This is a genomic window from Halobacillus sp. A5, assembly GCF_024189315.1.
In the GTDB taxonomy this organism is placed as follows: domain Bacteria; phylum Bacillota; class Bacilli; order Bacillales; family Halobacillaceae; genus Halobacillus_A.
Genome location: NZ_JAIZEO010000001.1, coordinates 1 through 57,671, shown reverse-complemented (window position 1 = coordinate 57,671; position 57,671 = coordinate 1). Strand labels below are relative to the sequence as shown.

Below are 57,671 nucleotides of genomic sequence, written 5' to 3'. Positions count from 1 at the left end.
AACGTCCTGCTGCTTCATTAGTTCTGCATAGATTTGTATAAAGTGATGAATGGATTCCTCCGACAAATAGAGGCCCTCAAATTCCTGCGGCATCATATGCGGGACATTTAACAGTCCCTTAAATTGAAGCAGGCAAAGCTTCTCCCGATAAGAGAGTTCAAATTTTGTATTTTTATCAAATAAAATTTGTGATAATAAGTGATTCTCTTTAGCCAGGTACGTTACAAGCATCTCTTTAGCAAATACCGTATTGAGTGATAATTCACGATAAACTAAACAAGAGAGTTGATAATGAACCTGCTTATAATGTAAAATTCCTTTAATCAATTGTTGTAAATCCGTTTCAGAGTTCTCTTGAGCTTCATGTTCGATCATTTCTAAATAAGGCTCAAAATACTGAATGGCTAAAGATTCAAACAAACCCTGCTTACTTTTAAAGTAATAATGGATTAAAGAAACATTCACTTTCGCTTTCTTAGCAATATCCCTGACAGAAGTACCGTTAAACCCATTGCTATAAAACAAACTACAAGATACATCCAACACTCGCTGCCTTGTATTCATTTCACGGTTCATATTTTGGATTCCTCCCTATTAGGAGGATTCTCTAAAAATAACTAGATTCCTTTAATAATCGTCCATCAATTCCCGACAAGATTACGCGTATCATGTCGAAAACATACTAAGGAGGTCCTAAATATGTTTCAATCCAAACAATATAAAGGGACAAAAGAAGAACAATATCAATTACTAATAAAGCAGCTCGATGCTCTTTTAGAAGGGGAGCCAGATGAAATTGCAAATTTATCTAACGCTTCTGCATTATTGAATCAATTTTTGGAGGATGTGAACTGGGTTGGTTTTTATATATGGAAACAGGGAGAGCTGGTACTTGGACCTTTTCAAGGACTTCCAGCCTGTGTCAGAATACCCTCAGGAAAAGGTGTATGCGGGACTGCAGCAGCTGAAGGTAAAACTCAGCGCATTGAAGATGTTCATGCCTTCCCCGGCCATATTGCCTGCGATGCAGCGAGTCAATCTGAGATCGTGGTCCCATTATTTAAAAATGGCGAGATTTACGGTGTGTTAGATATTGACAGTCCCTCTGTAGGCAGATTCGATGAAATGGATGAGTCATATTTAAATTCATTTGCAAATACTTTAGAAAAATATCTTTAATTTAACGGGCAGATTTCCTGCCCGTTTTTTTGTACCCTCTTGACTTTACTTCAAGAAATCCTATATAATAGCCTTTGTGTAAAATAAATGGCAGCCTATGTGGAACCGGCGACTGTTTTCATTTTATTCCTCTATTATGAGGTGCATCGTGTAACTCTCTGCTGCTGGAGCGATGGTGCATGAAAATAAAATGTACAGCGTTATCAGGAACACACTGTTTTTATTTTATGCAAAATAAAATAAAAGGAGGAAATACCTATGGCACGTTATACAGGTTCTACCTGGAAAAAATCACGTCGTTATGGCATTTCTTTAAGCGGAACAGGTAAGGAGCTTGACAAGCGCCCTTACGCTCCAGGACAACATGGTCCAAACCAACGTAAAAAACTATCTGAATTCGGACTTCAGCTTCAAGAGAAGCAGAAGCTTCGCTTTATGTATGGATTGACTGAACGTCAATTCCGTCGTCTTTTTGAAGAAGCAGGTAACATGAAAGGGATCCATGGTGAGAACTTCATGATTCTTCTTGAGTCTCGTCTGGACAACCTTGTTTACCGTCTAGGTCTTGCCCGTACGCGCCCGCAGGCTCGTCAACTGGTAAACCATGGTCACGTAACAGTAGATGGCGGTCGTGTTGACATTCCATCCTACCGTGTGAAGCCTGGTCAAACAATTGGTCTTCGCGAAAAATCTCAAAGCTTAGACATCGTTCAGGATGCTGTTGAAGTTAACAACTTTGTACCTGAATACCTAACTTTTGATGATGAGAAGCGTGAAGGTTCTTACTCTCGTTACCCAGAGCGTGCAGAACTTCCTGCTGAAATCAACGAAGCTCTTATCGTTGAATTCTACTCTCGTTAATAGAGTTGGAATGCATATTATAACAATGAAAGCCTTAGAAATGTTGTTAAATCAATGTTTCGGGGCTTTTTTAATTCTTAACAACTTTGAGAAATGATGTATACTAACGCATTAAATTGGGGCTAAATGGGGCTGAATTGGGGCTAATTATTAATAGCGTGGGCAGACACATATAAAGGAAAATCCTTATAAAGAATTTAATATAAAATTATATTTTTGTTAACGTGTATTTTTGAATAAATCCATGTAGTTGCATATGCTCTTTTCCTTAATAACTGTTAAGTAGAAATATTGAGTTCTACACTGACAGTTTATTTTGTAGTATTTACTTTAGTTTCTTAATAATAGTCAAACTTAATTCCCCTTAGATGAACTTATTTTTGCCTCAATGACATCTACTTATTAATTTAGAATTACCATTGTCACCCAATTTTTTATTTCAACCCTTGATTTGTAAAGAAGTGTTTAAGTGAATTTATACCCACACCGTTTGAATATGAGAACCTGCTGACTTCAACTTCAGCCGAAGAGTTTTCACATGCGTATCCACTGTTCTCATCGTACCTTCACTTTCCATCCCCCAAATTTGATCAAGCAAATGTTCTCTAGTGAAAACCTGCCCCTGATTTCTAACTAGAAAGGCAAGCAATTGAAATTCTTTCCTTGTAAGGTTAATGGTTTTTTCGTTTACCTTGACCACATGCCCTTTAAAATCTATGGATATATCCTGGTGGTGAAAGAATTGATCATTTCTATATTGATGGCATTGGCCCTTCGAAATGTTGCTTCAATTCTTGCCACAAGCTCTTTTGGACTGAACGGTTTCACAATATAATCTTCTGCGCCTGATCTCAGCCCCATAACACGATCATCTTCGTTACCCTTTGCCGTCAACATCAATATAGGTACATCAGAAAAGTCACGAATTTCCTTACAAGCCGTAATCCCAACCATCCGCGGCATCATGAGATCCAATAACACCAAGTCTATGTTTTTCAGCTTAATGGCTTCTATAGCTTCAATCAGCGGTAAAGACGGTGTCACACACACAGTGTGTGTGAGTTATGAAGTTCTAAATAGGATTTCAGCATCTTGATCATGTCAAATTCATCATCCACCACAAGTATGTTCATTCTTTCCCACCTCCCCTTACTATCGATACCGGACCTCCCGTGACCGGAATTTCCGAAGTCACCTGAAAGGATTCAGGACTAACTTCTGGACTAAATAGTTTCACAGGCATTAGATTTGATCAAGCTGCTTCCCACTTTGTGCATCTAGTACATAAATATGACGATTTAACTCACCACGAACCGGACCATGTCCGCCTAAGTATAACTTTGAATCATTCACCAAAATCCCTTCTGGATGATGAGGAACAAGAAACTACTCGTCTACGCGGAAATTATTCAAATCAATAACAGATACTGTAGAGCTTTGTTGATTAACCACATAGAGGTGCTCATTTTTTTGATCAGCTGTTATGGATAATGGAAATTTCCCAACCGATACTTTTTCAATGATTTTTTCTTTATCTGTGTCAAAAACTTGAATTTGATTATTTTTACTATCTGATAAATATAATTGCCCCACCTCGGAATTATAAAGAAGGTCATTTACACCTGAACCAACACTAGCCCATTCCTTCAGTTTTCCTGATTGTAAATTTAATAAGTAAAGATAGTCTTCCTCTTTTGTTGTAAAAGAGATATGAGAGTCATCAATCCGAACCATATCAGCAATCGTAAAATCTAATTCTAATGAATGACTTGATTTGTCTCTTCGTTGATAAAAGATAGTTTATTATCCTTTAGATGCGAAACCACTATTGTATTTTCCGGAAATTATACCGTTCACATTATTTTTTTCATGCAGGCCTTTTACCATCCTTTTTTATAAGTTTGCCCAACGCTTTCTAGTATAAAATATAAGTTTGAAATCTTTGCGAATTCTCAAGGGAAAGTTTCTTTAAAATACAAAAAGCCACTCAATCAATCTTTGAGTGGCTAAAGTTTATTGATATTAACAACAGAAAGTATGTCATTTGGAGTTGCATATCGGGCTGAAGTTCAACCATTTATGTATTAGTAACTAATGAATAATCAACGTTACTCGGTAAATTGCACCCCTGGATACTTTTTTCCGGTCTAAAAAGTATTAAGCAAGTTTTTTTATGACTGAGAAAACACCTTCGGACGAAATATAAGCTGCACGCATTCTTCCTCCATAAATGTTTTTACTTTCATTCTATAGACAGGCTCGATCACTTCGGGAACAAGCACGTCTGCAGTCGGACCCGAACGGACGACTTCTCCCTCATTAAGCAGAACGAGGTGGTCACAATAACGTGCCGCTAAATTTAAATCGTGAAGAACAACGATAGTTGTAAATCCTAACGAGCGAATCAATTGAAGGATTTCATGTTGATAATGAATATCCAAATGGTTAGTAGGTTCATCAAGCAGCAGAAGATCCGCCTGTTGAGCAAGAGCACGGGCAATGAGAGTCCGCTGCCTTCCCCACCTGAGAGTGTTGTAAAACTAATTTTCTGAGCCCCTCCATATATGTAGAGAGTTTCTAAACACCTAAACCAAAGGCTGCCAGGAGGCATTATGCCTTAGAAGATAGTCGGTACCAAACCACCATCCATACGGATTGGGGACCCTTTAAAGGCCGATGCATAAGGGCTACAGACAAATGTAGTTAGCCTTCCTATTTCTATAGGTCTGATAAATCTTTGTATCTCAGATTGAGGTAGGTTTGTAGTCATAAATTCCTTCTCTTTTTCTGAAAAAGTCATATCTTTATGGTCGTACATACCCTCAATGATTTGATGCACATTTTCAGAGAGTGTTGGTCCTGGCATGATTGTATTGACCGTAACATCTTTTCCTATTGTTAATTTAGATAAGCTTTTTGACAATGATAGAAGCATTGATTTTGTCATACAATACTGAGGCATTTGTCCGGAAGGCATAACTGCTTCTTCACTCGCAATAAAGATAATCCGGCCAAACTCATGGTTCAACATTTTAGGTAAATAAAATTTAGATAAACCATTCGCAGCAAGAACATTGGTACGGAAGTATTTTTCCCATACTTCATCGTCAACGTCCTCATATTGCATGATCTCATAGATACCCATATTGTTAACTAAAATATCAATATTGGGATACTTATTGAATAAATTCTCTCGTTGTTCAACATCCACAATATCGGCTGCAGCATTTTTGGGAGACGTGGTAGGGAAATCTGATTTAATTTCATTTACAATCCCCTCTACCTCTTCATAATTCCGGCCATTAATAAGGACATTAACACCTTCCTTTGCAAGCTCAATAGCAATTGCTTTACCTATACCTTTTGTTGAGCCTGTAACTAAAGCTGTTTTGTTGGTTAGTCCCATGTCCATAATTCATTTCTCCTTTTCGTTAATAGTTAAAAAAAGATTAGTTTATCGAGTTTACACCTAAATGTTCAGTACGCCAATTTGAGGGTGTATCTCCCTCCCAAAGCCGAAAGGCCCTATAGAACGAGTTTTGATCCTCATAACCTAAGAGGAAGGCTACTTCACGAATATCGAGCGAAAGATCTGCTAAGTACTCCCGTGCCAGTTCTTGTCGAACTTGTGTTAACAGATGTTTGAAGCTCGTCCTTTCCTCATGAAGACGGCGCTGCAAGGTACGATTGCTCATCCCTAACTCGGCTGCGACAGTCTGGGTGTTGGAACGTCCTCCTGGCAGGCTGCGTTTTATGATCCATTTGACCACCCCGATAATTGAATGGCTAAGTTGCTGCTCATCGACCGACTGGTCCAAAATGGGAGTCAAGATTTCAAGCAATTCTGCGTTATACGAAACAAAAGAACTGTGAAGATCACTTCTATGGAGCGTCAATTTGTTACGATTTCCACCGAGCTGGACATGGCACCCGAAGTAAGCTTCAAGCGACTGAGCGTCGCCTATTAAATGCGAAAATTCGACGGACTTCGCAGTCAATGGCTGACCAGTTCCCCGGCGTCCTAATTCTAAAAGAAACGCAAGCGTAATACCTACTAACATCGAAGGACCAGATTGCTCTGCAGACAACCATCCCAGTTCGATAGTACATTCATCGCCTTCCTCTGAGATAAGTAAGCTTTCAGGGGGGCACAGCTGTTTATACCGAGCCATACGTGTTAGTGCGTCACGATAGTCTCGAGCGTGATAAGCTGCTAAAACAGTTGGTGGAAAATGAACTGTTTCGAAGCCGGTCGTTAGCTTGACGATCCCTTTAGCTGTGTCACCTATGATATCGGAATACGCCTGCCAAATTGAGAAATATTGGGAAAAGGTGACAGTTGGTTCATTAATGATAGTGAGTGGAAGTCCCGCTTTTCGGGCCACTTCTTGGGGGAGAATCCCTAGTTGACGCAATCCCGTCCAAAATCCGGTCGGGAATTTAATACTAGTATAAGACGTCATTTATAAACCCTCCCTTAGCTATCTATAGCCTGAACAATTTTTATAGTGTCCACCCTGTTGGTAGGATAGTTATCATATTATCAATCCCATGTTGTTTTGTAACTAGCAAAAGGCGACATACTACTAGCTGTTTACGTCATATTCATGCTGTTGATGTGATTGAATATGTATTGGCATTTATTTATTTATTCCTATTCAATAGCGGGTACATCCTTAGTTATCTTATAACAACCTGCTCTCCTCCATCCACAAACTAGCCCGTTTGTGGTTTTAGTCTACCGAAGTTTTTTTGCTTGTAGGATTAGTAGAGTGAAGAATACACCAATTTAATTTTTTTGTAAATATGATAATAACAGCAGCTTATATAATAGTGTATTGGCTACACTATATGCTACTTTACAAGTTTCTGAAAGATCTTATACGGATATTCTAGCTATCCCTCTTGCTCATAATGATAGGTCGTTACAATGCAAGTATCATTTTAGGTGTTTAGATGAGTTCTGCACGAGGGGATCAGTAAATGGCCAAACTGAAAGTTATTTTGGACCCAGGACATGGTGGAAGAAATCCTAGAGCTGTAGGAAATGGTTTACAGGATTTTGAAATCATTATTGACATACGTCCTTTGTCAGAAAGCTGTTTACAAAACAATAAACAGTTGTTTAACAACTGTTTATTGTTTGGAATAAGGGAGTTTAAAGGTAGTGGATATACTTTGGTTGTGATTTTATATTAATTCAAAAGGAGCAATTAAAATGAACAATATCTTATTTATGCCTTTATTGTCCATTCCCTCTGCGCATCATGACGCTGCGGCCATGCTCGACGACCTCACCATCGCGTTCCCGGCGGGGAAGTTCACGGCTGTGATGGGTCCGTCGGGTTCGGGCAAGTCGACGATGACAATATATAGTAATCAAGTTTGGAGGTGGGATCATGGAAGTAACTTATAAACGGCAGTCCGGGAGCGCCCTGTCAGCCAACGCTGATGACGCTGCGACCAAGCTCGTCGGCGCAGTTAAGCGATACGGCTCTGGCGAGTCGGCCGTCGTCGCGCTCGACGACGTCACCATCGCGTTCCCGGCGGGGAAGTTCACGGCTGTGATGGGCCCGTCGGGTTCGGGCAAGTCGACGATGATGCACTGCGCCGCCGGGCTGGATCAACTGACGTCGGGCCGTGCATTCGTCGGCAGTACCGATCTGTCGACCCTCGACGATCGCGAGTTGACCAGACTGCGCCGAGAACGGATCGGGTTCGTGTTCCAGACGTTCAATCTCGTTGCGACCCTCACGGTTGAGGAGAACATCTGCCTTCCTTTAACGTTGTCGGGCCGCCAGCCAAGCGATGGAGTGCTCAATCAGGTCGTGTCGATGCTGCGCCTCGGTGATCGCATGCATCATCGGCCGGCGGAACTCTCGGGCGGCCAACAGCAGCGCGTCGCCGTCGCCCGGGCGCTGGTCGCCCGGCCACAGGTGGTGTTCGCCGACGAGCCCACCGGCAACCTCGACACCCGGTCCGGACAGGAGATCCTAGGATACCTGCGATCAGCGGTCGACAAGCATCATCAGTCGATCGTGATGGTCACGCACGATCCCAACGCCGCTGCCTGGGCGGACCACGTCGTGTTCGTCGTTGACGGCAGAGTGCACGACGTGATGGATCGCCCTTCGGCCGATTCGGTGCTCGACGTGATGAAGGGGCTGGGACGATGAGCCAGATGGTGCGGAGCGCGGTCCGAAGCGTGCTCGCGAGTCGGGGTCGGTTCCTGCTCACGGGCACGGCGATCGCACTGTCGGTGGCGTTCCTCGTCTCGACGCTAGTGCTGTCCGACTCGATGCGCGGCCGAGCGGCCAGCGATATCGCCGAAGCGTTGGCCGGGACTGACGCCGTGGTGCAGGGTGTTTCCCTCGGCGAGCCCGGCGGAGGACCGGGAGATCCTGTCAGGTCGGTTCGGCAATCACTGGATCCCGATATGACTGATCGCGTGGCTGCGGTCGACGGTGTCAACGAGGCCGCCTCGCAATGGAAAGGCTTCGCAAAGCTGGTCGTCGACGGATCGCCGGTCGGAACCGGCACGGCGAGCGACGTCGGGCGCAACTGGGTCGCCAACCCGGAGCTCAATCCGTTCCGGCTCGAGAGCGGGCGACCACCGACTGAGGTCGGAGAGGTCGTGATCGATCGATCGATTGCCGATGACGCAGGCGTGGCTCCGGGCGACGTCGTACAGGTCCTGACCGCGACGGGGATGCATGACGCGACCATCACCGGTATCGCGACGTTCGCGTCGGCGGCCGCGTCACCGTTGGAGCGAACGGTTCTGTTGCCCGACAGAGCGGTGTCCGCCTGGCTCGACACGGCGGCGCCGACCGAGGTGCTCGTCGACGTCGCAGAGGGTGCCGACCGCACCGAGGTGCTCGACCGGCTGTCGGCGCTGTCCGATGCTGAAGTCGTCGATGGACCCGACTACATCGGGACGATGCAGGACGCCGCGACGTCACCGCTGCAGTTCCTAAACGTGTTCCTCCTGGCCTTCGCCGTGGTAGCGATTCTGATCGGCGTGACGATCATCTTCAACACGTTCACGCTCACCGTCGCCCGCCGACGGAGGGAGTCAGGACTGCTACGTGCAATCGGTGCGGAACGACGCCAAGTCCTCGGTGGAGTGGTAATCGAGGCGGCGTTCGTGGGAACGATCGCCACGCTCGCCGGCCTTGTATGCGGGGTCGCGGGAGTAGGCGCGCTGCGCTGGGTCGTTGGACTCACCGGGGTTAGCCTGATCACCGGTCCGACGATCGTGAGCCCGACCTCGATCGCGATCGCCGCGACCGTCGGTATCGGCGCAACGATCCTCTCGGCATGGATCCCGGCTCGCCGCGCGGCGGCGACACCACCGATCGAGGCGCTGCGCGAGAGCGCAGCGGAACCCCGGATCGTGAGCCGAGTGCGGACTGCAAGCGGACTCGTGCTCGCCGCGGCAGCGATTGTTGGAGGAGCTGTGGCTGTGGTCAGCTCGAACCCAGTGTGGCTCATGCTCGCTGTTGCCATTATCCCGGCGCTCGTGCTGTGCGGCCCGGCGATCGTGACAGCTTCAGCACGTTGGAGCTCTCCGGCGGCCCGCCGCGCCGCCGGTGTTTGCGGCTCGATCGCAGCGGGCAACTTGGCTGCGAGCCCCCGTCGATCGGCGTCGACGGCGCTCGCGATCATGCTCGGAACCGCGATGGTGACGATGTTCGCGATGTTCGCTAGCTCACTGACGAGTTCGGTGGGAACGGACGTTCGCGACGGACTGCAGGCGGACCAGGTGGTCACGTCGGCGACCCCCGACTTCTCGACGATCGACCCCACCCTGGCCAGCCGGATAGCAGAGTTGCCCGACGTCGACTCGGTAACTGCGCTGTCGATCGACGAAGGGATCGTGGAAGGAAAAGCCGAGATGATCGGCGGCATCGACCCGACGGCACTGCCCACTATGTTCGACCTCGACCCGATAGCCGGCGAACTCGCCGATCTGAGCTCGGGAGGCGTGGCCGTGGTCGGTGACGACCCGGCGCTGCTTGGCGGAACCCTGGAGATCGAGTTCGATCGATCGACCATCGAAGCGCCAATCGTTGCCGTGGTCGAGAGGAGCACCGGCGGTTTCGAAGCCCCAGCGTACTTCGTCAACCGCGCGACACTGGACGACTCGGCCGGTGGGCAGCTCGATGCGCAAGTGTTTGTCGATCTCGCCGACGGAGCAGGGTCGGGCGCCGAGGAAGACGTGAGTGCCCTGGTCCGAGATACGCCCGGGTCGTTCCTGGCGACCCGGGAAGAACACGTCGCCAGCAGCGGGAGCGAGATCGCTGCGTTTAGGAACTTCATCGACGGGATGCTCATTCTGGCGAGCTTCATCGCGCTTCTTGGAGTCGCCAACACCACGGCGCTCGCGATCAATGAACGCTCTGGAGAGATCGGGCTGCTGCGAGCGGTCGGGACGTCTCGGCGGGAGCTGCGTCGCATCGTGCGGCTCGAGGTGGCACTCCTGTCGTTCGTTGCAGCATCGATCGGTATCGCCGTCGGAGCTGGCTTCGGCTGGGCGATGATCGATGTCACTGGAGGCGCGGAGATCCCCTCAGTCGTAGTACCCTGGCTCCGTCTGGCATTGACGATGATCGTCGCAGTCGCAGCGGGCGTGGTTGCTTCAGCGTGGCCCGCGTTCCGGGTCTCCCGGGTACCTGTGCTCGAGCTGGTGAGCGGGGACCGCTGATGCGAAGGTCTCTGCACCTGGACCGGGGCTGCCACGACTGGTCCCGGTGCATGCGGTTGACGTACTCGGCTTTTATCGCGTTCGGAAAAAGGAGGTGCTGAAAATATGCAAAAAAAGGTATTAATCATTTCTTCTGATAATACAGGACATGGACATAAGAGTATAACTGAATCTTTGTCCGAAAAGATTGGTGTGAATAGTGATGATTTAAAATTACATGTAGTTGATGGTTTTTCACTTGGCGGTAAATTTCTGTATTTAATTGGAAGTTCTTATGGACCAATAACCCGAACTGCTGAAAACTTATGGAAAATAGTATGGAAATTAACAGCAATAAAAGCATCTTTGGTAAACAATTTTATCGAATTACAAATTAAAAGAAAATTTTTACAGCTTATTGAGGAAGTTGAACCGGATGTAATTTTATCGGTCCATCCTAACTTTAATGGATCAATTCTCAATATTTTAGAAAAGCAAAAAATTAAAATACCTTTTCTTACGTTAATTGCAGACTTAGTAAATATTTATCCATTGTGGGCAGACCGGAGAGCAGATTATATTATATGCCCTACGGAAGAAGCAAAAGAGAAATGTAGGGAATTTGGGGTGCCTGAGGAGAAAATAGCTGTTTTAGGATTTCCTGTACGTTCTCGTTTCTTTGCCAATGATAAAAATTTGCAGGTTGCACAAGACCAACAAACCCCTCTTACATGCTTAATTATGAGCGGTGGTGAAGGGATCGGCAATATGAAAAGTATTGCTGAAAATATGTTAGATAATTTTGATTGTAGGGTAAAAATTATTACAGGAAGAAATGAAAAATTAAAGGCTGAATTAGAGGAATCGCTAAGTAGATATGGTGAAAAAGTTGAAGTCTATGGTTTTACGAAAAATATTCAAGATCTAATGTTTGCATCCGATATTGCTCTTACAAGAGGTAGTCCAAACACTCCACTTATCATTACTGGTGCTTTACCTGGTCAAGAAGAGGACAACCCTGCATTTGCTCAAAAGCTAAATCTTGGCGTAGTATGTAACTATATAAATAACATTAAACCGATTATTGAAGATATATTAAAAAATGATGGTTATAAGTTGAACATCATTAAAAGATCACAAAAAGCGTTCATCAATGATCATGCAGCAGAGGATATTTTTCAGTTTATTTTAGAAACTGAAAAACTTTATTATCAAGAAGAGACAAATTATGAAGTTAGTCTTTTGTACAATTAATGATCTGTTTAACTGGCATACATGACAGTATTCCAAGTAAGGAAAAGCTTATTTGGAATACTGTTTTTTATTACGGTCCGGGTTCCTCACCCGGACGTTCGTGACGGACTGCAGGCGGACCTGGTAGCGTCGGCGCCCCCCTTGGACTTACAAAAAAATGGCCTTTCGTCCCTGAAAAAACAATCCACTTTGTTCCGAATGTTGAATCCATATATCAATGGCAGCAAGTAAACTCCACATCGTCCGAGGAGATTGTTGTGACGGGGATTCCCGATAAAAGAAAGGCCGATTCAAATTAAGTCCGAAATACAGTATAACATTATTGCTTACGGCGGGATTATGGGCCTTGGAAATATTATCGATCCCCTGAAACAGTCTTCTTCAAAGTGTAATTATTATGTACTGTGTAGTATGAATGATCAGTTATATAAACAATGGTTGAGGAATTAATGATTGATGACCTTTTGGAGTTTGTACCAGTTAGTTTATGGAAAAAATAGTTGAAGAAATATCATTTAGAAAACATATGGACTTCCGCTTTCCTAAAAATGGTCTAATTAAGGGAAACACTTTTCCGATTTAGATATCCCATTCTCTGTTATTTGCGTTGATTTAGTTTCAGGAGAATTAGTTGTATTAACTGAAGGAGAGGTAGCGAAAGCAATTCGAGGAAGTATTGCAATACCCGGATTTTTACCGCCAGTTGAAATTAAAAATCATATTTTGGTTAACTCAATCTGTTACTTAGCAACAGGAATAAATGACTTTTCGTTGATTTTATAAGAGTCACTTTAGTTTAAAAACTGTTTAAGTTTTAAAATAAAGGAGTTTAAAAATAACTGATAAACTATTACTAGATGATTTAAAGAAGGGCATATCCCTATTATTTTTAAAATTGTTGCTGAATCGTGTTTATAATGAGTGCATGACTAATTATTATTTGCTTGGAATAATAGGTTTGATAATTAAATACCGGAATTCAGTTGACTCTATTTCTGGCCGGGTGAGTGATAAGAACGATTACATTAAGGATGAACCTAATGAAAATAAAAACCCCAGGGATTCAAAAGATAGGTTCGTTAAAGATGGATTACTAGTTAAGCTTGCGTAAATATACGGAAAGTAGTACGTGTTTCGTAATGTAAAGGATGATATGACAAAGAGGTGTAAGAGTTTTGACTATAAAACTTCGCTTATTCTTATCTAATGCATTAATAATTATAATTTTATTAATTGCTTTCCAATTTGAAGAGTTGATAGAAAAGGATGACTTAGAGCTAATACTTAATGATATTGAGCAGATGGACATACTAGACAAAAGCGAAGCTATTGCTTTTGCTATATATAAAGATGAAAATATCTTATACGACATAGGAGGTTTTCAGGAAAATGAACTTTTTGATATAGCTAGTGATCAAGAATCTCGTCATCATTTTACTAAGGATAATATGGCACTATATTCGGTAAATAGTGGGGACTATCGACTTTATTTATCTTATGAATACGGTGATGAAGAAAATAAGATTGAAGGTTATACCCCCCCTTTTCCTTGGGATATTGTAATAATGATACTTATTTTATTTGTTGCAATCTGGCTGTTACACAGGATGGTGTTCAAGAGTATTGTGATTCCTTTGGATATTCTTGTTGATGGAGTGCGTGAAATTCGTGATGGAAACCTTAACTACCGTCTCCGATACAATAGAAAAGATGAATTTTTAAATGTCTGTGAGGATTTTAATGAAATGGCTGGGCAGTTACAACGATTAATAGAAGCAAAAAAGAAAGATGATGAAAATAGGAGAGAATTAATTGCTGGGATTTCACATGATTTGCGTACACCACTTACATCCATTAAAGCATATGTGGAAGGTCTAGAAAAAGGTGTAGCTTCAAATCCAGAGATGAAAAAGGAATATTTAAGGACAATAACTAAAAAGACCGATGACTTAAATCATGTTGTCAATCAACTTTTTTTGTTCTCAAAATTGGATACAGGTGATTTCCCTCTTTCAATAGAAACCCTGGACATAGGTAAGTTGTTAAAGGTCTATGAACAAAATATCAAAACAGAGTACAATGAGCGAGGTTTGGAAACAACCTTTTTAAATTTTGCGGAAAATGTTTTCGTGAAAGTTGACTCTGTTCAAATACGAAATGTTTTCACAAATATTATTGAGAATTCTTTAAAATACGGAAACCAATCACATAATTCACTCACAATAGAATGCATTCCAAGGGGAGAAGAAGTAAAAATCACATTTCAAGATAATGGACCAGGTGTGCCCGAAGATAAGCTTAAAAATTTATTTAATGCTTTTTATAGAACAGATGCAGCTAGACGGAACCCTGGACAGGGGAGTGGACTGGGTCTCGCCATTTCACATAAGATCATAGAGAGATGTGGAGGTACTATTTCTGCAAAAAGTCCTTCTAATAGTGGTTTGATCATAACCATTGCTCTCCCTATAGTTGGAGGTAAAAATGAAACGGATTCTTATAATTGAAGATGACTATGCAATAGCTGAAATTGAGAAGGATTTTCTTGTGATTAATGGTTATGAAGTAGTTATTGTAGAAGATGGAAAAAAGGGGCTGGAGAATGCTTTGTCAGGTAAATATGATTTAATACTGCTAGACCTAATGTTACCTAATATGGATGGAATCGAAATCATAAGGAGAATTAGAGATCAATTAAATATTCCAATATTAATGGTAACTGCTAAAACTGAGGATATAGATAAAATTAAAGGATTGGGCTTAGGTGCAGACGACTACATTACCAAACCTTTTTCTCCAACAGAACTTATAGCTAGGGTGAAAGCAAACTTGGCGCAATATGAAAGAATGTTATCGGGAGAACCTCAACTGTCAATTCCTAAAGACATTGTTTATGGGCGTCTTCGTATAAATACACAATCACGACGGGTCTATAAAGATAACGAAGAAATATTTTTTAAGAACAAAGAATATGAGTTGTTATATTTCCTAGCCACAAATCCAGAGACAGTCTTCACTAGAGAAGAATTATATACACGTATTTGGGGACTAGATGCCTATGGTGACAGTAGAACAGTTTCTGTCCACATAAATCGGATAAGAGAAAAAATTGAAACAGACCCCTCTAATCCCAATCATGTACAAACTGTTTGGGGAGCCGGTTATCGTTTTCAGCCATAGATTAATCAAATATATGGATCATACTAAGGGTAACAGGTCGGTGAGGGGCAATCATTCATGTGTTTAGATTGAAAAATAGAAATAACTATAATGTCTGAACAATCTAGCAATAAGTAGAATGTCTGAACAATCTAGCAATAAGTAGAATGTGTAACTTTATGCAATGCTTCAAGAATCATGTTACATGCGTTCTTTGATTGATGTATATAATCTGCCCAGTTAGAGTCTACTTCATGTGTTAAAATTACCGAACAATTGGAGCTTGTTCGCTGATCAAAATCAAGGAATATATATAATATTTAGGAAAAAAAAGCAATTCTAAACGTGGTCATCAGGAGCCTTGTCAGCTACAACATTCAGGATGATGTTATGCTCTAAAAGTGCCTTTAACGCGCAGAGCACCAACGTGAATCCTCCCATAGAACCAATGGCATAGTTCACCATATCATCTCCATCGCCTGAAAACCCTGAGTTTGTAATAGAGACAAATGTTTCTTTTTCTGTTCGGGGAGTAAATATCCACTCGGTTTTGGTGTTGTCCGATGATACGATCCGAATCAACTTGTTTTGCTCTAATTCTTCTACATAAAGATCATCAAAAACACCGTACATCTCCCATTCCCACCTAAAATGCTTTCCTTCTTCTAATATTCCACTACTTTTGGTGAACCAGAATTTTGTAGTAATTTCCGGGTTGATAAAAGCTTCAAATACTTCGTCAACGGGTCTACGAATCAGCATTTCTGATTTAACAACCGGCACATTATTTAGTGTTACCATCTTATTTTCTCCTTTCATCGATCAAGAATTATTGCTCGTTTTATTACCTCTAATTTCAATCAAGAGATTTAAATAATATTTGCTTCATAGTGTAATTACATATTTTTATTACTTTCATATTGCAACAGAACCGAACTTTACAACAGCGATATAAGTTAATTCAAATCGGTATTATTCTTTGTTTCTGCCATGCGCTTAATCAATTCTAACTTTCTATCCCAATCCGCAGCTAGATTTGCCATCCACTCTGCTGTTGAAGACAGTTGCTGTGGACACACCTTATATCTTACTTCCCGCCCAACACGATTGCTGGATACAAGTCTAGCATCTTTCAAGATTGTTAGATGTTTAACAACTGCCTGACGAGATACGGTTACCGTAGTTGCTAATGTTGTTGCTGTAGCTTGTCCTCTTAAAGCGATTAAGTTAAGTAACTCACGACGTGTGGGGTCTGCTAAGGCGATCAAGGTATTTTCGAAATTACTACTGTCTGTAGTGGCCAATTTATTGCTCAGCTCGCTTCCGCAGTACTTCCATTTGCATCTCCCAGCCGCGGGCATTCCCTTTAAAGAACTTTCTTCGTTCTTGTTTGGATACTGCAAGTCTTTTGAAGTCAATTGGAGGTTCTGATTGTTCTATTAACACCGAGAATTGTCCGTACTTCGTGTCCGCCACCACCCGTGAACCATCTACCTGAACCTTGTCAGGACCTGGTGCATCACCCACCCACCATGCCGGTTGGCTAATTAACTCCCATACCGTTTGGATAGATGCATTAATAAAAATCTCTCTTTCAATTCGATCATTATCCACTACTACCCTCCTTTATTTACTCAAGGTCAACCAAAGTGTAGCGCATAGGGAAAATTAGTCATACATTTAATTCTATACTTCACTCTATACTATCTCGAAATCAAGTCTTCAATTATCCTGCCTGATTGCTGAAGATTTTAAATTGAGATAAATCATAACTCCAGGGGGACTTTTACGGTGCCCGTATCAATTTCTATAGCGAACCACACCATCAAATAATTCTCCATCCGGTCTGAGTTTTCCATTGTATTGCTCCCCATTATCTATGTACGCATAGTTTTTTACACAGTACAGGTTGTGTCTAGTTAATATAGGATTATTGGGGCGTGTTTCTAGATGAACGACAGTATCCAGGAACATCATTTCATGAGTAATATTTCTAAGTGGGGGTTTTAAGTCTTTGCCTCGAAAAGACCATGTTTATCTTTAAAACCTAGAAACTGTTCATTTAAATCTGTAGAAATATGCATATGGTCGACAGCATAACTCACTCCCTTATTAGTAAGATAATCAATAATTCATTACTGTATGGCAAACAAGAGTATGAGGCAATCATCTTTTTATCCCTCAGATCTTTTACAAACCGTGAGATATTGGCACGTTGAACACTTTCTTTTGAATTTAAATTTCTGTAAATGAGCTTCCTAAGGTGTTCGTTTGTTAAACCTCGAAACTTATACAGATATCTTAAAATCTCATCTTGTTTGTTCTTTATTTTTTCGTTTTCCCAGTAAATCACCGATTCCAACCCCTTCAAAAAATTTTGTAAAACAAAAAAGCCCTTTGGAACAAGAAATAGACATAAATATCCTACTTCTGCTCAAGTGTTCAGTGATAGTTTAAATGGGAGTGGGGCTAAAAGTGGGGCTGATTCGTAACTAATTGCTCAAAAGCCCGTATATAGCAAGGGTTTTTGTTGTTATTGAATTCTACTCTCGTTAATACTTTCTTAAGTTTTATCAAACCCCTCAAAGGATTTATACCTTCGAGGGTTTTTTTATATTGTAAACTGCTCTACTTTTACTGTGAGTTTTGCTGCATGCCGCCAGCCATCTTAGCAGCACTCTGAACCACACTTGTCAGCTGGTTAGATTGACCTGTCATCATACTGTAAGTTGCAGCACCTATACCCACAGAAGCAACAATTGGCAGCCATTGAATATTTCTATTTTTCATTTACATATCCTCCTCACAAGTTTTCATTGGAGCCTTTATATTTTCACTCAACTCCTAATATTTATAAGTGACAATCCTTACCTTTTCCCTGAAGAAAAGACCGTGCGTCATGGACACACGGTCTTAAATATCATTAAGCAAAACGTATAAGGAAATATTTTTTCTTACCTCGTCGGATAATCATAAAACGATCTTCAATTCGGTCTTCTGTCGAAATCGTATGATGAAGGTCCTGGTTTCTTTCGCCATTAATATATATAGCTCCATTATTAATATCTTCCCTGGCCTGACGTTTGGATGAAGAAATACCGGCCATAACCAACAATTCAATCAGCGGAGCATCCTTGACCTCAGAAGTATAAGCAGGTACGTCTTTAAAGCCTTGTTCAATTTCTGAACCTGTCAGCTCCTTAATGTGTCCGCTGAATAGGGCTTCAGAAATTCTTTCTGCCTGTCTCAGTGCTTCCACATCATGGACAAGTATTGTCATTTCTTCAGCCAGTCTTTTTTGAGCAACCCGCTTTTCAGGCTGATTTTTTACTTCTTTATCAAGTTCTTCAATCTCATCATGTGTTAAAAATGTAAAATATTTCAGGAATTTAACTACATCCCGATCATCGGCATTGATCCAGAATTGGTAAAACTCATACGGTGAGGTCTTGTCTCTATCTAACCAGATAGCTCCTCCTGCTGTTTTTCCAAATTTTGATCCATCAGCTTTAGTAATAAGAGGCATCGTCAATCCATAAGCTTCCACATCTTTTTCTCCTGCAGCTGAACGGCGGATAAGTTCTAATCCAGCTGTAATGTTCCCCCACTGATCACTTCCGCCAATCTGCAGTGTGCAGTTTTCTTTTTCATTTAACTTTTGAAAGTCTAAAGACTGCAAAATCATGTAGCTGAATTCCGTAAAGCTAATGCCGCTTTCAATACGGGACTCTACGGAATCTTTTGCAAGCATATAATTGACTCCAAAATGCTTTCCAGTATCCCTTAGAAAATCAATGATTGTCATCTGAGAAAGCCACTCATGATTGTTACGAGCTGCAGCAGCATTTTCTCCTTCGTCAAAGTTTAAAATTTTTGCAAGCTGTCCTTTAAGCCTTTCACTAAACTGATGTACGACTTCCGCTGAGTTAAGCTGCCGCTCGGTAGAACGCCCGCTGGGATCCCCGATCATTCCCGTTCCCCCCCCAACTAGTGCTATAGGACGGTGACCTGCCTGCTGAAATCTTTTAAGAAGCAACACAGGCAGCAGGTGCCCTATATGCAGACTGTCGCCAGTTGGATCAAAACCACAATATAAAGTCACCTGTTTCTCTTCTAAATGCTTTCTTAGCCCCTCTTCATCTGTAATTTGATTGATTAACCCTCTTTTTTCTAAATCCTGTAATAAATTCATTATTCGATTTCCCCTTTTCCGTTTTTATCCAATAAAAATAGACCTCTCCCCATGAAAAGGGACGAGGTCTATTCGCGGTACCACCCTGCTTGCATAGTCAGTCTATGCCACTCGAAATGATAACGGTTATTGACACCGTCTTCTGATTCATACCAGAAGAATGCTCCCGACCGTATTTCGAACACTACTGTGTACCGGACTCCCACCCTCCGCCGGCTCTCTAAAAACAGGGAATAGTATTCTACTGCAATCATTCATCGCTTATCTTAAACTGTATTATATTATTAGCACAATCACTTGTGAAAAGCAACATTTTTTATTATCGAATCATGTCCGTAAAGCACAGCATGTGTTATAATATAGTGTGGAATTTAGGAGGTTTTGCAATGTCGAATAACCCAAAGAACGAACGTAATAAAGTGGATTGGAAGTCGCTCTGGCAAAGCGGCAAAATCCAAAAAAACAGCAGGATCGGTTATGAAGTGGCTTGGAATGTGATCTTATTTTTTATCATAGTTGGTATTATAGGTTTATTCTTTGCAGGAGGTGTCGGAGCGGGGTACTTTGCTTCGCTGGTAAAGGATGAGCCTACGAGAAGCCAGGCAGATATGGAAGAAGATATTTACAATTACGAAGAAACTTCTGAAGTATATTTTGCCGGGGAAGAGCTGTTAGGCGATGTGCAGACAGACCTGTACCGTGAAGAAGTATCGCTGGATGACGTTAATAATAATTTAAGCAATGCGGTTATCTCAACAGAGGACGAATATTTTAATACTCACGACGGTGTGGTTCCAAAAGCTGTCATGCGGGCACTTGTTCAGGAAGCCACCAACTCTTCCGTTAAAACCGGAGGAAGTACCCTTACACAACAAATCGTAAAAAACCAAATTTTAACTAATGAAGTGTCTTTCGAACGTAAAGCAAAGGAAATACTTATCGCCATGCGAGTAGAGAAATTCTTTGAGAAAGATGATATCTTAGAAGCATACTTAAACATTGTCCCTTTTGGCAGAAATTCTAATGGAGATAACATAGCAGGGGCTAAAACTGCAGCAGAAGGTATATTTGGGGTGAGTACTGATGAACTTTCTATACCTCAAGCTGCATTTATAGCGGGTCTTCCTCAAAACCCTTACAGCTATACTCCTTTTGAAAATAACGGAGATATTAAATCAGAAGAAGCTCTTCAGCCCGGTTTAGACCGAATGGAAGACGTGTTAAGCAACATGCATGATGCAGACTATATTTCAGATGAAGAATATGAAGAAGCACTTGAGTTTGATTTAGTGGGCAGTCTTGCGGAACCTACAACAAAATCAAGGGAAAAATACCCTTATTTGACGGATGAAGTCCAAAGACGAGCTAAAGATATAATGGTGGAACAACTGGCTGAAGAAAATGGAGATTCCATGGAAGATATAGAAGAAGATGAAGAATTGAAAGATGAATATGAAACTCTAGCCGAGCGGCAGTTAAGTTCTGGTGGCTACAAAATTCATACGACTATCGATAAAGAAGTGTATGACGTCATGCAGGAGGTAAAAGATAATTATAATAACTACGGATCCAACCGTACAGTCGAACTCCAAAACGAAGATGGAGAACTTGTTGAAACTGAGATACCAGTGCAAGTTGCGAGTACGCTGATCGAAAATTCCTCCAGAAAAATTTTAGGCTTCATAGGTGGACGAGACTATGAACAGAAAGTATATAACTATGCCACCCAGGCTAAAAGACTGCCAGGTAGTACAATGAAGCCCCTGGCAGCCTATGGTCCAGGCATTGATATGGGGGAAGTACAGCCAGGATCTGTTATCGCTGATGTTCCTTATAACTACCCTTCAGAGTTTGGAGGGGGGAAACCTGACAACTACGGCGGAGGATTCAGCGGTTTTACATCAGCTCGTGAAGCTTTAAAGAACTCCTATAATATTCCGGCCATTAAAGCCTATATGGAAATCATTGATGAAAACCCAGGTGAAAATTACTTGGATAAAATGGGTTTTACTACATTCAATGAAGAACACTATTCCTATCCTTCTTTAGCCTTAGGTACTGTAGACGTTAAAAACGAAGATATTACGAATGCTTACGCTACCTTTGGTAATGGCGGAAATCATGTAGACGCTTATATGATTGAAAAAATTGAAACAAAAGAAGGGGAAACATTTTACGAACATGAACAAAGTGAGGGAGAGGAAGTATTCAGTCCTCAAGCAAACTATCTTACTATCGATATGATGCGCGATGTTCTCGATTCAGGTACTGCTTCCTCAGTACCGGGACAACTTACGAACTCAGGGGTTGATTGGGCCGGTAAAACAGGTACTTCTCAAGATTATAAAGATGCCTGGTTTATAGCAACAAATCCTAATGTAACGATGAGCTCCTGGATGGGATACGACTTCCAGGAACAACTTAATAGTAATGGCTACAGCCAAAGAAACACAGGCTTATGGGCTGAAGTAGTCAATGCAGTCTCTGAAGTCCGCCCTGACTTAATGGTGCCGGAGGGAGACTTTGAGAAACCAGACGGGATTGTCGACCGCTCCTACTGTGCCACCTCTGGTTTGTTAGCCTCAGACCTCTGTGAGTCGGCAGGACTTTCTAAAAACGATATGTACATTTCAGAATTCGCACCTTCTGAAGAAGACGACAGTTTAATGAATGGCGATTTTGTTGATATTAAAGGAGATATTTATCCTGCTGGTGACAATACACCTGGTGAATTTATTATTGATGAAGGTGACGGCGTCATTATAAAACCAGACTTTCTTGAAGAGAATGATTACGATTCTTCAGATGTATTAGAACATTTACTCCCTGACTCTGGTTCTTGGGATAATGTAGCACTGCCTTCTGGTGAAGGCTCTGGTGCATCATCGGATGAAGTTGAAAATGACGGAGAAGCTCCAGCTGCTCCAGGATCCGTTTCAGCAGATTCATCTTCGATCAGCTGGTCGGATTCCTCCAGCGATGATGTAGTCGGCTATCGAGTTTACAGAGCTTCCTCACCAGACGGCTCCTTTTCTAGAATTGGAAGTACAAGAGGAACCAACTATGATTTCTCAGGTGACGATGGAGTCTATGCAGTTCGAGCCGTGGATTACTTTGGAGAATCCTCCAGTCTCTCTTCCACTACAGAAGTTGGAAACCCTGGAGAGTCTAATGAAGAAGAATCAGACGACAACTCTAACGAAAATGACTCTTCCGAAGACAATAGTTCAGAGGATAGTGAGTCAGACAACAACGGCCAAAGTGAAGAAAGCAGCAATTCAGAAGACGATAACGAGTCGGAAGAAAACGAATCGGAAGAAGAATCTCAAGACGAAGATAACGAAGGTTCAGAAGGCGCTTCTGAAAACGATGATTCTGGCGATTCTGATGAATCTAATGAAGACAACACTGATGAGGACGAATCTGAAGAAGAAGAACCTTCTGAAGATGACGACTCAAGTGAAGAAGAATAAAGTCCCTTTTAAGAAAACTCCAGTTGCTTACGACTGGAGTTTTCTTTTCTTATCCCATTAAAAATACCTTCCATTCATGTATAATGGAAACTATATGAAGTTCTCATCTCTTAAACAGGTGGTGACGCTATGGAACATAAAAAAACTTTTAATGAACGAACATTTGAAACAGACTATGGATTAATGACCATTCACGGTCCTTTATCAGCCGACCAGCTTAATGAGTATTCATTCCATGAGGATTTAAACGCATTCCGCCCGCCGGCTAAACAATTCGAAGCATTAAAAAGTATTGCTGAATTTGAGGAAGGACGAATTATTGCTGCCACGCATGAGCAAACCATTGTCGGGTATGTTACCTATCTTCATCCTGATCCTATGGAAAGATGGTCTGAAGGTAATATGCCGGATTTAATTGAATTAGGAGCCATTGAAGTGATCCCCCAGTTTCGAGGGTTTCGAGTAGGTTCTAGAATCCTTGAATTATCAATGTTAGATTCTTTTATGGAGAATTATATTATCATTTCAACTGAGTATTATTGGCATTGGGACTTAAAAGGAACAAAGCTCAGTATATGGGACTACCGGCGTGTTATGGAAAAAATGATGGGTGCAGGCGGTCTCACCCCGTCACCAACAGATGACCCGGAGATTATTTCACACCCGGCCAACTGCCTGATGGTGCGCATTGGTAATAATGTTCCTCAACCTTCAATTGATCAATTTAATGAATTGAGATTTCTTACAAGAAATCAGTACCGTAAAGTGAAGGGGGATTAATCTTGCTTGTAGAAGAAGTTATGAAAACTGAAGTGATTACACTTACACCTTCAGAGCCCATTGAAACGGCACTTAAATTATTAAATGAACACCACATCCGTCATATACCCATCGTAGACAGCAGCAACTGTGTAATAGGCATAGTTTCAGACAGGGATGTACGTGATGCCAGTCCTTCCATACTGGATGCCCCTTCTGACGGCAGCCAATTAAAAAAGCCTATTCAATCTGTTATGACCAGTCCAGTAATTTCTGTTCACCCTCTTGATTTTGTCGAAGAAGTTACTTCCATTTTTTACGAACATGAAATCGCGTGTGTGCCCGTAATGAAAAACGAACAACTAGTGGGTATTATTACTGAAAAGGATATGCTTCATACGCTGATACAGCTCACAGGCACTCATGTGCAAAGCTCCCAAATTGAAATTAAGGTAATTAATAAACCCGGCATGCTTCCACAAGTTATGCAAGTATTTGGCAGAAGAAAAGTAAATATAAGCTCTGTTCTCATTTATCCCTATAAACCTGATTCACAATATAAGATTATCGTCATTCGCATTCAAACAATGAACCCTTTACCTACGATTGAAGACTTAAGAGAAGCAGGATATGAAGTCCTGTGGCCTAAAATGCCAGGGATGACCTCATGAACTGTCAAGCAAAGTTTGTTTTCACGGATGATTTCATGAGATACAAGTTTCGTGATGATCACCCTTTTAATCAACTCAGAGTGACGATGACGAAAGATCTTTTAGAGAAAGAAAAGGTATTGGGAAAAGAGAACATATTAGAACCAAGAAAAGCAACTGAGGAAGAGCTTAAGTTATTTCACAGTCCTAAATATGTAGAAGCAGTAAAACGAGCCAGTGAAGAAGGTCTTTCTGAAGATGAAGGGTTAGAATATGGAATCGGTACAGAAGATACTCCTATGTTTAAAGGAATGCATGATGCTTCCTCTCTCTTAGTAGGAAGTACTCTTAGTGCTATTGATGCTGTTCTCGACGGTAAAACAGAGCATGCCCTGAATTTAGGGGGTGGTTTACACCACGGGTTTGAAAGAAAAGCTTCCGGCTTTTGTATTTATAATGATGGCGCTGTAGGGATTAAATACATTCGTGAGAAAACAAATTATAAAGTTCTCTACGTAGATACCGATGCTCATCACGGAGACGGAGTTCAATGGGCTTTTTACGATGACCCTAATGTGTGTACATTCTCTATTCATGAAACAGGCCGTTATTTATTTCCTGGAACCGGAAATGTAAACGAACGTGGTTTAAAAGAGGGGTACGGTTATTCGTTCAACTTACCGATTGACGCCTTTACAGAGGACGAATCCTTTATTGAATTATATGAATACGCTTTCAAGGAAATCGTTGAATATTTTAAGCCTGATATAATAATTACTCAAAATGGTGCGGACGCTCACTATTTAGACCCTTTAACACATTTGTGCTCTACTATAAAGATCTATGAACAAATCCCCAAAATCGCTCACGACCTGGCTCATGAGTTTTGTGAAGGAAGATGGGTAGCCTTAGGCGGAGGCGGTTATGATATATGGCGTGTGGTACCACGGGCATGGGCACAAATTTGGAAAGTAATGGTTACAGGTACCCCTTTCTCCGGGGCGCTGCCTGAGGACTGGATTACAAAATGGCAGGAGCATTCCCCGGTAGTCCTGCCCGGGGTATGGAATGATCCACCTCATCCTTACAAAGAAATCCCTAGAAAGCAAGAAATTACAGAAAAGAATAAAAAAATTTTACAAAACTGTATGCAGTTTATTCACAATCAAAAAAATTTCGATTCGACTACTTAACGAAAAAGTGACTTCCTGACGAAAGGAAGTCACTTTTTATCTACTTTTATGGCGAATAGCTTTCATCCAATATTACAATTTCTACTCGACGATTCTCACGTAAGTTCTCATCGCTGTCATTCGATTTTACCGGTTTAGTATCGGCATAAGCAGCTGCCGACAGTCTAGAGCTTTCTAACCCTTCAGTATTACTGGATAGAAAACGAATGACACTGCCTGCACGTGCGCCCGACAACTCCCAATTTGATGGATACTGCAAGGTTGAAATCGGTCGGTTATCAGTGTGACCTTCTACTTTAACATCGTTAGGAACAGATTTAAGGAGCTGCCCAACCTTAGTTAAAAATGGTTCGCCAGAAGAAAGAATTTCTGCTTCACCCGTGTCAAACAAAAGCTGCTCCTGAAGTACCAGCACCACCCCTTGATCAGTACGTGTAGCAGATATAATATCCTGAAGATCATTATTTTCCAGAAATTCTTCAATTTCTTTTAGAAGATCATCTAATTCAGCTTCATCCCTATCTTCTTGATCTGCCTCTTCCTCAGCAATGTCATCTGGATCTTCGACAGGCTCCTCGAACTCGTTCATCTCCTCACCATTTTCCTGTATTTTAGCTTGTTCTGTAGGGTTTTCATTTTCTACAGGTGATGGATAGAAATCAAAAATCATCTGATTCCTGAAAGATTCAGCAACCGCATCAAATTTAACTAAGTTAATTTGAGACATTGAAAATAGTAATATAAAAAAAACGAGAATTAACGTAATCATGTCCGCATAGGTCGTCATCCACATAGGCGAGCCCTTAGTTCTATCCCGATGCCTTCTCTTAAGCTTCATTGGCGGTTTCCTTCACGAGTTCCTCATCATCATTCTCAGCCGCCTCAGCTGCTGACTTATCCTCATCTGATAGAAAAGCACTTAATTTCTCTTCTAAAATTTTAGGATTTTGTCCAGATTGTACACCAATTACGCCTTCGATAATGACCTGCTTTGCAAAAATCTCCTGATCTGTTTTGTTGGCCAGTTTCCCTGCCATAGGCAGAAAAACAAGATTAGCCAGCAATGTTCCATATAGAGTGGTTAATAAGGCTACAGCCATTTTAGGTCCCAGCGTTTCTGGATCTGTTAAAGATTGAAGCATTAGCACAAGACCAATTAACGTTCCGATCATACCCCATGCAGGCGCATATTCACCGGCCTTTTCGATAATTGTCCGTCCCCGGTAGTGTCTTTCTTCTAAAGCAGTAATTTCTGCACTTAATATATCGTTAATCACTTCAGGCTCAATACCATCTACCGCAAGAAGGATTCCCTTTTTTATATATGGATCTTCAACCTCTTCAAGCTCCGCTTCCAGTGCCAGTAAACCCTCTCTCCGCGCTCTTTCGGATAACCCTACGAACAGCTGGATCAATTCTCCGATACTCCTGTCGTTTTTTTTAAAAGCTTCTCTAACAACACGAAACGATAACTTTATTTCAGAAAGATTGAAATTCACTAGCAAAGCTGCGGCTAAGCCGCCTAATACGATAACAATTGAAGATACCTGAATAAACGATGCTACGCCATCCAATCCCGAATTCGTCAATATTCCGAACATCACCATAATAAAACCAAGAGTAATACCTATTGGAGTCAGTAAATCTCTTTTGCTCATTCAACTCTCTCCCCGATTCACAAATACCATTACAGTATTTATATCGGCACTATTTCTTATGAGTTGAGTTTCTTTCAATAATTCGATGAGGTAATGTTACATTTTGTTCTTCGACTTCTTCTTTATTCATAAATTTAGTTAATAGTCTCATGGCGACAGCACCAATATCATACATCGGCTGAACTACTGTGGAAAGGGTTGGACGTACCATAGTAGCTAAACGAGTATTATCGAAGCCAAATACTTCTAACTCTTCAGGTACACTTACCCCGTTATCCTGAGCTCCGTGAATCACTCCAAGAGCCATTTCATCAGATGCTACAAATATTGCCTTAGGCTTCTCCTCTAAAGTCCATAACTGATCAAATGCTTCTAACCCTGAATCATAAGAATAATCACCTGTTGTAATAAGATTCTCAACCACTTCTAGTCCTTGATCACGCAAAGCTCTCTTATAGCCTTCAAGCTTTTGCGTATTGATTTCGGTATTTTCAGGTCCTGAAACAAAACCAATCCGTTTATGTCCATGGGACAAAAGCAATTCTGTTGTCTCATAGGCAGCATGTTCGTAATTAATGTTTACGGACGGGGTTTCACCTGATTCATCAATTGTAGCCGCTAACGCTACAGGTACCGAAGCATTTTTAAATTCACGTGTATGGTCCTCAGTAATTTTCCCTCCCATAAACACAAGTCCGTCCACCTGTTTACCTAGCATAGCATTAATAAGGTGCAGTTCTTTATCTTTATTCTGATCTGAATTACTTAAAATAATATTGTAGTTGTACATCGTGGCAATATCCTCGATACCTCTTGCTAACTCTGCGAAGAAAATGCTTGAAATATCAGGAATGATTACTCCCACTGTCGTCGTTTTTTTGCTGGCAAGTCCTCTAGCTACAGCATTTGGCCGGTATCCAAGACGTTCAATCGCCTCGTGAACTTTTTTTCTAGTGGCCGGTTTAACATTAGGGTTGCCATTCACGACCCGGGAAACCGTTGCCATTGATACATTTGCTTCTCTAGCTACATCATATATTGTTACATTCATTCTGCTTCCTCCTTCGTCATTCTACTGACGACATGTTAATAAAATAATCATACGATAGTTGTACCTGTTCCGCAATCTTCGTGTATATCCTTCTGCATCTTATATGAATACCTTCCCTATTATAACGGATTTTCATACTACAAAAAAATAAGTCAGGCTATTTCGCTAGCCTGACTTAACATTTTATTGTTTTTTCAACTCTGCCATGAAGTCTTCAAATGTCGGAATGTCCATTTGCTGAGCAGAATCCGATAGGGCGACTGCCGGATCAGGGTGAACTTCAGCCATTACTCCATCTGCCCCTACAGCCAGGGCTGCTTTAGCAGTTGGCAGAAGAAGATCTCTTCGGCCAGTAGAGTGAGTTACGTCGACAAGGACAGGAAGGTGAGTTTCTTGTTTAAGAATTGGCACCGCAGAAATATCTAATGTGTTACGTGTAGCTTTCTCATACGTACGAATACCACGCTCACAAAGAATAATGTTTTCATTACCACGGGAAATAATATATTCAGCTGCATTGATGAATTCAGAAATTGTTGCAGAAAGTCCGCGTTTAAGCAGGACAGGTTTATTCACTGAACCTGCAGCCTTTAAAAGTTCAAAGTTCTGCATGTTACGTGCACCAATCTGAATGACATCCAGGTAATCTACAGCTTTCTCAATATCTGCAGGGTTCACGATTTCACTTACAACAGCCAAATCATGTTCATCCGCAGCTTCTTTAAGAATCTGGAGACCTTCTAAACCAAGACCCTGGAAGTCGTATGGAGATGTACGAGGCTTAAATGCTCCTCCACGCAACAGCTTGATTCCCTGCTTTTTAACTGCCTCAGCCACCTGAGACACCTGTTCATAGCTTTCAACAGCACATGGCCCCATTACGAAGTGAGGATTGCCGTCTCCAATACGATCACCTTTAATATCGACAATGGTATCTTCGGGCTTTTTCTTACGGGAAACGAGAAGAGCCTTTCGATGATCATCTTCCTGCAATTCAAGTCCAGCTTTAAAAATTTCCTTGAATAAGTGAGTGATCGTGGAGTCTTCAAATGGACCGTTGTTATTCTCTGTAATTTGATCGAACATAACGCGCTCTCGAACAGGGTCAAAACGATTCATACCTTGCTTTTCCTTGATTTGGCCAATATCCTTTACCAGTTCACCGCGTTTATTGATTAAATTCAAAAGCTGCAAATTGACCTCTTCAAGCTGACCGCGCAGCTCATCTAATTGTTGGTTACTCATATTGAATCCTCCTAAATTTTTGATTGCTAATTATTATAATAATTTCATAGATAATTAGGGACAATTATAGCTAATATTAACGCTGTTGTCACCCTTTATAAGGATATTCATTCAGATTTTTTAAAGAAAGATGTTAAATCATTAAATATAAAGCTGTTCTACGTATTTCTAAGCGTCTCTGCTTTAATATTATAATGACTTGCATCCCAGACTGCTTTACCCTGTTTAAAATAAATGGCCTGTGGGGATTCATGGCGAATTTGAGTTTGTTCGGCAATGTAGGTACTAAGTGCTCTGGCCTCCTGCACATACAGCACGTAGCACGGGGATTCAGTCTTATCGCTAAACCCTTCGTACTCCTTTAAAGCACTGGAGCTTACCGGGCAGGTCAAGCTGTGCTTTAATAAATAAAATTCGGGTTGGTTCTCTTTAATTTCTTCATATTCATTTTGACTGTTTATTAAATGGATCATGGTTCTTCTCCTAACTTTTTTAAATTAGAAAAACAGAGGCACAAGTGCCTCTGTCTTGTTTTAGATATTTGATGAAGTCGTGGAACTTTGCTGTTTCTCAAGTTCTTGAGCTGCTTCTTCGATAGCTTCAGCTACTTCCTGAGCTGCCTTTTCAGCTTCTTCGTCTTCACTTGATTTAGACCCCTTTACTTTATCCTGCAGGGATTTAGTAGAATCTTTAACTTTAGTTCCAAGCTCCTGAGACTTTTCAGAAACATTTTTTGACAACTGGGTTGACGATTCAACAGCACGGTCTTTCCATTCGCCCGCACGCGCTTTCCATTCGCTAGAGCTTTCATTAATATTCCCTCGTAATTCACGACCGGACTTTGGAGCCATTAGTAATGCCACTACTGCTCCTACAACACCGCCGATTAAAGAACCGAATACAAAATCTCTTCCTGCTGTGTTGTTTGTTTGTTTTTCCCCATTTACTTGATTTTTCTCTGTACTCATTAAACTCTACCTCCTGTTTGTTTTAAATCCTCTTTCTTTGCTTTCTTCCATAAGTTAATGGCTACCTGCCCCCACTTCATAGCCTGGGCGGCAGATTCGTTGTGGTCCTGGGCGGAATGACTTAAACCTCTGGATATTGAGCGTATCGACTGATTAAACTCTTGTACAGTATCCCCAATCCCTTTAACCCCGTCAACTAAGGTGTTTAATTTTTGAGATTTTTCTCCGACGTCTTCAGCAAGTTTGTTTGTTTTGTTTAGTAAGGCTGTTGTTTCAAGGGTCATTCCTTCTAATTGCTTCTCTACCCCCTCAAGGGTATCCGCAACGTTGTTCATAGTCCGGCGGACAGCTGTGAGTGTTCTGGCAAGAAAAATAACCAGTACACTAAATGCAATAGCAGCAATCAGCGCCGAAATGTACAAGATGATAACCATATCCAAGGTACACTCCTCCACATATGTATTTACCACATTAGTATTTACCCAAAACAGTAAATTATAAACTATTTTGGTTTAATTTTTATATTCGCCACATGTGCAGAGATTTCCTCTTTATTTTTTAAGTAATTTGAAAAGCGAGTAAAATTATTTTACACGCTCTTCATCTTTACTTATGTCCTCATACGCATGCTGAAATTTTTGTATATCTCCAGCACCCATAAATAGCAATACGCTATTCTTATGCTCTGATAAATGCTCTGTTTCTGTTACATCGAGGATAGTAGCTTCAGGAATAAGCTCCTGAAGGTTTTCAATGGTCAATTTCCCACTGTTCTCCCTCGCTGAACCAAATATATCACACAAGTAAACAGAGTCCGCCAGCTCCAGACTTTGGGCAAATTCCTTTAAGAACGTTTTAGTCCGGGTAAAGGTATGCGGTTGAAAAATAGCTACAACCTCCCGTCCCGGATACTTCTTTCTGGCTGAATCAATCGTAGCTGTGATCTCAATAGGATGATGAGCATAGTCGTCTACTAATATTTGGTCTCTCCACTTTTTCTCGGTAAAACGGCGCTTAACCCCTCCAAAAGTAGACAGTTTACTTATTTCACTCTCTGTCATTTCTTCATAGTGGCAAATCGCAATAACACTCAGTGCATTAAGTACAGTATGCGTACCGTACTGAGGTATTGTAAATGTAGAATAAAATGTATTTCTTACAAAAACATCAAACGTGGTCCCATTCTCATCTTCGTGAATGTTTTGTGCTTGAAAGTCATTCGTATCGGACAGTCCATAATATAACACAGGGACATTGGCTTGAATGTGCTGTAAATGTTCGTCATCTCCGCAGGCAATGATTCCTTTCTTAACTTGTTTTGCCATTTGCTGAAAAGCTTGAAATACATCTTCAATGCTGGTGAAATAGTCTGGATGATCGAAGTCTATATTCGTCATAATCGCATAATCAGGATAATATTCTAAAAAGTGGCGGCGGTATTCACATGCTTCAAAAACAAAGTATTGACTATTTTCGTTTCCTTTTCCAGTACCATCACCAATTAAGTAGGACGTTGGATAATTTTCATTTAACACATGAGAAAGCAGACCTGTCGTAGAGGTTTTTCCATGGGCTCCCGTTACAGCTATGCTTGTATATTGCTTCAGCCATTCACCAAGAAACTCGTGGTACCTGTAATAGGGCAATCCTAATTCTTTTGCTTTTACTATTTCTGCATGGTCATCTTTAAACGCATTTCCTGCTATTACTGTCAGGCCTTCTTCAATATTATCAGCAGAAAAAGGTAAGACAGGGATATTCTTCTCAGTTAAAACTTCTTCTGTAAAAAAATGTTTATCTATATCTGATCCTTGAACTGTCTCTCCAGAATCGTGAAGGATTTGTGCTAATGCACTCATACCTGTTCCTTTTATACCAACAAAATGGTAAGTCGTCATAAACCAGTACCTCCAAAATAAAGTGGAACACTTTAAGTATTATATGTAACTTTTCTTAGCATGCGAATGCAGACTCGTACATATTCAAAGATGTTTCAATTACTAATAACCTATTTTAACACGTTACCCTGGTTAGAAAAAGCGGAAAACGACATGAAGCTTACTCCCTTCAAAGATTCCAAAAAAGAGCAAGCTTCTAATAAATTGGTCTTTAGTTTTCAGTAAGAAAAGGAACTTTCTCTAATCGAGGGTTTGGTTTATATCTACGGCCTTCTTTGGCTTCATGATCGCCATTCATAATGACATTGTCTCCGGTAAAGCCTATTCCGATCTTAAGAAGGCTGCCGCCGACACCGTACATGTCTACGGGCACTTTTAACTCTTCAAACGCTCGAATCCGGTCTTCTGTAAATCCGCCGCTTGCCACGACCTTCACATGCTGGAATCCTTCCTCATCCAAAGCTCGTCGCAAAGCGAACACCAACTCTGGATTTACTCCGCGAGGATCAAACGTTCCCATTAAATGTTGATTTCTTAAAAAATATTTGTCCACTAAATTCCGTGATGTATCAAGACGGACACCTTTTAATTCACTGCCAAACTCCCGAGCAACTTTAAGAGAATCGGTAATTACGTCATTATTATAATCCACGAGAGCCATCAGCTCGTCTTCAGGAAACTGCTGCTTATATGCTTGTGTAGCAGCTACGACATCACCTTTAAACATTTGAATTAACGCGTGAGGCATTGTGCCCATACCTTTTTTTCCCCACCATTCATTCATGGCATGAGTTGCCTGAGCTGTGGAACCGCCGATAAATGCAGAATAGCCGTCACCCGCCTGCTGAGTAAAATGATCATCCCGGTCGCCCATGAAGATAATAGGCTTCTGCCTGCCTGATGTTCTTGCTGCCTTCACAACGTCATAAACATTAGTGGCTACCGACGTTCTTCTTGCAAGGATCCCGTCAATAATACCCTCAAGATAACCAAAGTATTGATAAGGGCCTGTAATTGTTAAAACCGTTTCATAAGGTTCTATCCTGTCCCCATCCTTTAAAGAATGAATTTCGAGCTTTTCAGGGTGTTCAGAGAAAGTGTGAATAAGAGCGATTGCTTCGTCCGTTCCACAGAGAACCGCATGATCTTTTTGAAAAAATTGCATGGTCACAATGTTGTCATTCAAATGATGTTCAACAATTTCTTTTGTTTTTAAAAAATAGACAGCGGAAAACCATCCTTCAGCCACTCTTTCGTCAAACTTGAAGGTTTGGTTTGTTAAACGCGAAATTTCACCATTTAATTTTCTTGCGATTTCTTTTTCCATGACGTAACTCCTTAAACATAGGATCTCTCATACATTTAAATATTCTTTGTTTATCATATTAAATTGGGGACTTTAACACAAGTCCCCAACTATTATATAATTCTCTATTGTACCATCATATCCTCTACCTGCTGGGGTGTAAGCAATATATCCCTGGGCTTACTGCCTTTTGCTTCTGAAATAATTCCATAATCGGCCATTTGATCAATTAACCTTGCAGCCCGGTTATAACCTACTTTAAAACGACGTTGAAGCAGTGAAGCACTTGCCCCGTTCTGTTCAACCACAAATTGAACCGCTTGTTCAAATAACTCATCTGCTGCTTCTTCACTAGAAACCTGCTGCATTAATTCCTCCTGCTCAAACAAGTAGTTTGGCGGGGCTATCTTCTTCACATGATTTGTTACGCGTTCGATTTCATCATCTGATACAAAAGCTCCCTGAATTCGTACGGATTGGCCAGATCCGTTTTCAATAAAGAGCATATCCCCTTTCCCTAACAGCTTCTCCGCTCCGGCTGCATCAATGATCGTACGTGAATCTACTTGAGAAGATACGCTAAACGCAATTCTCGTAGGGATATTGGCTTTAATTAATCCTGTGATAACATCTACGGATGGACGTTGGGTAGCCAATAAAAGGTGTATGCCGCATGCCCTTGCTTTTTGAGCGATTCTACAAATAGAATCCTCCACATCTTGAGGTGATACCATCATTAAATCTGCTAATTCATCAATTACTATTACTAAATACGGAAGCTTCTCTTCTCTACGACCCTGCTGAATCATTTTTTCATTGAATCGTTCAACGTCTCTTGCACCCTCAGCTACAAACTTCTCATAACGTTCTTCCATTTCCTTAACTGCCCACTTTAATGCAGACGTAGCGGCCTTTACATCCGTAATCACAGGAGAAACCAGATGAGGCAGACCATTATACGGCGCTAATTCTACCATCTTCGGATCAATCAGCATAAATTTGACGTCTTCATGGTGGGCCTTATAAAGCATGCTTATTAAGATCGTGTTAATACATACACTTTTGCCGGATCCAGTTGCTCCTGCAATTAACCCGTGTGGCATCTTCTTCAGGTTAGTAACGGTAGCTTCTCCGCCAATATCCAGTCCCAGACCTACAGATAGGGGGGACGGGTCGTTTTTGAAGGGTTCAGATTCAAAGATCTCCTGAAGACCGACCATTTCAGGCTGGCGGTTAGGTACTTCTATACCTACAGCCTGTTTGCCCGGAATGGGTGCTTCAATCCTTATATCCCTCGCAGCCATACTCAATTTAATATCATCTGCCAGGTTTGTAATCTTACTAACCTTTACACCAGGTTCAGGCTGTACCTCGAACCTGGTTACAGCAGGACCCTTCATTGCATGTACTACTTTTGCTTTAACATGAAACTGGCGCAGCGTATTCTCTAAAAGATCCATTTGAGACCTTATCCAGTCCTCATCATCAGTAGATTTCTTCTTCTTATCATTTAACAAATGAAGAGGTGTTGCTTGCTGAAGCGGACGCTCAGGGACATTTTCAATACCTTTATTTAGAGTTTTTTTTTGTTGGTCACGAGAGCGTTTGTCTCTCGGAGTCATAACTACATTAAAGGGAACGCTTTTTCGTTCCATTGTTTTCTCTCTTGAAGCTGGTTTTTGTTCTCTCTGAGTTTGATAACTATTTGTTTCCTTTTTTGGCTGCTCCGGGCTCTCAGCCTGCTCCATGGGATCCGGTTCTTGTGAGATAGAATCTAATGGACTTTCCTCTTTAATTTTCTGTTCTATCTCTTCTTCTGGGTCTTCACTATTTGGGAAGTTATCCTCCGGATTTTGGACGCCTTCTTCAACTACATCACTTTCTTCAAGCGGTTCTTCGTTACTGACAGGAAGCTCTTCATTAGCTTCATAGTTATAACCTGCCGCAGTCTCCGCTTCCGCTATTTCCTTTTCCTCTTCAGCCCGTTTGCTGGATTCGATTTTGCCTAAAACCCGCTGTCGCACGCTCTGCCAATGTTCTTCATCATACCGTGCCTGCTCCATTCTTGCTGTTTTCCCATTATTATTCTCTACTTTATTTACTAATTCTTCAAAGTTAGTTGCAGGAGTGGAACGCGGGTGAAAACCGTACACAGGAGATGGTACATCTGTTGGAGTAAAAGGCTGTGCCGGTGTTTCTGGTACTTCCTTATCTTTGGTCCGCTGTTCACTAGACGACGCGGTTCGATGCCTTCGTGAATTTCTTGGAGCAGGCGTTTCCTTCTCCTGGTTTGAATATGAATGCCTTTCTTTCCGGCGGCTTTGACGTTCACTATCCGCAGGAGCCTCCTGAGATTTTGTATCTGGTATAACAGGAAAGCGAAAATTACCTTGTTTCGGGTATTTATAAGTCATCTTCGTATTTGCATTTAATTCATTACGGTCCTGTCCATTACTTGTTTGCTTCGTCTGGTTATAGCCACGGCCGCCATCCTCTTCAAATAGACCTTTAAATTTATTCTTAAATTCATTCCACATGATATTCTCACACTTTCCTTTTCTCTCTATATAAGTATTGGTAACTTTTATTTTAACAGGTTTTTAAGCAGAATTGGTTTACATTCTATTTAAAAATTTATGAGAAAATAAAAAGAAGCAAAGGGCTTAGTACATAAGTTCCCTTTGCTTCTAAATACCGAACTTCAAGTCACTTTAACGGACGCAGGTGACAACGAGCATTCTCTTAAATAAAAAATCTGCCGCATTTAAAATTCAAATGGACGACCTGGTTTTTCTTGTCCACTTAAGACAAGGATTCCTTTCTCCTCAGGTGCATCTTTTAGACCGAGTTCTTTGGCTGAGCAGATCATTCCTGTAGAGGGCACACCACGAAGTTCCGCTGACTTAATTTTCATTCCTCCCGGCATGGTGGCGCCTACTTTAGCGACAACGACGTATTGACCTTGTTCGACATTAGGAGCTCCGCAAACAATCTGAAGTGTTTCATCCCCTACATCTACTTGACAAACACTTAGTTTATCAGCATTTTTATGCGATTCCTTTAAACTAACATATCCAACCACAAACTTTGGAGAAAGGTCAAACTCTAATGAATCATCCAGATTATTTTCGTGAAATAACCCTTTAATTTGATCAAGAAGTGATACTGTCAATTGGATTTTTCCATGCTCTGCTAAAGTAAAATAATTAGAAGCATTAAATATGTTATAACCTAATACATTTCCTTTTTCCTGGTCAATTATTTTTACAACATCTCCATAACTTTCAAACGAGGTGCTTAAACGATCGCCATCTGCAATAGGGACAATCAACACATCTCCAATGCCATTCGGGTTATAAAAAACATCCATTTATTAATCTTCCTTTCGTTTATCCTTTGGTTTTTTTTGAGCTAGTATAAAGATCGGCTCTAATGTTTTGTTTTCATATAAAAAGGAGAGAGAGGTAACAGGTACATTCCCTTCTGCAAAGAACTTCATAGCCATTTGAGCAAGAATATCATAGCCTTCGGGATTTTTTATATCAGCAAAGATAATTACGTCCTGATGAGGAATGCTGATCGCTAATTCCCCTTCAAACTCTGCTTTCATTTTTTCAAGAAGTACTTCATTTAAAATACGGCTTGCATCATATCCATCTTTGACAGACTGGAAATAAAAATCATTTCCATAGACTGTATCTTTCTTCATTTCTACTTCAAGCGACCTGACGTTGAAGCTCGCTATCTCTTTCAGCCTGTCTACAGACCAGTTTTCACGCATGACCATATCCTCGTCAATTAGTTGATAGGATTTCCCTAAATCAAGGGCATAAAATATGCGTGTTTCTGCAGTGTGTTCTGTGTTTACTAGCTTTTTACCACTATCTGTTTCTGTGGGGAAAGATCCAGCGCGGATCACAGGAAAGATCTTCTTCTCTTTTCCTTCTAAGGAATGCGTCTCATTCATGATCCGTAACGCTTCCTCTACGTGATCCTCTAACTCTTCCAGCGCGGACTCTCCGCGCCTTTCATATTTAGCAATTACTTTAGGAACAGTAATTGTTATACCTTTTCCACTACCTTTCCATTCAATTCGAAATGTATCTTTATCACGATTGAAAGTTGTTTTCCATTCATCTTTCTTAAATCGCTCTTCCAACATCTTTTTCATTTTTATACTGGTTATTTTCATTTATTCTGTTCCTCCTTTTAACTGCGAGGTTTAATCCGTTGTCTATTTTAGCATAATTACTCCAAATAAACGAAAATGAAGAAAAAAGAAAGGAGTCGGGACAAAACTGAATAAAATATAAAATAATCCGAATGATTTTATAGAAATCAGTTCGGATTATTTATGTTAAAGAGAATTCACACTATCGCTCCGTCAAAATGCTTCGCTTTCCGCAGACACGGCCTCACCTATTAATCTCTTTAATGAATTGTTCAATTTCCTCTTTTGTCTTCGCATCTTTACTGACAAACCGACTAACTTCTTCACCTTGATTGTAGGCCAGGAAACTGGGAATACCGAAAATATCCTTTTCAGCACAAATATGAATAAATTGATCGCGGTCTACATAGACAAAGGTCCATTCTGTATACGACTCTTCCAAATCAGGAAGAATTGGTTCTATCACACGGCAGTCCGGACACCAATCTGCAGAAAACAGGAGAATTACTTTACCTTCATTTATTAAATCATTTAATTGCTGATCAGAATTTAGAGTAATCATACATACACCTCCGCCTGCTATTTTAGCATACCTTTACTCATAATCAATTACCATGTCTCCGGGTTTTATCCAACCCTTTTTCTTAAACCATCCTGCAACAAGTAAACTAATAACTGCCGGACCGATAAAATGGAGCATCAAGATACCCCCGGCTACCTGCCAGGAGAATCCTAACGATTCAAAAGTCATAATTTGACCTACAAGTCCGCTCGTTCCCATCCCCGCGCCTGCTGCATTATTCTCAAAGTGAAGCCACACCGTTGCAACCGGGGCCAGTACTGCTCCAGCAATTGTGGGAGGGACTAGAATGATTGGATTTTTCACTATGTTTGCAACCTGAAGCATAGAAGTTCCAATTCCTTGAGCTATAGCTCCTCCGATTCCATTATCACGATAACTAATCACTGCAAATCCTACCATCTGCGCTGCACATCCCACAGTTGCTGCACCTGCAGCGAGACCATCAATGGAAAGCATTAGAGCTATAGCTAAGCTTGAGATAGGGGCCGTTAAGGCAATTCCCATTAATACAGCAACCACCATCCCCATTATAATGGGCTGCTGCAGGGTGGCCCAGTTTATAACCTGTCCAAACCCTGTCATGAATCGATCGATAGGGGGACCAATGAATGAACCAACTGTAAAACCAATCACAATAGTTACAAATGGAGTAAGAATAATATCAATTCTCGTTTCTTTACTGATCAGCTTACCGAATTCCGCTGCGATTAATGCTGCGGCATAACTTCCTGCTGGCCCGCCTAATTCAGCACCATAAGCCCCGCTGAATAAAGCTGCAAAAATCACAAGCGGCGGAGCTTTCAATCCATATGCAATCGCCGCACCAATAGCTCCTCCCCATATCTTTGACTCCATGGCGAATGAACCCATCTCAATAAAAGGGGCGATGTTCAGTTGATTACCAATGGTTTGAATGATCAAGCCGATAATTAGGGAAGAAAACAAACCAAGCGCCATATAGCTTAAGGCTGTTATTAAATAAGCATGAACGGATATATGTATTCCTTTTTTCTCTAGAAAGCGTTTCATTTTTCTCTGCCTCTCCTTTCCGCAATGCATCTATATTACACCACCGTTTTACAAGTGTAAATACATTAAAGTAAATACATATAAACTTTAAGGACTAAAGTTCTATTTTGTATTTTATAGTATTGTTTTTGTAGATCTTTAGTTCTATACTTAACTAGTAAATTCTATTAATCTATTGGAGGGTTATGATGAAGTCGATAAAAAGCCGGATAAGATTCATGGTTATTCTCTCATTAGTCAGTCTTGTTGTCCTTATTAGTTTTTCCACTTATTTTTTCAATAAACAATCTAGTATGACAGAAGAAAGACAAAATATTGATGAGGTGCTTGCTGCGAGTGAAGAGCTTAAATATTTAATGACACTTACTTCCATAGATGAACAGACATTTTTTAATAACCCCGGTGAAACAAATGGTGAAGCTATTTCTGAAGCTATTACAAAGGTAAAAGAAACAGCAGATGATTATCAAAGTACATATACGAATTACCCTGACATATCGAATCAGTTTACCGAAATATCCAGTCAATCTGTCAAATATCAAGAAGAGCTTGAATTATTAGTGAGCAGCTTCCGCATTTTAGGATTTTCTGAAAATGAAGGAATGTACAAATTCATTTCAGAGTCTTACGCAGAATTTATGAATTACACAGAAAATCGTCCAGAACTTGAAAATGATCTGCTTAATATGAAGCTTGCTGAACAAATATTTCTGGAATCCCCTTCTGCTAGTAACCTGGAAGCAGCCAAAGAAGTATCAGGGGAAGTTAAAGATGGATTAAACAATACTAGCTTAAGCAGCGAAGATACCTCATCTCTTAATCAAGATTTACTTAAATATGAGCAGACCTTAACAACTGTAAACAGTACCTACAACCAAGCCAATAATGTTAAATCCTCCTTCGAAGAAATATCCAATAACATTACAACCTATACAAATGATGTAATTGCTTCAGCACAAACCATTAGTAAGGATTTAAAGGCAGAGCAAGCAGCCGCTAAAAATACTATCATTACGTTACTGTTTGTCTTAGGAATTGCCGCATTATTTTTAACCCTGCTGACAGGATATATACTTATCAAAAATATCACTGCTTCAGTCCGTACTCTTAAAGACGGGGCCGGGATAATAGGTGATGGTCAATTATCCCACCGTATTGTACTAAGTACAAATGATGAAATGACAGAAATCGCTCAACAGTTCAATTTAATGGCAGAAAAAATGGAAAATTCTGTTTATAAAGTTCATTCTGCATCCAAGGTTCTTCAGAACTCTTCAAAGCATCTTACAAGTGTTTCGGAGCAAACAAGCACTCAGGCTCAGGAAGTTAATGAAGCTATACATCAAGTAGCCGAAGGTTCACAGAATCAATCATATAAAATTGATCAGAGCACAGGACTTATGAGCAACGTTTCAGATGCCATTCTAAGAACAAAACAAATGACTGGTGAGATCAGCAGCAAATTAAACGAAGCGGAGAGTAAAGGTAAAGACGGATTAACGACTGTTTCCGACTTAGAGACTACTTCCAGCTCATTTATAGAACTCGCTTCACATATAACCACCGAAGTCCAGGCAGCAAATGAACAATCTAAGGAAGTTAATAAAATTGTGGAAACGATTGAAGACATTGCTGACAGCACGAACCTTCTTGCTTTGAATGCTGCCATTGAATCCGCACGTGCCGGTAATGCTGGAAAAGGGTTTTCAGTAGTAGCCGAAGAAGTTCGCAAACTAGCCGAACGATCGAAGGTAGAAGCAGGAAGAATCCATCACTTAGTAGCAGGCGTGTCTAATCAAATGCAAGGATTAGCTGCGAATGCTGAGGAATTTGACAGCTTTAAAAGTTCTCAACAGCAAGCAGTTATGCGGACAAAACAGTCTTTCCATCAGATTTCAAGCTATGTGAAAGAAATGAACAGCCAGATTACAGAGGTTCAATTGTCCGTAGATGGAGTAGAGTATGTTAATGAAGAGGTTAAGAAAAAACTTCACGAGATCAGCCTTATCTCAGAAGAAGCCGTTGCTGCTGCTGAAGAAGTGGCCGCTTCAAGCGAGAGCCAGCTCCAGACCATTAGTGAAGTGAATGAATCTGCATCTCATTTACAGAACTTATCGAAAGAACTTGCTGAAGAGGTAAGTCAATTTTCAATGAGTGATACAATAGAAAGCATCCAGGAAGAAACCGATGAAATGGATAATTCGGAGGCAGATGATCAATTCCTTTCTGTAGATGATATAAATGAGAACGAATCCGAAGAGAATGTTGCTTCGAATCGAAATGAACGACTTTCCTCTTAGTCAGAAATAAATTTTGACAAAACCAAAGTGAATAACTAGACAAGATAGAAAGTTATGAACATACTAAATTTATATAATTCTTGAGAAGGGATTTGAGAAAATGGAATTCACTATTTATCTAGCAGGACAGATTCACGATGATTGGCGAGAAGAAATAAGGAATAAAGCAAGGGAAAGAGATTTGCGGCTGCAATTTGTGGGCCCTCAAGAAAACCATGAACGATCTGACAATGTAGGCGAAGTTATTTTAGGAGATCAGCCGAACAAGCGTCTGATAGACGATGCCGCTTCTGATGTCAATAACTTTAGAACGCAGCTTCTCTTAGAGAAATCTGATGCAGTGATCGCTTTATTCGGAGAGAAATACAAACAGTGGAACACAGCTCTTGATGCCGGTCTAGCTCTTAGAGGAAATAAGCCATTAATTTTAGTAAGGCCTGAATCATTAATTCACCCATTAAAAGAATTATCAAACCAGGCCAATGTCACAGTGGAATCTATTGATCAAGCATTGGATGTGCTGGCCTATGTATTTGAATAAGCAAAAGAACATCCCTCAATAATAAAAGGGATGTTCTTTTTTTTTACTTCTGGTCGTGTTCCCATTGACCTTTTAATAATTTAACAACGTGTGAAAACATTTCTTCTCGTTTTATAACACCATTAGTAAAGATTCCGATAGCTCCTTCATACTTGCTGACATTTGACTTCTCAGCGTAGGCATCCATTAGTTCCCCTAACTCTCTCCCGGTCTGCAACCCTTCATTGATCTCATCTGGAAGCGGAATTCTTGCACCACTGGCTCGATACACATTCTCTTTCTTGTCGACCAATGCACCCCAATTACAGAGGAATAAGTCGCCATCAACCTCCATAACACCGCCTTCAAGTCCGATACCGAGCTCACTTTTTTTCATAGCCGCACATTCACGTGCCCGATTTACAGCCCCTTCTAATGTTTCTTCATCAGAAAAAGGCTGGGCAGCTACTTTCGACTCTACTTCTATGCTGGAGACATCATCTTTAGCAAAAACTTTTTTAACTGCTTCCACTTTAGTTGGATTGGTCGATCCAATAAAAACTTTCACTCACCGTCCACCTGCCTAAAACTATTATCGTTTCTTCATGGTAACACAAAGTCGTATAGGCTATCAGCCATATACGACTTATTCATCACTTATACTTGTGATTTAATATAATCAACGGCGTTCTGATCTGTGGCCTTAACAAGACGTACAATTAATTCTTTGGCGGCTCCATAATCATCTACATGAATAATAGAGGAGGACGTATGAATGTACCTTGAACATATCCCCACTACTGCAGAAGGAACACCATCGTTAGTTGTGTGCACTCGACCAGCATCTGTTCCGCCCTGGGAAATGAAATATTGATAAGGGATATCGTGGGTTTCAGCTGTATCCAGAACAAAATCCCTCATTCCCCTGTGCGTAACCATAGACTTGTCTAAAATTCTTAACAGTGCACCTTTTCCAAGCTGTCCAAATTCTTTATCATCCCCGCTCATATCGTTAGCTGGTGATGCATCAAGCGCGTAGAATATATCAGGATCAATCATATGCGACGAAGCTTGTGCGCCCCGCAGGCCAACCTCTTCCTGTACTGTAGCTCCTGAGTAAAGCTGATTAGGAACGACCTCATCCTTAAGTTCTTTTAGAAGCTCAATTGCAAGGCCACAGCCATAACGGTTGTCCCAGGCTTTGGCAAGAATTTTCTTCTCATTAGCCATGGGTGTGAACGGACATACCGGGACGATTTGCTGGCCAGGTCTAATGCCAATCTTTTTAGCGTCTTCCTGATCGTCTGCACCAATATCAATAAGCATATTTTTTATTTCCATCGGCTTTTTTCTTTGTTCAGGCGTTAGATTGTGAGGAGGAATTGACCCAATAACACCTGTTACCGGCCCCTGCTCAGTTATAACCTGAACCCGCTGCGCCAGAAGAACTTGATTCCACCAGCCTCCAAGTGTCTGAAAGCGAAGCATTCCATTTTTAGTAATCTGGGTAACCATAAAGCCAACTTCATCCATATGCCCTGCCACCATCACGCGGGGGCCAGTCGATTTCCTAACACCGAAGACTCCTCCTAAACCGTCCTGGATTGTCTCATCTGCATACTTACCTAATTCTTCTTTCATAAACTTACGTACAAGATGTTCATTTCCAGGGGCACCAGGCAGTTCAGTTAACGTTTTAAATAATTCTTGAGTTACTTGGTTCATTATGTACATCTCCTTTATTTCCATCTTCTTATAGTTTACCTAAAATCGCCAGCTGATTCTACATTATCGATTCTAGGTTTTAATTTCCTTTTAATGAGAAATCTAGTATACTGAGAGATAGTATATTGATTAGAGGTGAGTGAAACTATGAATTGGAAAAAAGTAGCCATAGCTGCTGGTGTTGGAGCACTTGCAGGTTATGTCGTTAAGGAACAAGTAGCTAACAAACAAGGCGTCACTCCGGAAAAAGCTCTAAAAATTGCCAAGGAAGCATTTAAAAAACAGGGTCCGATCAGTGGATCTTGGATTTACATGAAGCCTGAGGAATTAAACAAAAATGGGATTAATTACGATGTTTACCGCGGAGGTATTTCTAAAAACCAGGACGGTGAAACCTCTCAATACGAATTCTTCATTGATTCTGAAACTGGTACAATTATTGATGTGACTGAACAAACAGCATAGTACAAATTCACCCCCGGCTTTCTTCCAGCCGGGGGTATTGTTTATTTATAACTTGATGGGGGTTTATTGACGGATTCCATAATTTTTCCATCTTTATTGAATTTCAGCGCACGATATACGGCATCATGATAAAATGTATACCATGCTTCTTTTGAATACCCAAAGTCCATCCACTTTTCTTTCTGGTGTACCGAAGTCACCGGATAATCATCATAAGCCAATGCCCACAACACATTCTGATGTGCATGGGTCGGCATAAGATCGGCCATATGAATAAAAGCTGCTTCTTCATCTTCATAACAAATAACGGCATGTCCATCACTGTGCCCGCTCGTATGAATCATTTTTAATCCCTCTGCAATTTCAGCTTCTCCTGTAAACGTATGTACCTGGTCCACCACAGGCTTCCAATTATCTTCCCAATACGTATTTTTTGAGCGAATATTGGGATGCCTCATTTCATTCCACTCTATTTCACTGGTAATAATTTTGGCATGAGGGAAAAAAGGCACAAGCCGACCGCCTTCCCATTTTGTCAATCCACAAGCATGATCAAAATGCAGATGAGTCATACAAACAATATCAATATCCTCAGGTGCGAGAGACAAACTGGCCAATTCATCCTTCAGCTTTGATTCTTCTTTAACTCCAAATATTATCTTTTGCTTTTCTGTTAACTTGTTATGACCAATCCCGGCATCTATTAGAATATTTTTCTCATTTAATTGCAGGAGTATTGGATCCGTCCTAAGTTCAATCTGGTTTTGTTCATTTACTGGATATTTTTTACTCCATAAAGCACGCGGCACAACTCCAAACATAGCTCCTCCATCCAAATGAGTAACTCCACCGTTTAGCCAGGTCAGCTTTGCTTTACCAATATTAATAGATTCCACAGCTTTCACCTCCAAGAACATGCCTTAATTTTATCATAGACTGGAAGTAAAATGTAAACGTTATCACTACTGGAATCTTGCTTTACATCTATAAATAGGCTGGCCTTTTTCAGAAAACTTCTCTTCATATTCTGTCGTTACATTTAGAGGATCGTTTACTTCGTGCAAATCTAAAGAAATTTCTTCTACAATCATCCCATATTGAGAAAAGCTGGCGACAGAATACTCGAAAAAACCTCTATTATCGGTTTTAAGTGTGATTTTTCCTTCTTCTTTTAAAATATCTTTGTATTGATCCAGAAATGAAGGAAACGTTAGTCTTCTTTTCTCGTGGCGCGATTTCGGCCAAGGGTCAGAGAAGTTTAAATAAATATGATCGACTTCACTCGTTTGAAATAGTTCCCGTAAGTCTTCTGCGTCCTCATTTAGTAACCGCACATTCGAGGTATCAGCATTCAGCACTTTTTTTAAAGCCCCTACAATTACACTTTTCACACGTTCTACTCCGATAAAATTAATATCAGGATGTTGTTTCCCCATCCCGGCAGCAAACTGCCCTTTTCCTGAACCTATCTCCAGATGCAGCGGCTGTGGTTTATTAAAAGCAGATTGCCAAGCGCCTTTGTATTTTGCCGGTTCTTCTATAATAATGTGGTTATTTTCACGCATAAACTCATCGGCCCATGGTTTATTTCTTAATCTCATAGGAATTCCTCCTTCTTATCTTTACAAATCTTATCACGAAACCTATTCCTGTAAAAGTTTTTATGATAATCGAAGATACTCATTGTATTCAGGGGGATTTCGGTATTAAAGATACTTATTCCGAGTTATTCTTTTATATAGGTGGCATTCCATGAACATCACTTAAATACCGCTGAATATGGGTGTTGGGTTGAAAACGCTTTCTGATATATGATGTTAAATATGCAGTTATTTATATTAATTGAGGAGTGAATTGTTCATTTATGAAATTAATACGTCAATCAGCTGAATTATCTGTAGTAGCAGTTTTTTCCGTACTCTTTGCGGGCTATGCAGTATTTATATACCCATTTGAGAAATTAAATGAAAAGCTGAGTTCAGAAGTAAGAGCGAAGAAAGTAAAATACGCAACCTTTTCTTAAATAAAGGAATTAAAAAGAGCGTTCCCGTTTATATGAGGATCGCTCTTTTTCTATGGCAAAATGTTGTAAGTGTTCATCATCTTACTTAATTTATGAATTCTGATCTCTGCTTCATTATATTCCCCACGCATCATATGCCATTGGATGAAAGAAATCGACTGGGAAACGGCATACCATTTCATCCGTTCCATCAAATGGTCACTTTCAATTCCGCCATATTGCTTCATCCAGCCTTCCCAATTCTCTTTAGGAATGTAAGTAAATAGCAGCATACCTAAATCTAGAGCAGGGTCAGCCACCATCGCATTATCCCAATCTATTAAATAAAGCTGATTATCAGAAGACAAAAGCCAATTGTTATGGTTAGTATCACAGTGACAGACAACGTGCTGATCATGTTGAGCACGTTTTACATTATGCTCTAAGTACTTAACCGCGTGGTGAATTTCAAGGCGTGAGTCGACCTGGTCAAGTATTTTCTGGTTCTCTTTTATATCATTCAAAATCTCATCAGGAGTCAAGGGATGCTTCCCTAAACGCATCAGCATATCCAGGAGTTCAGTAGAATGGTGAATTTTACTTAGAAGGGCAGCCACCCTCGGATGCTTCATCTCTTCCGTGTTCAATTCTCTTCCTTCAAGCCATTCCTGCGCTGTAATTACATCACCATTTTCAAGTCGTTTCGTCCAAACGAGCTTAGGAACAATTCCCTCGGCAGAAAGAACGGCAAGAAAAGGAGATGAATTTCTCTTTAAAAATAAACGTTTCCCTTCATTTTGAGCGTAATATGCTTCCCCAGTGGAACCTCCAGCGGGAGTGATTGTCCAGTTTTGACCTAGTATATGCTCCAACCAATTCACCTTCAATTCCTCAAATCTTCCTGTGATAGCTCACGTAGTTGTAGTTCAAGTATACCGCATATTCCATTAAATCTGTAGTTCATCTTACACCGTACAAAATAAACACCTTTTTACAGGTTAACTCAAAAGCTTATCAACTTTCAAGGAAAATTTATTAGTCAGTTAAAAATACCCTTGGCTGACGAGTTTTCCTTATAGTGCATTTGTCACATTTATATATCTGCCCGTCCATCTGCAGTAACAGACCAGAAGATGATTTTATCTTTATAGAGGATCCTTTTAAGATATGAACTTTCTTTAATTTTGTATGTAATCCTGTAAAAACAGTGGCAAACAATAACCCCAGTTTCCATTTGGCTAAAGGTTCGATTAGTACTATAGTGAACCTCATAGATTTCAACTTAGAAGCAGGTGCTATCTTCATCCCTTTACCAAAATAAGGGTGATTGGTAATTACAGCCAGCGTAAACGATTTAAATTTAACTCTTCTACCTTCTATATCGACTTCAAGCAGAGAGTATTTAAATTTTTTTAATATATATATAAAACCTGCTGCATAGTGCACCCGGTGAAGACGCCATTTCTTTAACTTTTTTCTAAAAACAGCATCATTAGTCTTCGAAACTATTTCACTATCTAAACCTGTTCCTGCACTATTTAGAAAATATATAACCTTCGATCTCTGTTGATACACAGTTTCTGCTTCACCGATATTAACTTTTAAAGTTTTCGGGCTTAACACTAGTTCTCTAAACAGCTTTACCCCTTTTGACTGTATTCCTAACCCTCTTACAAAATCATTGCCGGAACCAGCAGGTATAATGCCGACTGGGACATCCGGCCATGCAGCTAAACCATTCATCACTTCATGTACTGTTCCATCCCCGCCGATGATAACAACCGCATCAATAGTTGAATGATGCGTCCTGACTATGGACTCGCTAAGAATTCGTGCATGACCCTCGTATTCAGTCTGAAAGGAGCGGCAATTTTTTGAAGTAAAAAGAGGATCTTTTTGGATGGCTTCAAGCTGCCTTAACGCAGCCCCATTACCTGCATATGGGTTAGTAATAACAACATACATAAGTCCTATCTCCTATTCGAAATCGAATTATTGCTTCCTGAAAGCAGCGGGCATCCATTTTGGTCAGGGCTACTACTTCGGTAAGCCTGCTGCCCTTCAGCAGAAACAGATTACTCGTCAGTAGCCGCTGTTTCATCATCTTCCCATTCCGGTCTTTTAACAGCGATCGTCCGGGTATGCTTTAATAAATTCTCCGCTAATGCCAGTTGTCCATGTTTAAGTGGCGCTCCCAGCTTTCTTTTTTCGGCCAGCCAGCTCTCAAAAGAATGCTTATCGATGTAAGAAGTTAAGTAAGGTTCTTTAGATGCTGAAATCGTTAAGTCGTACGCCAGCACAGTCAGCTTAAAGTCAATGGGATGTTCATATGTTTGCATAATACTTCTTAAAAAAGTTTCTGTCCTCCTTAAGCTCAACAAAGGACTAAATATAGTCCTCTGCTCTCCATCTTTTTCAATCATCCATTTGTTTTGTGATTGAGGGGATATGAAATCTGCTTCTACGTCAATACAGCTTACGAGTTCAATGTGATAGGGACCAATAATTATAATATCCGCTTCCATCGCAGCCTTTTTCAGCATGACTACAGGTTTATACATGATTAAATAATGGTCAGGAAGCCTTTGAAGCAGCATACGCAAATACTTTTCATTCTCTATACCTGGATCAATAAAAGATTTTTCAAGCAATGTCGTGCTCGCCCACTTCAACTGAAAAGGGTATAGCTCGTCTAAAAAATATTTCTTTAGCTCGTTTATATCACCAGGTATCCAGGGCTCTTCAACTGGTTCTTCCCATTGTTCTTCTTTTATTTTGTTACGGGAAAATAATTGTTTCCAGTTAAATGGTTTGTGATCAGGTAGTTCGGTCGACTGCTCCGGGTGAGAACCGCCGTCAAATTGACCATTTTCCCAATTCCTCTTTACTTTTTTCCACTTTTCCTGCTTTAACCTAATATATTTAGCTGGATAGTGATAGATGTCGCTCTCATACCTTGAGATATAATCCTGTAATTTAATAAGTTGTGCCATTTCAATCCCCTTTTAGCTTGAATAGAGCTGTTTTTTCATATTTAGGTTTATTCGCAGGGTGGATCTTGTATAGGCAAAAATAATTGATCTCCATATTTAGTTCTTCCGTTAACCAATTTTTGGGCTGTATCCCTTCTTTCCATTTTTTAGCTAAGGTGATATGAGGAGAATAGGATCTCTTTTCTGTCGGAAAGCCAATTTCCTTTCCCAGTATTTCAATCTTCTGTTTTAAAGTCATTAAGGAAGAATGTTTTTCCACATCCACATAGAGTACTCTTGGATGGTTCTGATCACCAAAATAACCAGCAGGACCGATTTTCAAAGGAAAACGAAAGGGGACCGGCAGTTCTTTCAGCCTGGCTGTCCATTGGTGAATCTGCTCCGTCGTGCACGCGCCTAAAAATTTTAAAGTAATATGGAGATCTTCCGGATGAGTCCATACTTTAAAATCTATAGAGTTACGTAATTCCCTTTGCTTTTCTAAACAAACTTCTTTAACTAATTCAGATACTGATATACCTATGAAATAATGAGAACTCATGAAACCATCTCCTTTACTTTCACTTTAGTCCAACTCTTTACGAATCATACCAGCTCTACGCCGATCGGGCAGAGTTCATAGATCCCAATACACTCACCGTCTCAACTTTATGTGTGAGCCACCATTATTTTCATAGTATCTCATGTACGTTACTTACTTAATTGATATATAGCTTCAGCATAAATTGCAACAGCTTTTATCATGTCGCTTAGTTTGATATGTTCATCGGCCTGGTGAGCTGTATCAGGGCTGTCCTTAAATAATGCACCATAAGCAACTCCTGTTTGTAAAGCTCTAGCGTACGTAGCTCCCCCTATAGACTGCGGCACAGCCGAATCGTCTGCCTGCTGATTATATATTTTCAGTAGCGTCTGCACATCTGGGTGGTCTTTTTCAATATGAAGTGCTTTCATATGATCATGCACTTTTAACTTACCGTTTAGTTTATCCGAAAACAACTGTAAACGATTAAGTATGACTTCAGCTTGTACAGTTACGGGGTATCGAATGTTTAAGCCTATTCGGCATTCTTCTCCTATTTGCCAATCCACTGTACCTGTATTACACGTAAGAGCGCCGGATATGCGATCGAAGAAATTACACCCAAGCTCTTTGCCGTTTGAAGACGACAAGTGATTGATGATGCAATCTATAATGTCTGTATGGACACTGTTGAGCTTCGTTTCTTTTAAGAATTTCAGCAAATGTAATGCTGCATTGTTTCCTTTCTCAGGCGTACTGCCATGAGCTGTCTTACCTATGAAGGTTATGGAGTAATTTTCATTCCGTTTTACTATAGTGCCTTTTAAATCATGACGTTGCAAATAATCCTTGCATTTATTTTCTATTTGTTCATCGACCCTTATCTCCGCAATGGCTGTATCAGGAACCATATTTAAACGATTACCACTGGAAAACGATAGTAAAGAGTTAGACTCAGCGTCTGGTATAGAACAAGTTATATAGGCATCGAGTAATCCTTTTTCAGCGTGAATAACGGGAAACGAGGCGTCAGGTGTAAATCCAAAAGAAGGCATTTCCTCTTTTGTGAAATAATAATGAATCCCCTTCCAATCTTGTTCTTCATCAGTACCCAGGATTAACCTTACTCTTTTCTTCGGTACAAATCCTTCATCTTTTAATAGCTTCATAGCAATATAGGCAGCCATCACAGGGCCTTTATCATCCTGTGCCCCTCGCGCATAAATTTTCCCTCCTTCGACTACAGGCTGAAAAGGGTTCGTTGACCAGCCGTCTCCAGGCGGCACAACGTCTAAATGACCTAGAATACCTAATATTTCTTTACCCTCACCAAATTCAATGTGTCCTGCGTGACCCTCAATGTTTTTACTAGAAAATCCGTCCTTTTCCCCCATCTCTAACATTAAATTTAATGCTTGATCGATAGGCTTACCATATGCAAATAGTTCATTTTCTTGATATACACTGGGCACCTCTAAAAGTGGAAACAGCTTCTTAACATATTCCTCTTGATATGATTGAGCTAATTTAATGAATTCCAAAGCTCAACTCCCCTTTTTCACTAAATTATTATAGGTTTCATGATCACAAACTACGTATAGTTCAGCATTTGTAGGAATAGGCTCTTGTAAACGGCGATTAATCGTTAAGTCATTTCGATCCGCTATTAATGTTGCTCCCTGATTAAGAAGGTCGCGGAAGGCATCTCCATAGGTCTCCCAATGATCTGGATGAGGAATGTGATACAAATCATCTCCAACAGAACGACTGAGCAGTTGACTATAGATGCTTGAGACTCCTTTTCTAAAAGCAGATCTTACAGCTAACGATGAGATCGTCTCGTTCGACACAATAAATTCATCAACTTTAACGTGCTGAAAATTCTTTATATGTCTTTCTTCCATAATTTCTACAACAGTATGCACATTAGGAGCAACTGTCTCGATTGTAGAAGCGACGAGCAAAGTTTTACCGTCAATCATTTGGTCGCTTCCAAGCGAGTCATCTGCAAATATTAAAACAGCCTTCGCCTCATTTATATTAGCTCTTAATAATGTTGATTCTTCTGACGCATTTCCTTTTATGTAATGAATATTCTCACCCAATAAAGGAGCTTCCTTCAGTTCGTCAATTATTATTATTTCTATGTCCTTTTTCGTATCCTGTATCTCTTCTATTGCAAATTTTGCTTTTTGGGACCAGCCAATGATAATAAAATGCTGTTGATCTTTGTACACAATATCACCTTCCAACCTTTTTTTCCTAAATATAGTCATACCATCAACAATTTTCCCAATCGCTACACCTATAAGACCTATTCCAAATATATATAAAAATATACCAATCATACGGCCTGGAACCGAAACTGGATAGTAATCCCCATACCCCACCGTTGTTACAGTAGTCATTACCCACCAAAACCCATCAAATAATGTAGGAAACGTTTTATGTTCTACAATGACAATTAAAGTTGTAGAAAGAAGAACGAGTAATAAGCTGGAAATAAACAACGTATAATTATTGATTTTAACCATTTTCATAAATAGTTTTTTCAAGATAAACAAGTTTTTTCCCTCCCTTAATAATGTAAATTTCGTGAATTATCTGTTAAAAGATCGCAGGAAAGTAGCCCTTATCCCTGCACTAGTGTAAAATAATAATTAACTTCTAAGATTCACTGGCACCACAATTTCCTCTAATGAAAATAAGGAGTGGTTTTTTGAATCATCCAACAAGCCGTATGTTAAACCGAATTAAAGCCGTTTACATGTTTATTCAACAGAATGGACCTGTAACTACAGCTCAGCTGGCTGATGAATTTGGGCTTACGGACAGGACGATGCAAAGAGACATAAGCATTTTGGAATATAACGGACTTGTATGCAGTCCGTATCGTGGAAAGTGGACAACAACAGAAAAAAAAGTTAAGATCTCATAATATTATGTAAAAAGGAACACCCAGAATCAAAAACTGGGTGTTTTTTCTATGGTGTAAGATTGGTAATATCTTTCAAATAATTTATTTCTTCTTCTCTTAATTCTCTATATTCTCCAAGTTCAAGAGTAGGGTCCAGCTGCAGCTCTCCTATACTCAGACGTTTAAGAAAAATGACTTCTTTACCTGATGCTTCAAACATCCGCTTAACTTGGTGAAATTTACCTTCTGTAATCGTTAGTTTAATTTCAGACCGCCCCCCTGCCTTAACTATCTCTAAGACTGAAGGTTTAGTAACATAGCCATCGTCCAGCGTGACGCCTTCTTTAAAAAGTTCAACATCCGCACTTGTTACTTCCCCGTCGATATGAGCATAATATGTCTTCCCGATATCTTTCTTGGGCGTCGTTAAACGATGGGCAAGCTGCCCGTCATTTGTAATCAAAAGCAGCCCTTCCGTATCCTTATCTAATCGGCCAACCGGAAAAGGAGAAAAAACGGCATCCTCCGGCTGTAAAATATCTATAACCGTTAAATCCTGTGGGTCTTCAGTAGCTGAGATGACGTCACCTGGTTTATTAAGCATCAAATAAATATACTCTCGATACTCAACAATTTCTCCGTGGACACTAACCTCTGCTTCATTAGGGTCAATATGAATTTTAGGACTTTTTTCAACTTGGTTATTAACCCGTACATTCCCCGATTTCAACAGTTGTTTAACCTCTTTCCGCGTTCCATAGCCCATATTGGCTAAAAGCTTATCAATTCTCATTCGTATTCACCTGCCTATCTGCGTCTCAAAAATTTATCTAAAACTCGGACACGTCCACCTAATATTCGTTCTAGTAATGTAGTTTGATAAGACATCCACATATACAATACACCACCGAGACCAGCACTAATTAAGAGGATAAACAAAGCTGCCAGCCGATCATCCATTGGGTTCCAAACTAATCCAAATCCTGTTTTAATGACCCAGACTACTCCACCCATGATTGTGGTAAGAATACCAATCAGCAAAGTACGTTTAAGTACAGCTTTGTATGAAAAATGTATTGAACTTTTTATTTTCCATAAATTTAAGAACAATGCTGCAAATACCGCCAGTCCCGTTGAGATAATGGAGCCTTTAGCACCAAACAATATAATAAACCACGTATTTGTGGCTAATTTTATAAATAGCCCTGAACCTAAACTGACGAGTGCAAAGTTCTGACGGTTAATCCCCTGTAAGATGGCAGCCGAAACGGTATAAGAAGCAAATAATAATCCAACAGGCGCGTACCACCTCAATAAACCGCCATAATAATCAACATTTTCTACACCATAGAATGAGCCATAAGCTTCATAGGCTAATACGGACAATCCTACAACAGCTGGTATAATTAGGAGCGCTATAATCTGCAATGCTTGATTAATTTGATGATTGAGCTGAACCATGTTCTGTTTAGTAAAAGACTTTGTAATTGCAGGGAGCAGTGCCAGTGACAAACCAATTCCTAAGGTTACAGGAATAATGACAAGCTTGTGACTGAGTACATGAATCGCAGATATCGAATCCCCTGAAATCTCACCCAGCCCTGCAGCTGTCATGGCTTTTTTAAATGTGAATTGATCTATCAGCTGATAAAGCGGAGTTGCAATCCCAACAAGTACAAAGGGACCTGCATAACTAATTAATTCTTTAAACATATCTTTCTTAGATAAATTATAGGAGTATTCCTGAGCCTCTAATTGACGATCCAAATAAGGTTTACGCTTCTTCCAAAAAACAAGTAAAACTATTAGCGAAGCAATTCCCCCGATAAAAGCGGCAAATGTAGAGAAACCGATAGCCATAGGTATGGAACCTTCAAACATATATAAAACAATATAAACTGACACTAGAAGGAAAATGATACGTGCAATCTGCTCAACCACCTGGGAGACTCCAGTGGGTGCCATAGATTCGTTTCCTTGAAAGAATCCACGAATAATACTCATACTAGGGATAATCAACAAAGCAAAAGCTACCATTCGAATAACCATTGCTGTATCTTGAAAGGAAGCTTCACTGTCTTCACTGGATAAGCTTAACTGTGCAATCGGCTCTGCACTTAAAAAAAGTATTAGAAATGTGATAACCCCTGTAATACTCATTAGCTGCATCCCTGACTTAAACATCTCTCTGCCAGTTTGATAATCTTCAAGTGAATTATACTTTGAGACGAATTTGGACACAGCCATAGGAACACCAAGTGTAGATAAACTTAATAAAATGTTGTATGGTGTATAAGCATAGAAATAGAGTTCCATACCTTCTGGACCTACCATTTGTTCAAAAGGAACAGTATAAATCATTCCTAAGAACTTTGATAAAAAGGTAGCACCTGTTAAAATCATCGTTCCTTTTAATATTTTCGACATAATTTTATCTTCACCTTCAATTATTTTAGAGTCAACTTTGTCTATTTTATCATAAAAGTTCGAATAACATTGAATAAGATGTGCTAAAGAAAGGAAGTTACACAAATGTCTTACCAGGTCATCATCATTGGAGGAGGCCCATCGGGATTAATGGCAGCTATTGCTGCAGCGGAACAAGGAGTAAAAACTTTATTAATAGATAAAGGGAAAAAACTCGGCACAAAGTTAGCTATCTCAGGAGGAGGGCGCTGTAATGTAACTAACCGCCTTCCTGAAGATGAGGTTATTAAACATATACCAGGAAACGGACGATTTCTCTACAGTCCATTCTCTATCTTTAACAACTACGATATTATTGACTTCTTCGAAACATTGGGGGTAGGTCTAAAAGAAGAAGATCACGGAAGAATGTTTCCCGTGAGTGACAAAGCAAAAGACGTGGTCAATGCCCTTCTCGACAGACTCGAGGAACTCCATGTGGATATACGAAGGAGTACTCCTGTTGAAGCCATTCATTATGATGAGAATACTCACACCGTAATATTAAAAGATGGGGAAACAATAACTACCCAATCCCTGGTTCTCGCAGTAGGAGGAAAAGCAGTTCCCCATACTGGTTCTACCGGAGACGGATATGCCTGGGCCAAGAAAGCAGGTCACACCATTACCGAACTATTTCCAACAGAAGTGCCATTACTATCTAATGACCTTTTTATTAAGAATAAGACTTTGCAGGGTCTCTCTCTCCGTGATGCAGCAGTATCTGTCCTGAATTCAAAAAATAAAAAAGTGGTAACTCATAAAATGGACATGCTCTTTACCCATTTTGGCGTTTCCGGTCCAGCTATTCTAAGGTGTTCGCAATATGTAGTCAAAGAACTTATGAAAGGTCATCATCCTGTAGTAATTGAAATAGATTGTCTTCCGGAAATAAGAGAAGATCAGTTGTTCAATGAATTACAATCTTTAATAATGAATCAACCCAAAAAAACTATCCGTAACACCCTAAAGGGCAAACTGCCGGAGAGGCTATTAGATTATATATTGGAAAAGTTAGGCATTGAATACCATGAGAGAGCTGCAAATATATCTCACGAACAATTGAGAGGTTTTATTAATCAAACTAAACATTTTCAAGTGAAAATATATGGTTCTCAGCCAATAGAAAAAGCATTTGTAACCGGAGGAGGGGTTTCTATTAAAGAAATCGTACCGAACACCATGCAGTCAAAATTGATGAATCGCTTATATTTTTGCGGGGAAATTCTCGACATTCACGGATATACGGGAGGGTATAATATCACTGCAGCCATGGTAACAGGCCGAGTAGCAGGCATGCATGCTGCTTTTGAAGCAATGAATTGAAATATGTATGAAAATCGGGAAGTGCTATCCACTTCTCGATTTTCTATTAAGGTATTCCTCTCTCCTCCCTAAGACATCATTTATTAGATACTGCATTTCTTCGCGGTCTGCTTCAGTCATTATTGGATCTAGTTGATCCCAATCTAAACTATAAAGAATGTAGTATCTCCGGATTCTTTTAAAATAAAAGATTGAGTTAGGGAATTTACTAAAGTAACCTCTAACCATTTTTTTTCTTGAATAACTCCACCTTATAAGTTCAATACTTCTTCACCCCGAACATACATTCTTATCATTATAGTATATAAGATTATATTTATTAACTCAATAAGTATTTTTGTATGAATCGGTTATAAATTTCCCACTGAAGTCATTCAAATACAGGATAAGTCTTCTCTCACAATTCTAAATGTTTGTATAATCAATATTTCGTGTTCTACTCTAGAATTGTTATTACCACTAGATACGAATGTTTTTTGAAACACCCATTGGGAATTGATATAAATGAATTTCTCATAAGATAGAATACTCTATTTAATTTTCAATAATATGCTCAAGAAGTTATCTACGCTTTGATTTTTTTATGAATTCCCAGACAAAAACAAAGTCGTAGGCGCCCGGTTAGACACGAACGAATAAGCTGAAACGTCTGGAGGAGGTGAGACCTTCCGCAAGGAGGATTGCTTATGATGTGAGTATCTGGGTGCTTACGCCGTTATCCTTCAAAGCAATTTATCTACAGCTTTGAATTTTATAATTTTTATGACAACATAAAAAAACCGAAAGCATATATGCTTTCGGTTTGCGTTGACGTGGCAGCGTCCTACTCTCACGGCGATCAACCCGACTACCATCGGCGCTGAAGAGCTTAACTGCTGTGTTCGGCATGGGAACAGGTGTGACCTCTTCGCTGTCGCCACCACATCATTTGGTTTGAGGTGAACCCTCAAAACTGGATAAGAGGTTATACAACACATCATGACGATTCGTTGATTTTTCACAAAGGGATGTAGTTAAGTCATCGATTGATTAGTATCCGTCAGCTGCACGTGTCGCCACGCTTCCACCTCGGACCTATTGACCTCATCGTCTCTGAGGAATCTTACTTACTTGGCGTAA

54 protein-coding genes, 2 rRNA genes, 2 pseudogenes and 1 other annotated feature (1 of these 59 running past the window's edge) are annotated in these 57,671 nt (G+C 40.5%); of the genes and pseudogenes, 19 read left to right on the top strand and 39 right to left on the bottom strand.

What is annotated here, in order from left to right; genetic code table 11:
- A protein-coding gene (gene refZ, locus LF822_RS00295) for a forespore capture DNA-binding protein RefZ (protein WP_253921971.1) crosses the window boundary here: on the bottom strand, positions 1-576 show its 5' portion. 27 nt of this gene lie to the left of the window's left edge; the window shows 576 of its 603 coding nt (coding positions 1-576); it begins with the start codon at positions 574-576; its stop codon lies beyond the left edge, outside the window.
- A 123-nt stretch (positions 577-699) separates the two neighbouring features.
- On the opposite strand from refZ, the gene LF822_RS00290 reads away from it, so the two are divergent.
- Both LF822_RS00290 and rpsD read left to right on the top strand, forming a co-directional pair.
- Entirely contained in the window at positions 700-1,179 is a 480-nt protein-coding gene (locus LF822_RS00290) for a GAF domain-containing protein (protein WP_253921970.1), read from the top strand.
- 258 nt (positions 1,180-1,437) lie between these two features.
- The gene (rpsD, locus tag LF822_RS00285) at positions 1,438-2,040 is read left to right on the top strand and encodes a 30S ribosomal protein S4 (RefSeq protein WP_253921969.1); all 603 of its coding nucleotides are present in this window, start codon (positions 1,438-1,440) and stop codon (positions 2,038-2,040) included.
- Between the two features lie 475 nt (positions 2,041-2,515).
- Here the strand turns inward: rpsD and LF822_RS22995 are convergent.
- The 5 genes and pseudogenes from LF822_RS22995 to LF822_RS00255 form a co-directional block, all read right to left on the bottom strand.
- Positions 2,516-3,027 (bottom strand): annotated as a pseudogene (locus tag LF822_RS22995) (response regulator transcription factor); the annotation flags it as partial.
- 399 nt (positions 3,028-3,426) lie between these two features.
- Positions 3,427-3,774 carry a YncE family protein gene (locus LF822_RS00270; protein ID WP_253921966.1) on the bottom strand — a complete coding sequence of 116 codons (348 nt, stop codon included), beginning with the start codon at positions 3,772-3,774 and terminating at the stop codon, positions 3,427-3,429.
- Positions 3,775-4,211: 437 nt separating this feature from the next.
- Complete coding sequence (locus LF822_RS00265; RefSeq protein ID WP_253921965.1) at positions 4,212-4,448, bottom strand: ATP-binding cassette domain-containing protein; 237 nt, start codon at positions 4,446-4,448, stop codon at positions 4,212-4,214.
- A gap of 209 nt (positions 4,449-4,657) precedes the next feature.
- Entirely contained in the window at positions 4,658-5,452 is a 795-nt protein-coding gene (locus LF822_RS00260; RefSeq protein WP_253921964.1) for an SDR family NAD(P)-dependent oxidoreductase, read from the bottom strand.
- 37 nt (positions 5,453-5,489) lie between these two features.
- Positions 5,490-6,503: an AraC family transcriptional regulator gene (locus tag LF822_RS00255; protein WP_253921963.1), complete on the bottom strand. Its 1,014-nt coding sequence runs from the start codon at positions 6,501-6,503 to the stop codon at positions 5,490-5,492.
- Between the two features lie 520 nt (positions 6,504-7,023).
- Between LF822_RS00255 and LF822_RS00250 the strand changes: the two genes are divergently transcribed.
- From LF822_RS00250 to LF822_RS00220, 7 genes are all read left to right on the top strand, one after another.
- Positions 7,024-7,239 carry an N-acetylmuramoyl-L-alanine amidase gene (locus LF822_RS00250; RefSeq protein ID WP_253921962.1) on the top strand — a complete coding sequence of 72 codons (216 nt, stop codon included), beginning with the start codon at positions 7,024-7,026 and terminating at the stop codon, positions 7,237-7,239.
- Positions 7,240-7,258: 19 nt separating this feature from the next.
- Positions 7,259-7,456 carry a hypothetical protein gene (locus tag LF822_RS00245; protein WP_253921961.1) on the top strand — a complete coding sequence of 66 codons (198 nt, stop codon included), beginning with the start codon at positions 7,259-7,261 and terminating at the stop codon, positions 7,454-7,456.
- Positions 7,440-8,216: an ABC transporter ATP-binding protein gene (locus tag LF822_RS00240; RefSeq protein ID WP_253921960.1), complete on the top strand. Its 777-nt coding sequence runs from the start codon at positions 7,440-7,442 to the stop codon at positions 8,214-8,216. The genes LF822_RS00245 and LF822_RS00240 overlap by 17 nt, the downstream gene beginning before the upstream one ends.
- Positions 8,213-10,747, top strand: a complete 2,535-nt coding sequence (locus LF822_RS00235) for an ABC transporter permease (RefSeq protein WP_253921959.1) — start codon at positions 8,213-8,215, stop codon at positions 10,745-10,747. Before LF822_RS00240 ends, LF822_RS00235 begins: the two co-directional genes overlap by 4 nt.
- 105 nt (positions 10,748-10,852) lie before the next feature.
- Complete coding sequence (locus LF822_RS00230) at positions 10,853-11,980, top strand: MGDG synthase family glycosyltransferase (protein WP_253921958.1); 1,128 nt, start codon at positions 10,853-10,855, stop codon at positions 11,978-11,980.
- Positions 11,981-13,155: 1,175 nt separating this feature from the next.
- Entirely contained in the window at positions 13,156-14,487 is a 1,332-nt protein-coding gene (locus tag LF822_RS00225) for a sensor histidine kinase (protein ID WP_253921957.1), read from the top strand.
- Entirely contained in the window at positions 14,465-15,160 is a 696-nt protein-coding gene (locus LF822_RS00220) for a response regulator transcription factor (RefSeq protein WP_253921956.1), read from the top strand. The genes LF822_RS00225 and LF822_RS00220 overlap by 23 nt, the downstream gene beginning before the upstream one ends.
- A 318-nt stretch (positions 15,161-15,478) precedes the next feature.
- On the opposite strand, the gene LF822_RS00215 is transcribed toward LF822_RS00220, so the two are convergent.
- The 5 genes from LF822_RS00215 to tyrS form a co-directional block, all read right to left on the bottom strand.
- Positions 15,479-15,940, bottom strand: coding sequence for an SRPBCC family protein (locus LF822_RS00215; protein WP_253921955.1), 462 nt, complete (start codon positions 15,938-15,940; stop codon positions 15,479-15,481).
- 155 nt (positions 15,941-16,095) lie between these two features.
- Positions 16,096-16,443 (bottom strand): ArsR/SmtB family transcription factor, encoded by a 348-nt coding sequence (locus LF822_RS00210; protein WP_253921954.1) that lies wholly within the window; start codon positions 16,441-16,443, stop codon positions 16,096-16,098.
- Between the two features lies 1 nt (position 16,444).
- Positions 16,445-16,753, bottom strand: coding sequence for an SRPBCC family protein (locus LF822_RS00205; RefSeq protein ID WP_253921953.1), 309 nt, complete (start codon positions 16,751-16,753; stop codon positions 16,445-16,447).
- Positions 16,754-17,773: 1,020 nt separating this feature from the next.
- On the bottom strand, positions 17,774-17,929 hold the full coding sequence (locus LF822_RS00200; RefSeq protein WP_253921952.1) for a hypothetical protein: 156 nt from the start codon (positions 17,927-17,929) through the stop codon (positions 17,774-17,776).
- Between the two features lie 133 nt (positions 17,930-18,062).
- Complete coding sequence (tyrS, locus tag LF822_RS00195; RefSeq protein WP_253921951.1) at positions 18,063-19,331, bottom strand: tyrosine--tRNA ligase; 1,269 nt, start codon at positions 19,329-19,331, stop codon at positions 18,063-18,065.
- Between the two features lie 54 nt (positions 19,332-19,385).
- Positions 19,386-19,598 (bottom strand) — a binding site (T-box leader).
- Positions 19,599-19,717: 119 nt separating this feature from the next.
- On the opposite strand from tyrS, the gene LF822_RS00190 reads away from it, so the two are divergent.
- From LF822_RS00190 to LF822_RS00175, 4 genes are all read left to right on the top strand, one after another.
- Positions 19,718-22,804: a transglycosylase domain-containing protein gene (locus tag LF822_RS00190; protein ID WP_253921950.1), complete on the top strand. Its 3,087-nt coding sequence runs from the start codon at positions 19,718-19,720 to the stop codon at positions 22,802-22,804.
- 129 nt (positions 22,805-22,933) lie between these two features.
- Complete coding sequence (locus tag LF822_RS00185) at positions 22,934-23,584, top strand: GNAT family N-acetyltransferase (protein WP_253921949.1); 651 nt, start codon at positions 22,934-22,936, stop codon at positions 23,582-23,584.
- Positions 23,585-23,586: 2 nt separating this feature from the next.
- Positions 23,587-24,234, top strand: a complete 648-nt coding sequence (locus LF822_RS00180) for an acetoin utilization AcuB family protein (protein ID WP_253921948.1) — start codon at positions 23,587-23,589, stop codon at positions 24,232-24,234.
- On the top strand, positions 24,231-25,406 hold the full coding sequence (locus tag LF822_RS00175; protein ID WP_253921947.1) for an acetoin utilization protein AcuC: 1,176 nt from the start codon (positions 24,231-24,233) through the stop codon (positions 25,404-25,406). Before LF822_RS00180 ends, LF822_RS00175 begins: the two co-directional genes overlap by 4 nt.
- A 46-nt stretch (positions 25,407-25,452) precedes the next feature.
- On the opposite strand, the gene motS is transcribed toward LF822_RS00175, so the two are convergent.
- The 14 genes from motS to LF822_RS00105 all read right to left on the bottom strand — a co-directional run bounded on the left by motS (position 25,453) and on the right by LF822_RS00105 (position 39,315).
- The gene (gene motS / locus LF822_RS00170) at positions 25,453-26,244 is read right to left on the bottom strand and encodes a flagellar motor protein MotS (RefSeq protein WP_253921946.1); all 792 of its coding nucleotides are present in this window, start codon (positions 26,242-26,244) and stop codon (positions 25,453-25,455) included.
- Complete coding sequence (gene motP / locus LF822_RS00165) at positions 26,234-27,064, bottom strand: flagellar motor protein MotP (protein ID WP_253921945.1); 831 nt, start codon at positions 27,062-27,064, stop codon at positions 26,234-26,236. The genes motS and motP overlap by 11 nt, the downstream gene beginning before the upstream one ends.
- Before the next feature lie 49 nt (positions 27,065-27,113).
- Complete coding sequence (gene ccpA, locus LF822_RS00160; RefSeq protein ID WP_253921944.1) at positions 27,114-28,115, bottom strand: catabolite control protein A; 1,002 nt, start codon at positions 28,113-28,115, stop codon at positions 27,114-27,116.
- A 183-nt stretch (positions 28,116-28,298) separates the two neighbouring features.
- A complete protein-coding gene (locus tag LF822_RS00155; RefSeq protein ID WP_253921943.1) occupies positions 28,299-29,360 on the bottom strand; it encodes a bifunctional 3-deoxy-7-phosphoheptulonate synthase/chorismate mutase in 1,062 nt (353 codons plus the stop codon).
- A gap of 158 nt (positions 29,361-29,518) precedes the next feature.
- Positions 29,519-29,833: a bacillithiol system redox-active protein YtxJ gene (gene ytxJ / locus LF822_RS00150; protein WP_253921942.1), complete on the bottom strand. Its 315-nt coding sequence runs from the start codon at positions 29,831-29,833 to the stop codon at positions 29,519-29,521.
- A gap of 60 nt (positions 29,834-29,893) precedes the next feature.
- On the bottom strand, positions 29,894-30,328 hold the full coding sequence (locus tag LF822_RS00145; RefSeq protein WP_253921941.1) for a YtxH domain-containing protein: 435 nt from the start codon (positions 30,326-30,328) through the stop codon (positions 29,894-29,896).
- Positions 30,328-30,762 carry a DUF948 domain-containing protein gene (locus LF822_RS00140; protein WP_253923420.1) on the bottom strand — a complete coding sequence of 145 codons (435 nt, stop codon included), beginning with the start codon at positions 30,760-30,762 and terminating at the stop codon, positions 30,328-30,330. The genes LF822_RS00145 and LF822_RS00140 overlap by 1 nt, the downstream gene beginning before the upstream one ends.
- 150 nt (positions 30,763-30,912) lie before the next feature.
- Positions 30,913-32,226, bottom strand: a complete 1,314-nt coding sequence (murC, locus tag LF822_RS00135) for a UDP-N-acetylmuramate--L-alanine ligase (RefSeq protein ID WP_253921940.1) — start codon at positions 32,224-32,226, stop codon at positions 30,913-30,915.
- Positions 32,227-32,437: 211 nt separating this feature from the next.
- Complete coding sequence (locus tag LF822_RS00130; RefSeq protein ID WP_253921939.1) at positions 32,438-33,553, bottom strand: nicotinate phosphoribosyltransferase; 1,116 nt, start codon at positions 33,551-33,553, stop codon at positions 32,438-32,440.
- A gap of 104 nt (positions 33,554-33,657) precedes the next feature.
- Positions 33,658-36,069 carry a DNA translocase FtsK gene (locus tag LF822_RS00125; protein ID WP_256521297.1) on the bottom strand — a complete coding sequence of 804 codons (2,412 nt, stop codon included), beginning with the start codon at positions 36,067-36,069 and terminating at the stop codon, positions 33,658-33,660.
- 227 nt (positions 36,070-36,296) lie between these two features.
- Positions 36,297-36,902: a YtpR family tRNA-binding protein gene (gene ytpR, locus LF822_RS00120; RefSeq protein WP_253921938.1), complete on the bottom strand. Its 606-nt coding sequence runs from the start codon at positions 36,900-36,902 to the stop codon at positions 36,297-36,299.
- Positions 36,903-36,905: 3 nt separating this feature from the next.
- On the bottom strand, positions 36,906-37,724 hold the full coding sequence (locus LF822_RS00115) for a DUF1444 domain-containing protein (RefSeq protein WP_253921937.1): 819 nt from the start codon (positions 37,722-37,724) through the stop codon (positions 36,906-36,908).
- Between the two features lie 223 nt (positions 37,725-37,947).
- The gene (locus LF822_RS00110) at positions 37,948-38,265 is read right to left on the bottom strand and encodes a thioredoxin family protein (RefSeq protein WP_253921936.1); all 318 of its coding nucleotides are present in this window, start codon (positions 38,263-38,265) and stop codon (positions 37,948-37,950) included.
- A 33-nt stretch (positions 38,266-38,298) separates the two neighbouring features.
- Positions 38,299-39,315: a PTS sugar transporter subunit IIC gene (locus LF822_RS00105; protein ID WP_253921935.1), complete on the bottom strand. Its 1,017-nt coding sequence runs from the start codon at positions 39,313-39,315 to the stop codon at positions 38,299-38,301.
- 188 nt (positions 39,316-39,503) lie between these two features.
- Between LF822_RS00105 and LF822_RS00100 the strand changes: the two genes are divergently transcribed.
- Both LF822_RS00100 and LF822_RS00095 read left to right on the top strand, forming a co-directional pair.
- Positions 39,504-41,615 (top strand): methyl-accepting chemotaxis protein, encoded by a 2,112-nt coding sequence (locus LF822_RS00100; RefSeq protein ID WP_253921934.1) that lies wholly within the window; start codon positions 39,504-39,506, stop codon positions 41,613-41,615.
- Positions 41,616-41,715: 100 nt separating this feature from the next.
- Entirely contained in the window at positions 41,716-42,156 is a 441-nt protein-coding gene (locus tag LF822_RS00095) for a YtoQ family protein (protein WP_253921933.1), read from the top strand.
- Between the two features lie 43 nt (positions 42,157-42,199).
- Here the strand turns inward: LF822_RS00095 and LF822_RS00090 are convergent, their stop codons facing one another.
- Positions 42,200-42,703 (bottom strand): DUF84 family protein, encoded by a 504-nt coding sequence (locus tag LF822_RS00090; protein ID WP_253921932.1) that lies wholly within the window; start codon positions 42,701-42,703, stop codon positions 42,200-42,202.
- Positions 42,704-42,792: 89 nt separating this feature from the next.
- Complete coding sequence (locus LF822_RS00085; RefSeq protein ID WP_253921931.1) at positions 42,793-43,860, bottom strand: M42 family metallopeptidase; 1,068 nt, start codon at positions 43,858-43,860, stop codon at positions 42,793-42,795.
- 147 nt (positions 43,861-44,007) lie between these two features.
- On the opposite strand from LF822_RS00085, the gene LF822_RS00080 reads away from it, so the two are divergent.
- On the top strand, positions 44,008-44,325 hold the full coding sequence (locus tag LF822_RS00080; protein ID WP_188375430.1) for a PepSY domain-containing protein: 318 nt from the start codon (positions 44,008-44,010) through the stop codon (positions 44,323-44,325).
- 41 nt (positions 44,326-44,366) lie between these two features.
- Here the strand turns inward: LF822_RS00080 and LF822_RS00075 are convergent, their stop codons facing one another.
- Together LF822_RS00075 and trmB are read right to left on the bottom strand one after the other, a co-directional pair.
- On the bottom strand, positions 44,367-45,221 hold the full coding sequence (locus LF822_RS00075) for a YtnP family quorum-quenching lactonase (protein WP_253921930.1): 855 nt from the start codon (positions 45,219-45,221) through the stop codon (positions 44,367-44,369).
- Between the two features lie 66 nt (positions 45,222-45,287).
- On the bottom strand, positions 45,288-45,926 hold the full coding sequence (trmB, locus tag LF822_RS00070) for a tRNA (guanosine(46)-N7)-methyltransferase TrmB (RefSeq protein WP_253921929.1): 639 nt from the start codon (positions 45,924-45,926) through the stop codon (positions 45,288-45,290).
- Between the two features lie 263 nt (positions 45,927-46,189).
- Between trmB and LF822_RS00065 the strand changes: the two genes are divergently transcribed.
- Positions 46,190-46,348 carry a hypothetical protein gene (locus tag LF822_RS00065; protein WP_253921928.1) on the top strand — a complete coding sequence of 53 codons (159 nt, stop codon included), beginning with the start codon at positions 46,190-46,192 and terminating at the stop codon, positions 46,346-46,348.
- A gap of 50 nt (positions 46,349-46,398) precedes the next feature.
- Here the strand turns inward: LF822_RS00065 and LF822_RS00060 are convergent, their stop codons facing one another.
- From LF822_RS00060 to LF822_RS00035, 6 genes and pseudogenes are all read right to left on the bottom strand, one after another.
- Complete coding sequence (locus LF822_RS00060; RefSeq protein ID WP_253921927.1) at positions 46,399-47,214, bottom strand: phosphotransferase family protein; 816 nt, start codon at positions 47,212-47,214, stop codon at positions 46,399-46,401.
- 148 nt (positions 47,215-47,362) lie between these two features.
- Entirely contained in the window at positions 47,363-48,292 is a 930-nt protein-coding gene (locus tag LF822_RS00055; RefSeq protein WP_253921926.1) for a diacylglycerol/lipid kinase family protein, read from the bottom strand.
- 110 nt (positions 48,293-48,402) lie between these two features.
- Complete coding sequence (locus LF822_RS00050) at positions 48,403-49,320, bottom strand: NERD domain-containing protein (protein WP_253921925.1); 918 nt, start codon at positions 49,318-49,320, stop codon at positions 48,403-48,405.
- Position 49,321: 1 nt separating this feature from the next.
- Positions 49,322-49,861 carry an RNA 2',3'-cyclic phosphodiesterase gene (gene thpR / locus LF822_RS00045; RefSeq protein ID WP_253921924.1) on the bottom strand — a complete coding sequence of 180 codons (540 nt, stop codon included), beginning with the start codon at positions 49,859-49,861 and terminating at the stop codon, positions 49,322-49,324.
- Between the two features lie 149 nt (positions 49,862-50,010).
- Positions 50,011-51,384, bottom strand: coding sequence for a dipeptidase PepV (gene pepV / locus LF822_RS00040; protein ID WP_253921923.1), 1,374 nt, complete (start codon positions 51,382-51,384; stop codon positions 50,011-50,013).
- Between the two features lie 3 nt (positions 51,385-51,387).
- Positions 51,388-52,416 (bottom strand): annotated as a pseudogene (locus LF822_RS00035) (potassium channel family protein); the annotation flags it as partial.
- Positions 52,417-52,541: 125 nt separating this feature from the next.
- Here LF822_RS00035 and LF822_RS00030 point away from each other — a divergent pair.
- A complete protein-coding gene (locus tag LF822_RS00030; RefSeq protein ID WP_371925806.1) occupies positions 52,542-52,781 on the top strand; it encodes an HTH domain-containing protein in 240 nt (79 codons plus the stop codon).
- Positions 52,782-52,827: 46 nt separating this feature from the next.
- Here LF822_RS00030 and LF822_RS00025 read toward each other — a convergent pair whose 3' ends face one another.
- Both LF822_RS00025 and LF822_RS00020 read right to left on the bottom strand, forming a co-directional pair.
- Positions 52,828-53,553 (bottom strand): pseudouridine synthase, encoded by a 726-nt coding sequence (locus LF822_RS00025; protein ID WP_253921920.1) that lies wholly within the window; start codon positions 53,551-53,553, stop codon positions 52,828-52,830.
- Positions 53,554-53,567: 14 nt separating this feature from the next.
- On the bottom strand, positions 53,568-55,187 hold the full coding sequence (locus LF822_RS00020) for a putative polysaccharide biosynthesis protein (protein WP_253921919.1): 1,620 nt from the start codon (positions 55,185-55,187) through the stop codon (positions 53,568-53,570).
- A 105-nt stretch (positions 55,188-55,292) separates the two neighbouring features.
- On the opposite strand from LF822_RS00020, the gene LF822_RS00015 reads away from it, so the two are divergent.
- A complete protein-coding gene (locus LF822_RS00015) occupies positions 55,293-56,552 on the top strand; it encodes a BaiN/RdsA family NAD(P)/FAD-dependent oxidoreductase (RefSeq protein WP_253921918.1) in 1,260 nt (419 codons plus the stop codon).
- Between the two features lie 810 nt (positions 56,553-57,362).
- Here the strand turns inward: LF822_RS00015 and rrf are convergent.
- Positions 57,363-57,476 (bottom strand): 5S ribosomal RNA (gene rrf / locus LF822_RS00010).
- A gap of 85 nt (positions 57,477-57,561) precedes the next feature.
- Positions 57,562-57,671: ribosomal RNA gene (locus LF822_RS00005) — 23S ribosomal RNA — on the bottom strand; the annotation flags it as partial.

Excerpts from the sequence above, each read along its gene's own strand:
- LF822_RS00290 (WP_253921970.1), top strand. The coding sequence starts at position 700 with ATGTTTCAATCCAAACAATATAAAGGGACAAAAGAAGAACAATATCAA.
- rpsD (WP_253921969.1), top strand. The coding sequence starts at position 1,438 with ATGGCACGTTATACAGGTTCTACCTGGAAAAAATCACGTCGTTATGGC.
- LF822_RS00270 (WP_253921966.1), bottom strand. The coding sequence starts at position 3,774 with ATGGTTCGGATTGATGACTCTCATATCTCTTTTACAACAAAAGAGGAA.
- LF822_RS00260 (WP_253921964.1), bottom strand. The coding sequence starts at position 5,452 with ATGGACATGGGACTAACCAACAAAACAGCTTTAGTTACAGGCTCAACA.
- LF822_RS00255 (WP_253921963.1), bottom strand. The coding sequence starts at position 6,503 with ATGACGTCTTATACTAGTATTAAATTCCCGACCGGATTTTGGACGGGA.
- LF822_RS00250 (WP_253921962.1), top strand. The coding sequence starts at position 7,024 with ATGGCCAAACTGAAAGTTATTTTGGACCCAGGACATGGTGGAAGAAAT.
- LF822_RS00245 (WP_253921961.1), top strand. The coding sequence starts at position 7,259 with ATGAACAATATCTTATTTATGCCTTTATTGTCCATTCCCTCTGCGCAT.
- LF822_RS00240 (WP_253921960.1), top strand. The coding sequence starts at position 7,440 with ATGGAAGTAACTTATAAACGGCAGTCCGGGAGCGCCCTGTCAGCCAAC.
- LF822_RS00235 (WP_253921959.1), top strand. The coding sequence starts at position 8,213 with ATGAGCCAGATGGTGCGGAGCGCGGTCCGAAGCGTGCTCGCGAGTCGG.
- LF822_RS00230 (WP_253921958.1), top strand. The coding sequence starts at position 10,853 with ATGCAAAAAAAGGTATTAATCATTTCTTCTGATAATACAGGACATGGA.
- LF822_RS00220 (WP_253921956.1), top strand. The coding sequence starts at position 14,465 with ATGAAACGGATTCTTATAATTGAAGATGACTATGCAATAGCTGAAATT.
- LF822_RS00215 (WP_253921955.1), bottom strand. The coding sequence starts at position 15,940 with ATGGTAACACTAAATAATGTGCCGGTTGTTAAATCAGAAATGCTGATT.
- LF822_RS00200 (WP_253921952.1), bottom strand. The coding sequence starts at position 17,929 with ATGAAAAATAGAAATATTCAATGGCTGCCAATTGTTGCTTCTGTGGGT.
- tyrS (WP_253921951.1), bottom strand. The coding sequence starts at position 19,331 with ATGAATTTATTACAGGATTTAGAAAAAAGAGGGTTAATCAATCAAATT.
- LF822_RS00190 (WP_253921950.1), top strand. The coding sequence starts at position 19,718 with ATGTCGAATAACCCAAAGAACGAACGTAATAAAGTGGATTGGAAGTCG.
- LF822_RS00185 (WP_253921949.1), top strand. The coding sequence starts at position 22,934 with ATGGAACATAAAAAAACTTTTAATGAACGAACATTTGAAACAGACTAT.
- LF822_RS00175 (WP_253921947.1), top strand. The coding sequence starts at position 24,231 with ATGAACTGTCAAGCAAAGTTTGTTTTCACGGATGATTTCATGAGATAC.
- motS (WP_253921946.1), bottom strand. The coding sequence starts at position 26,244 with ATGAAGCTTAAGAGAAGGCATCGGGATAGAACTAAGGGCTCGCCTATG.
- motP (WP_253921945.1), bottom strand. The coding sequence starts at position 27,064 with ATGAGCAAAAGAGATTTACTGACTCCAATAGGTATTACTCTTGGTTTT.
- ccpA (WP_253921944.1), bottom strand. The coding sequence starts at position 28,115 with ATGAATGTAACAATATATGATGTAGCTAGAGAAGCAAATGTATCAATG.
- LF822_RS00155 (WP_253921943.1), bottom strand. The coding sequence starts at position 29,360 with ATGAGTAACCAACAATTAGATGAGCTGCGCGGTCAGCTTGAAGAGGTC.
- ytxJ (WP_253921942.1), bottom strand. The coding sequence starts at position 29,833 with ATGATCCATTTAATAAACAGTCAAAATGAATATGAAGAAATTAAAGAG.
- LF822_RS00145 (WP_253921941.1), bottom strand. The coding sequence starts at position 30,328 with ATGAGTACAGAGAAAAATCAAGTAAATGGGGAAAAACAAACAAACAAC.
- LF822_RS00140 (WP_253923420.1), bottom strand. The coding sequence starts at position 30,762 with ATGGTTATCATCTTGTACATTTCGGCGCTGATTGCTGCTATTGCATTT.
- murC (WP_253921940.1), bottom strand. The coding sequence starts at position 32,226 with ATGACGACTTACCATTTTGTTGGTATAAAAGGAACAGGTATGAGTGCA.
- LF822_RS00130 (WP_253921939.1), bottom strand. The coding sequence starts at position 33,553 with ATGGAAAAAGAAATCGCAAGAAAATTAAATGGTGAAATTTCGCGTTTA.
- LF822_RS00125 (WP_256521297.1), bottom strand. The coding sequence starts at position 36,069 with ATGTGGAATGAATTTAAGAATAAATTTAAAGGTCTATTTGAAGAGGAT.
- ytpR (WP_253921938.1), bottom strand. The coding sequence starts at position 36,902 with ATGGATGTTTTTTATAACCCGAATGGCATTGGAGATGTGTTGATTGTC.
- LF822_RS00115 (WP_253921937.1), bottom strand. The coding sequence starts at position 37,724 with ATGAAAATAACCAGTATAAAAATGAAAAAGATGTTGGAAGAGCGATTT.
- LF822_RS00110 (WP_253921936.1), bottom strand. The coding sequence starts at position 38,265 with ATGATTACTCTAAATTCTGATCAGCAATTAAATGATTTAATAAATGAA.
- LF822_RS00105 (WP_253921935.1), bottom strand. The coding sequence starts at position 39,315 with ATGAAACGCTTTCTAGAGAAAAAAGGAATACATATATCCGTTCATGCT.
- LF822_RS00100 (WP_253921934.1), top strand. The coding sequence starts at position 39,504 with ATGAAGTCGATAAAAAGCCGGATAAGATTCATGGTTATTCTCTCATTA.
- LF822_RS00095 (WP_253921933.1), top strand. The coding sequence starts at position 41,716 with ATGGAATTCACTATTTATCTAGCAGGACAGATTCACGATGATTGGCGA.
- LF822_RS00085 (WP_253921931.1), bottom strand. The coding sequence starts at position 43,860 with ATGAACCAAGTAACTCAAGAATTATTTAAAACGTTAACTGAACTGCCT.
- LF822_RS00080 (WP_188375430.1), top strand. The coding sequence starts at position 44,008 with ATGAATTGGAAAAAAGTAGCCATAGCTGCTGGTGTTGGAGCACTTGCA.
- trmB (WP_253921929.1), bottom strand. The coding sequence starts at position 45,926 with ATGAGATTAAGAAATAAACCATGGGCCGATGAGTTTATGCGTGAAAAT.
- LF822_RS00065 (WP_253921928.1), top strand. The coding sequence starts at position 46,190 with ATGAAATTAATACGTCAATCAGCTGAATTATCTGTAGTAGCAGTTTTT.
- LF822_RS00055 (WP_253921926.1), bottom strand. The coding sequence starts at position 48,292 with ATGTATGTTGTTATTACTAACCCATATGCAGGTAATGGGGCTGCGTTA.
- LF822_RS00050 (WP_253921925.1), bottom strand. The coding sequence starts at position 49,320 with ATGGCACAACTTATTAAATTACAGGATTATATCTCAAGGTATGAGAGC.
- thpR (WP_253921924.1), bottom strand. The coding sequence starts at position 49,861 with ATGAGTTCTCATTATTTCATAGGTATATCAGTATCTGAATTAGTTAAA.
- LF822_RS00030 (WP_371925806.1), top strand. The coding sequence starts at position 52,542 with ATGAAAATAAGGAGTGGTTTTTTGAATCATCCAACAAGCCGTATGTTA.
- LF822_RS00025 (WP_253921920.1), bottom strand. The coding sequence starts at position 53,553 with ATGAGAATTGATAAGCTTTTAGCCAATATGGGCTATGGAACGCGGAAA.
- LF822_RS00020 (WP_253921919.1), bottom strand. The coding sequence starts at position 55,187 with ATGTCGAAAATATTAAAAGGAACGATGATTTTAACAGGTGCTACCTTT.
- LF822_RS00015 (WP_253921918.1), top strand. The coding sequence starts at position 55,293 with ATGTCTTACCAGGTCATCATCATTGGAGGAGGCCCATCGGGATTAATG.